At 41.2% G+C, this 57,671-nt stretch carries 49 protein-coding genes and 3 pseudogenes (1 of these 52 running past the window's edge); 33 read left to right on the top strand and 19 right to left on the bottom strand.

Annotated elements, in window-relative coordinates; translation table 11 throughout:
- The 3 genes in view from A4S05_RS44145 to A4S05_RS06090 are tightly spaced (each overlapping or abutting the next) and all read right to left on the bottom strand, a layout consistent with a single transcriptional unit that may run on beyond the window.
- Positions 1–708: the beginning of a tetratricopeptide repeat protein gene (locus A4S05_RS44145; RefSeq protein WP_370684404.1), read on the bottom strand. Its footprint begins 837 nt before the window's first position; the window shows 708 of its 1,545 coding nt (coding positions 1–708); its start codon is at positions 706–708; the stop codon falls past the left edge of the window.
- On the bottom strand, positions 705–2,540 hold the full coding sequence (locus A4S05_RS44140; protein WP_370684403.1) for a CHAT domain-containing protein: 1,836 nt from the start codon (positions 2,538–2,540) through the stop codon (positions 705–707). The genes A4S05_RS44145 and A4S05_RS44140 overlap by 4 nt, the downstream gene beginning before the upstream one ends.
- On the bottom strand, positions 2,541–2,867 hold the full coding sequence (locus tag A4S05_RS06090) for a hypothetical protein (RefSeq protein ID WP_069068937.1): 327 nt from the start codon (positions 2,865–2,867) through the stop codon (positions 2,541–2,543).
- A 199-nt stretch (positions 2,868–3,066) separates the two neighbouring features.
- On the opposite strand from A4S05_RS06090, the gene A4S05_RS06085 reads away from it, so the two are divergent.
- Positions 3,067–3,651, top strand: coding sequence for an Npun_F5749 family FMN-dependent PPOX-type flavoprotein (locus tag A4S05_RS06085; protein ID WP_069068936.1), 585 nt, complete (start codon positions 3,067–3,069; stop codon positions 3,649–3,651).
- Positions 3,652–3,724: 73 nt separating this feature from the next.
- Here A4S05_RS06085 and cysE read toward each other — a convergent pair whose 3' ends face one another.
- The 3 genes from cysE to A4S05_RS06070 form a co-directional block, all read right to left on the bottom strand.
- On the bottom strand, positions 3,725–4,489 hold the full coding sequence (gene cysE, locus A4S05_RS06080) for a serine O-acetyltransferase (RefSeq protein ID WP_069068935.1): 765 nt from the start codon (positions 4,487–4,489) through the stop codon (positions 3,725–3,727).
- 173 nt (positions 4,490–4,662) lie between these two features.
- On the bottom strand, positions 4,663–5,154 hold the full coding sequence (locus A4S05_RS06075) for a hypothetical protein (protein WP_069068934.1): 492 nt from the start codon (positions 5,152–5,154) through the stop codon (positions 4,663–4,665).
- 289 nt (positions 5,155–5,443) lie between these two features.
- Positions 5,444–6,364 carry an AraC family transcriptional regulator gene (locus A4S05_RS06070; RefSeq protein WP_069068933.1) on the bottom strand — a complete coding sequence of 307 codons (921 nt, stop codon included), beginning with the start codon at positions 6,362–6,364 and terminating at the stop codon, positions 5,444–5,446.
- Between the two features lie 175 nt (positions 6,365–6,539).
- On the opposite strand from A4S05_RS06070, the gene A4S05_RS06065 reads away from it, so the two are divergent.
- On the top strand, positions 6,540–7,307 hold the full coding sequence (locus A4S05_RS06065) for an SDR family NAD(P)-dependent oxidoreductase (protein ID WP_069068932.1): 768 nt from the start codon (positions 6,540–6,542) through the stop codon (positions 7,305–7,307).
- Between the two features lie 33 nt (positions 7,308–7,340).
- Positions 7,341–8,075 (top strand): SDR family oxidoreductase, encoded by a 735-nt coding sequence (locus tag A4S05_RS06060; RefSeq protein ID WP_069068931.1) that lies wholly within the window; start codon positions 7,341–7,343, stop codon positions 8,073–8,075.
- 450 nt (positions 8,076–8,525) lie between these two features.
- Here A4S05_RS06060 and A4S05_RS06055 read toward each other — a convergent pair whose 3' ends face one another.
- Positions 8,526–10,220, bottom strand: a complete 1,695-nt coding sequence (locus A4S05_RS06055; protein WP_176726927.1) for a DUF3352 domain-containing protein — start codon at positions 10,218–10,220, stop codon at positions 8,526–8,528.
- A gap of 158 nt (positions 10,221–10,378) precedes the next feature.
- On the opposite strand from A4S05_RS06055, the gene A4S05_RS06050 reads away from it, so the two are divergent.
- The 6 genes from A4S05_RS06050 to A4S05_RS06025 all read left to right on the top strand — a co-directional run bounded on the left by A4S05_RS06050 (position 10,379) and on the right by A4S05_RS06025 (position 16,610).
- Positions 10,379–10,711: a rhodanese-like domain-containing protein gene (locus tag A4S05_RS06050; protein ID WP_069068929.1), complete on the top strand. Its 333-nt coding sequence runs from the start codon at positions 10,379–10,381 to the stop codon at positions 10,709–10,711.
- A gap of 558 nt (positions 10,712–11,269) precedes the next feature.
- Positions 11,270–12,379 carry a heat-inducible transcriptional repressor HrcA gene (gene hrcA / locus A4S05_RS06045; RefSeq protein ID WP_069068928.1) on the top strand — a complete coding sequence of 370 codons (1,110 nt, stop codon included), beginning with the start codon at positions 11,270–11,272 and terminating at the stop codon, positions 12,377–12,379.
- 110 nt (positions 12,380–12,489) lie between these two features.
- Positions 12,490–13,164, top strand: a complete 675-nt coding sequence (locus A4S05_RS06040; RefSeq protein WP_069068927.1) for a DUF2834 domain-containing protein — start codon at positions 12,490–12,492, stop codon at positions 13,162–13,164.
- Positions 13,165–13,682: 518 nt separating this feature from the next.
- Positions 13,683–14,765, top strand: a complete 1,083-nt coding sequence (gene psbA / locus A4S05_RS06035; RefSeq protein WP_069068940.1) for a photosystem II q(b) protein — start codon at positions 13,683–13,685, stop codon at positions 14,763–14,765.
- 157 nt (positions 14,766–14,922) lie between these two features.
- Positions 14,923–16,011, top strand: coding sequence for a chorismate synthase (gene aroC / locus A4S05_RS06030; protein WP_069068926.1), 1,089 nt, complete (start codon positions 14,923–14,925; stop codon positions 16,009–16,011).
- A 158-nt stretch (positions 16,012–16,169) separates the two neighbouring features.
- Complete coding sequence (locus A4S05_RS06025; RefSeq protein WP_069068925.1) at positions 16,170–16,610, top strand: DUF29 domain-containing protein; 441 nt, start codon at positions 16,170–16,172, stop codon at positions 16,608–16,610.
- 35 nt (positions 16,611–16,645) lie between these two features.
- On the opposite strand, the gene A4S05_RS06020 is transcribed toward A4S05_RS06025, so the two are convergent.
- Both A4S05_RS06020 and A4S05_RS06015 read right to left on the bottom strand, forming a co-directional pair.
- Complete coding sequence (locus tag A4S05_RS06020; protein ID WP_069068924.1) at positions 16,646–17,071, bottom strand: Swt1 family HEPN domain-containing protein; 426 nt, start codon at positions 17,069–17,071, stop codon at positions 16,646–16,648.
- Positions 17,072–17,229: 158 nt separating this feature from the next.
- Positions 17,230–18,253: pseudogene (locus tag A4S05_RS06015) on the bottom strand (IS4 family transposase).
- Between the two features lie 342 nt (positions 18,254–18,595).
- Between A4S05_RS06015 and A4S05_RS06010 the strand changes: the two are divergent.
- The 7 genes from A4S05_RS06010 to A4S05_RS05975 all read left to right on the top strand — a co-directional run bounded on the left by A4S05_RS06010 (position 18,596) and on the right by A4S05_RS05975 (position 25,865).
- Positions 18,596–18,850 (top strand): SemiSWEET transporter, encoded by a 255-nt coding sequence (locus A4S05_RS06010; RefSeq protein ID WP_069068923.1) that lies wholly within the window; start codon positions 18,596–18,598, stop codon positions 18,848–18,850.
- 21 nt (positions 18,851–18,871) lie between these two features.
- Entirely contained in the window at positions 18,872–20,527 is a 1,656-nt protein-coding gene (locus A4S05_RS06005) for a B12-binding domain-containing radical SAM protein (protein ID WP_069068922.1), read from the top strand.
- A 98-nt stretch (positions 20,528–20,625) separates the two neighbouring features.
- Positions 20,626–20,814 (top strand): CPXCG motif-containing cysteine-rich protein, encoded by a 189-nt coding sequence (locus tag A4S05_RS06000; RefSeq protein WP_012411100.1) that lies wholly within the window; start codon positions 20,626–20,628, stop codon positions 20,812–20,814.
- A 19-nt stretch (positions 20,815–20,833) separates the two neighbouring features.
- The gene (locus tag A4S05_RS05995) at positions 20,834–21,280 is read left to right on the top strand and encodes an SRPBCC family protein (protein ID WP_069068921.1); all 447 of its coding nucleotides are present in this window, start codon (positions 20,834–20,836) and stop codon (positions 21,278–21,280) included.
- Between the two features lie 687 nt (positions 21,281–21,967).
- Positions 21,968–22,729 (top strand): beta-carotene ketolase CrtW, encoded by a 762-nt coding sequence (gene crtW / locus A4S05_RS05990; RefSeq protein ID WP_069068920.1) that lies wholly within the window; start codon positions 21,968–21,970, stop codon positions 22,727–22,729.
- A gap of 113 nt (positions 22,730–22,842) precedes the next feature.
- Positions 22,843–23,823 (top strand): 7,8-didemethyl-8-hydroxy-5-deazariboflavin synthase subunit CofG, encoded by a 981-nt coding sequence (cofG, locus tag A4S05_RS05985; protein ID WP_069068919.1) that lies wholly within the window; start codon positions 22,843–22,845, stop codon positions 23,821–23,823.
- 488 nt (positions 23,824–24,311) lie between these two features.
- Positions 24,312–25,865, top strand: coding sequence for a flavin-containing monooxygenase (locus A4S05_RS05975; RefSeq protein ID WP_069068918.1), 1,554 nt, complete (start codon positions 24,312–24,314; stop codon positions 25,863–25,865).
- Here A4S05_RS05975 and rppA read toward each other — a convergent pair.
- Positions 25,862–26,560 (bottom strand): two-component system response regulator RppA, encoded by a 699-nt coding sequence (rppA, locus tag A4S05_RS05970; protein WP_069068917.1) that lies wholly within the window; start codon positions 26,558–26,560, stop codon positions 25,862–25,864. The two genes, A4S05_RS05975 and rppA, sit on opposite strands and share 4 nt — an antisense overlap.
- A 76-nt stretch (positions 26,561–26,636) precedes the next feature.
- Here rppA and hisG point away from each other — a divergent pair, with 76 nt between their 5' ends.
- Positions 26,637–27,281: an ATP phosphoribosyltransferase gene (gene hisG, locus A4S05_RS05965; RefSeq protein WP_069068916.1), complete on the top strand. Its 645-nt coding sequence runs from the start codon at positions 26,637–26,639 to the stop codon at positions 27,279–27,281.
- 638 nt (positions 27,282–27,919) lie between these two features.
- Positions 27,920–28,339 (top strand): hypothetical protein, encoded by a 420-nt coding sequence (locus A4S05_RS05960; RefSeq protein ID WP_069068915.1) that lies wholly within the window; start codon positions 27,920–27,922, stop codon positions 28,337–28,339.
- A 100-nt stretch (positions 28,340–28,439) separates the two neighbouring features.
- Here the strand turns inward: A4S05_RS05960 and A4S05_RS05955 are convergent, their stop codons facing one another.
- Positions 28,440–31,349, bottom strand: coding sequence for a hypothetical protein (locus A4S05_RS05955; protein ID WP_069068914.1), 2,910 nt, complete (start codon positions 31,347–31,349; stop codon positions 28,440–28,442).
- 437 nt (positions 31,350–31,786) lie between these two features.
- On the opposite strand from A4S05_RS05955, the gene A4S05_RS05950 reads away from it, so the two are divergent.
- The 3 genes from A4S05_RS05950 to A4S05_RS05940 all read left to right on the top strand — a co-directional run bounded on the left by A4S05_RS05950 (position 31,787) and on the right by A4S05_RS05940 (position 35,194).
- Entirely contained in the window at positions 31,787–33,271 is a 1,485-nt protein-coding gene (locus A4S05_RS05950; RefSeq protein ID WP_069068939.1) for a sensor histidine kinase, read from the top strand.
- A gap of 210 nt (positions 33,272–33,481) precedes the next feature.
- On the top strand, positions 33,482–33,970 hold the full coding sequence (locus tag A4S05_RS05945; protein WP_069068913.1) for a DUF2267 domain-containing protein: 489 nt from the start codon (positions 33,482–33,484) through the stop codon (positions 33,968–33,970).
- A gap of 504 nt (positions 33,971–34,474) precedes the next feature.
- Positions 34,475–35,194, top strand: a complete 720-nt coding sequence (locus A4S05_RS05940) for a hypothetical protein (protein WP_069068912.1) — start codon at positions 34,475–34,477, stop codon at positions 35,192–35,194.
- 32 nt (positions 35,195–35,226) lie between these two features.
- On the opposite strand, the gene A4S05_RS05935 is transcribed toward A4S05_RS05940, so the two are convergent.
- Together A4S05_RS05935 and A4S05_RS05930 are read right to left on the bottom strand one after the other, a co-directional pair.
- Complete coding sequence (locus A4S05_RS05935) at positions 35,227–36,309, bottom strand: tetratricopeptide repeat protein (protein WP_069068911.1); 1,083 nt, start codon at positions 36,307–36,309, stop codon at positions 35,227–35,229.
- A gap of 97 nt (positions 36,310–36,406) precedes the next feature.
- Positions 36,407–37,036, bottom strand: a complete 630-nt coding sequence (locus tag A4S05_RS05930) for an RNA polymerase sigma factor sigma-70 region 4 domain-containing protein (RefSeq protein ID WP_176726926.1) — start codon at positions 37,034–37,036, stop codon at positions 36,407–36,409.
- Between the two features lie 196 nt (positions 37,037–37,232).
- Between A4S05_RS05930 and A4S05_RS05925 the strand changes: the two genes are divergently transcribed.
- Positions 37,233–37,829 (top strand): glyoxalase-like domain protein, encoded by a 597-nt coding sequence (locus A4S05_RS05925; RefSeq protein ID WP_069068909.1) that lies wholly within the window; start codon positions 37,233–37,235, stop codon positions 37,827–37,829.
- 10 nt (positions 37,830–37,839) lie between these two features.
- On the opposite strand, the gene A4S05_RS05920 is transcribed toward A4S05_RS05925, so the two are convergent.
- Positions 37,840–38,097, bottom strand: coding sequence for a hypothetical protein (locus tag A4S05_RS05920; RefSeq protein WP_069068908.1), 258 nt, complete (start codon positions 38,095–38,097; stop codon positions 37,840–37,842).
- The gene (locus tag A4S05_RS05915; protein ID WP_141699652.1) at positions 38,094–38,393 is read right to left on the bottom strand and encodes a hypothetical protein; all 300 of its coding nucleotides are present in this window, start codon (positions 38,391–38,393) and stop codon (positions 38,094–38,096) included. The genes A4S05_RS05920 and A4S05_RS05915 overlap by 4 nt, the downstream gene beginning before the upstream one ends.
- 111 nt (positions 38,394–38,504) lie before the next feature.
- Here A4S05_RS05915 and A4S05_RS40055 point away from each other — a divergent pair.
- Together A4S05_RS40055 and A4S05_RS05910 are read left to right on the top strand one after the other, a co-directional pair.
- Positions 38,505–38,612: pseudogene (locus tag A4S05_RS40055) on the top strand (IS4 family transposase); the annotation flags it as partial.
- Positions 38,613–38,714: 102 nt separating this feature from the next.
- Complete coding sequence (locus A4S05_RS05910) at positions 38,715–39,449, top strand: 2-phosphosulfolactate phosphatase (protein WP_069068906.1); 735 nt, start codon at positions 38,715–38,717, stop codon at positions 39,447–39,449.
- 31 nt (positions 39,450–39,480) lie between these two features.
- Here the strand turns inward: A4S05_RS05910 and A4S05_RS05905 are convergent, their stop codons facing one another.
- Positions 39,481–40,011, bottom strand: coding sequence for a hypothetical protein (locus A4S05_RS05905; RefSeq protein WP_069068905.1), 531 nt, complete (start codon positions 40,009–40,011; stop codon positions 39,481–39,483).
- 543 nt (positions 40,012–40,554) lie between these two features.
- Between A4S05_RS05905 and A4S05_RS05900 the strand changes: the two are divergent.
- From A4S05_RS05900 to A4S05_RS05885, 4 genes and pseudogenes are all read left to right on the top strand, one after another.
- Positions 40,555–43,815, top strand: a pseudogene (locus A4S05_RS05900) (phycobilisome rod-core linker polypeptide); the annotation flags it as partial.
- Between the two features lie 445 nt (positions 43,816–44,260).
- Positions 44,261–44,749, top strand: coding sequence for an allophycocyanin subunit alpha (gene apcA, locus A4S05_RS05895; protein ID WP_069068903.1), 489 nt, complete (start codon positions 44,261–44,263; stop codon positions 44,747–44,749).
- A gap of 65 nt (positions 44,750–44,814) precedes the next feature.
- On the top strand, positions 44,815–45,303 hold the full coding sequence (apcB, locus tag A4S05_RS05890; protein WP_069068902.1) for an allophycocyanin subunit beta: 489 nt from the start codon (positions 44,815–44,817) through the stop codon (positions 45,301–45,303).
- 222 nt (positions 45,304–45,525) lie between these two features.
- On the top strand, positions 45,526–45,732 hold the full coding sequence (locus A4S05_RS05885) for a phycobilisome linker polypeptide (RefSeq protein ID WP_012411143.1): 207 nt from the start codon (positions 45,526–45,528) through the stop codon (positions 45,730–45,732).
- Between the two features lie 81 nt (positions 45,733–45,813).
- Here A4S05_RS05885 and A4S05_RS05880 read toward each other — a convergent pair whose 3' ends face one another.
- Positions 45,814–46,818, bottom strand: a complete 1,005-nt coding sequence (locus A4S05_RS05880; RefSeq protein ID WP_084227001.1) for a hypothetical protein — start codon at positions 46,816–46,818, stop codon at positions 45,814–45,816.
- Between the two features lie 501 nt (positions 46,819–47,319).
- Between A4S05_RS05880 and A4S05_RS05875 the strand changes: the two genes are divergently transcribed.
- From A4S05_RS05875 to A4S05_RS05855, 5 genes are all read left to right on the top strand, one after another.
- Positions 47,320–48,090 carry a class I SAM-dependent methyltransferase gene (locus tag A4S05_RS05875; protein WP_069068900.1) on the top strand — a complete coding sequence of 257 codons (771 nt, stop codon included), beginning with the start codon at positions 47,320–47,322 and terminating at the stop codon, positions 48,088–48,090.
- A complete protein-coding gene (locus tag A4S05_RS05870; RefSeq protein ID WP_069068899.1) occupies positions 48,087–48,821 on the top strand; it encodes an iron-containing redox enzyme family protein in 735 nt (244 codons plus the stop codon). Before A4S05_RS05875 ends, A4S05_RS05870 begins: the two co-directional genes overlap by 4 nt.
- Before the next feature lie 325 nt (positions 48,822–49,146).
- Entirely contained in the window at positions 49,147–49,698 is a 552-nt protein-coding gene (locus A4S05_RS05865; protein ID WP_069068898.1) for a heme NO-binding domain-containing protein, read from the top strand.
- Between the two features lie 10 nt (positions 49,699–49,708).
- Positions 49,709–51,229 carry a sensor histidine kinase gene (locus A4S05_RS05860; protein ID WP_084227000.1) on the top strand — a complete coding sequence of 507 codons (1,521 nt, stop codon included), beginning with the start codon at positions 49,709–49,711 and terminating at the stop codon, positions 51,227–51,229.
- A gap of 256 nt (positions 51,230–51,485) precedes the next feature.
- On the top strand, positions 51,486–52,688 hold the full coding sequence (locus tag A4S05_RS05855) for an FtsW/RodA/SpoVE family cell cycle protein (protein WP_069068897.1): 1,203 nt from the start codon (positions 51,486–51,488) through the stop codon (positions 52,686–52,688).
- Between the two features lie 179 nt (positions 52,689–52,867).
- On the opposite strand, the gene A4S05_RS05850 is transcribed toward A4S05_RS05855, so the two are convergent.
- Together A4S05_RS05850 and A4S05_RS05845 are read right to left on the bottom strand one after the other, a co-directional pair.
- Positions 52,868–55,177 carry a COG1470 family protein gene (locus tag A4S05_RS05850; protein WP_069068896.1) on the bottom strand — a complete coding sequence of 770 codons (2,310 nt, stop codon included), beginning with the start codon at positions 55,175–55,177 and terminating at the stop codon, positions 52,868–52,870.
- A 13-nt stretch (positions 55,178–55,190) separates the two neighbouring features.
- Complete coding sequence (locus A4S05_RS05845; protein WP_069068895.1) at positions 55,191–57,425, bottom strand: hypothetical protein; 2,235 nt, start codon at positions 57,423–57,425, stop codon at positions 55,191–55,193.
- Between the last annotated feature and the right edge of the window lie 246 nt (positions 57,426–57,671).

Raw genomic sequence — 57,671 nt, 5'->3', positions numbered from 1 at the left:
TTCATCCACATCCCCTTTGTCGGCTTTCAGCATCCCTAAATAATGATAAATTGATGCTAATTCTCTTTTGTCTTCTGCGGGACAAAGATTTAAAGCTTGTTGGTAATAGTTTAATGCTCGATCAACCTCACCCATTTGGTGTTCACAATAAGCAATTTCTTTGAGAACACTATGGTTATCAATAATTTCTAAGGTTGATTTGCACAGATCTATTGCTTCCCGAAATCGACTTTGATTCCGCAAGTGTCCCGCCAATGAATTACCTATTTTCCCCGCAATATTTTCATCCTTCCCCAGCAACGCCAAGCGATGAATTTCTAACATTTTTGCTTCCGTAGAACTTTCCACCCCTTCGCACCACAGGCGATACAAAATTTGTGTAGCTTGTTTATACAACTCTTCACCCTTGGGGTTTTCTGGAAACTCTAGCAACGGTGACAAAATCCGGGGAACACGATACAACCTCTCTGTGTTGTTGGTGAGGGTAACTTCCAACAAACCCAAAATTTCAGCGCGTTGAATATGACTTTCCCAACTTGAGATATCTTCACAAATCGGGTCAATAGCAGCTAGAGGAACAGGTAACTCATACACCAACAACTTCCCCAGCATTTGACGCAAAGCTGGAGTTTGCTGCTTCAGCAATACCTGTGCCAAAATATCCTCACGAAATTCCTTTTCCTTATCTGCCATCTTTTGCAGAATCATCTCAACTCCCCTCTGTGCTTCCGGCGACTTCGGGAATTTTGCAAAATCTTATCTAACCATTCCAACAGCCGAGGATTTCCATCTGCTGCTTTTTTGGCACGTTCCGGCAAATCTGGCTGAAATTGCCAACTGCCATTAAACGAATCCAGACGATTATACTTTTTAATTAAATCTGCCCCAGCCAAAGCCCCCAGAGGTTCGCGGTACAGACGATGATTCAGTTCCGACAAAGTGAAATTGTAGCGACAGGTAATAATTACCTTGTGGAAAACCTTGTGGGGAGGAAGTTGGGAATTTTGCATCGCCTTCAGCAACGCCAGCAGTACATCCACAACTTGTGGTTGCAAGACATAAACCCCATTTCGTAATTCCAAATTAGCCTCAAAGTCATCCAGCACAAAGGCAAAGCGCTGTTCTTTGGTATTCAGTCCTTCAGTAAAAAACTTGGTGAGGCGCTGCATCAAGGGTAACTTGCCATTGAGAATTTCATGCCCCCGTTCCGAGGTACATTGTTCAGCAAGGGTTTTGAGCAGTTTGTCCTCATCCAGGTGCCGAAAGTTCACCAGCCTGTGATAGCCAACCATCCTTTCCAGAAGTCGCGCCGTCACAGTACTCTTACCCACACCCCCCAGTCCGTGAATTAGTACCCCTAATGAAGTGCGAATTTCTTTGAGACAACGTTGCAAATTCCGCCGTCTCCCCACAAACTCCGAGGGTTTCGCCACCCGCACCAGTTGGGTATCGGGATCTAAAAACTGTTGATAAGCAGGTTCCGGTGCTGAGGGTGGCAAATCTCCCCACACATCCACTAACGCACCGGGACATTCTCCCTGGACATATAACCGCAACAAATGCCAGTCACGCACATTCTGTTTAAACAACTGCTGGTAAGTGCTAGCGAGTGCTTCAGCTAATTGATATCCGGCTGCCAATTTCCCGTAGAGGTGCGCGGCGGCGGCTGTAGCTGTCCGATCTTCCACAGGCCGCCCCCAACTTAAAACCGCCTTAGCGCCTTGTTCAATAAGTGCCTCAGCCATTGAAGGGACAGCCCCTTTATCTGGTGCTTGTCCAGTCCGACACCCAGACAAAAACACCAACTTGGGAAAGCGAAACCGGAAGACTTCCGCCAGTTCTGCGGCTGTGGTTTCGTGGCGTTCTCCAATTTCCGTCTCAGTGATAAAGTAAGGCGTGTAAGGTGCTTCACTCGTAATTGAGGCGTGTCCTGTGAGGTGAAACACATCAAAATCATTAAAATAGCGACTCCACACCTTACCCAACTCGCTAACGCAACCGCTTTCTTCCACCCGCAAATCTACAGCAAAATCTCGCGTATCTGCCAGAATTCTCGCTTCTTCCTGTTCAAACTCTAACTTTGGTTGCACATCTTCCGGGTCGGTTGCCATAAACAATACTCGCAATTGTCGTGCTTCCACAGAAAACCCTTCCGTTTCTTTCTCAATCCAGCGCAGAGGTAACACCACTGGATTAACCCGCTTCACCAAAAAATCCTCACCATCATGCAGCACTTCCCAAGGTAGATGTGTCAGTTTTTTATCAGTATCAATAGCAATTACCAACCCTTCACCGCGACAGTTAGCAATTCCCCGACTCAACCACCGTCCATCCCCATCCAACCAAAAAAATAACTGCTTCCCGATTCCTGGTAAATTGGGCAGCAGTTTATAATAATCTCGTTCTCCTTGCTTGAGTAAATCAGCGATTTCTGCTAATTTCAGGCGACGTGATTCATAGTTATTTTTTTGAGGTAGCCAATACCTGAGTTCAACCGTTTCCTGCGTACTTTCCCGAAGTTGAATGCGGATAGTTTGCACTTATTTGCTGATAGATTTGAGGATTTCCGTGATTTCCTCTATGGTAGCTTCTTCGAGTAAAATCCTGTTTCCAGTATCAGGGTCAAGAATTACCACATCAAATTGCTTCCCTGGATGAGATTTGTGCCATTCTTGATACCATTTGCGAATTTGTTCAGCTAAAGCCGCAACACCACCCACAATGCCGACAATAGTAGCAACAGCCGCCAGAGTCCCCTCTCTTTGCGTCGGAACTTCATAGCTTCCCGATATTCCAGGAATTTCTAACAAAGCCTCGGCTGCTGCTGGTGCGCCTTCACCCTCAATACCGACTTGAATTTCTGCCATAGCTCATCTGCGAATTTATACAACATACTGTATATTCTGCGTTGAATTGAGGATAATATTCACGCAAAGACACAGAGACAATTGCAAAATTATTTACTTAGTGTTGTACCAATTGTCTAAAATAAGACAACAGACCCAAACCTGGAAACCCAGATTAAATCTGAATTTTTTAATTTTTAATTTTTAATTTTTAATTGATATGTCTCTTGCTCCTTGGCGAAGTGCGATCGCTCATGCACTCCATCGCAACCGTAGTCTTGTTTATGCCCGTTACCTGCAACTAGCAACGCTACAAGCGAATGGTCGCCCCGCCAATCGTACCCTAGTCTTTCGCGGCTTTTTAGAAGATACAAACCAGCTAAGATTTATCACCGATAACCGTAGTGCCAAAGCCGACCAAATACAGCAACAACCTTGGGCAGAAGTTTGCTGGTACTTCCCCAATACACGAGAACAATTTCGCATCACTGGTTGTTTGACTCTGGTAAGCGGTGATGATTCTGACCAGGTTTTACAGCCAGCGCGGATTGCAATGTGGCAAGAATTAAGTGATGCGGCGCGTTTACAGTTTGGTTGGCCACATCCTGGTAAACCCAGAATCCAAGAAGCAGGAGCCTTTGAGCCATCGCCGCCTGATTCTGTTGAGCCAGTCCCTAATTTTTGTCTCCTGCTACTCGATCCGGTGCAAGTAGACCATTTAGAATTACGCGGCGAACCACAAAATCGATGGCTTTACCACCGTAATGATCAGCAAGAGTGGTCTAGTGAAGCGATTAATCCGTGAAGTCATTACGAATTACGAATTACGAATTATTTGGTCAAGAGTCAAAAGATTGACCCTTAACTCTTGATTTTAACTAAATGCCAGCACCATCTAGAAATTGCTGGATGGTCTTATCTTTGAGGTTGCACCAGCGAGAATCGTGGGTTGGCTCATCCTCTTTGGTGGCTAAACAACCCACTAAAACAGGAGTTTTTTCTGAAGAATTAGTGCGCTGAAGAGTTTGTATTTGTTCTTCCAACGCCTCAATTCGGTCTACTAAAGCACGAATTACTTGAGCTTCTGAATCTGGTAAGTTATTGTGTTCAAGAGGTGAAACCCGAACTCCAGAACGGTACATAATACGCCCAGGCACCCCTACCACAGTACAGTCTGAAGGCACATCTCTGAGAACAACAGACCCAGCGCCAATACGGACATTATTGCCAATTTGAATATTGCCCAGTACCTTCGCTCCAGCCCCGACTACGACATTTTCACCCACAGTAGGATGGCGCTTGCCACATTCTTTACCAGTACCTCCAAGGGTGACACCTTGATAAATGAGAGCATAGTCTCCCACGATCGCAGTTTCACCAATTACTACACCCATACCGTGGTCAATAAACACACTTTGCCCAATTGCTGCACCAGGGTGGATTTCAATTCCAGTCAAAAACCGAGCTAAGTGAGAAATCAGGCGTGGAATCAAAGGAAGACCAAGAGTATACAACCAGTGAGCCAGCCGATGAAATAGCAAGGCTTGCAAACCTGGGTAACAAAATAAAACTTCCAACCAGTTACGGGCAGCTGGGTCACGTTCAAATATGATACGAAAGTCAGCACGCAGTATAGATAGCACGAGATAGCACCCTCGGAAAGCACGACAAGCTACTCTCCTATATTATCCTTTCAAGCGTTACACCTAAAAATTGGGAATTGGGAACTGGGAATTGGGAATTGGGTATTGGGAATTGGGTATTGGGAATTAGGTATTAATCACTTGACTCCTAACTCCTAACTTCCCGATTCCCATTACTGCTGCTCCACCGTCAGAGTATAATCCCGCTTGACCCCAGGATTAAATGTACCTACCCAAATCCGATACGTGCCATTTTTCCAGTTGCGATCGCTAACGCTAGCATCTTTACTTTTGCCAGTGTCATCACCACAACGAATTGTAGTGTTATCTGGGCCTTGGATCAGTAAAGTGGTGTCGGTGTTGTTGCTATCGACTTGGATTGTTAGCTGGGAAAAGTCATTTTCCAGAACCATAATATGATCTGGACTTGGATCGGCAAAACCAATACAGGCTTTTTGATCGCGATCGCGGTTACTTATGGCAGACAATGAGTAAGAACCACCTGTAAACCCCTGCACTGTTCCTTGTGCTGGATCAAAATTTGTTGATAAGTTTAAAGCGCCAAAATTTGCTGTCTCTGCTATTACAGGGGTAGCTGTGATGGCGGTAATTATAGCCAATAGCCAACCGCCGCAAAACTGAAGTCGGGGGCGACAGTATTTCATAGTAGCCCTCCAACAGGCTTTTAAATTAGTAGTGATATATACATATTCTAGTTAAAAAATTCCCGTGAAATTTCAGTCGGTTGTGCCACAATCAAATGTGCCACAAGTAATGACTTTGAGGGCAGCCAGGTAATTGCCAGGTTGTATCTTGATCTAGGCAGCAGCTACAATTTTGCAACAAATGATTTAGATGTAATTACCTCTTTTGGACTAGACAACTTCAGCCAGGTGTTTAGTTTATTACGCCAATATTGTGGTTGAACCTGAAAGATAACTGGGCAGTCTCCGATCAAGCTGTACGTAAACGTTCAATATCCTTAATTGGCGGCGCACCGAACATACGGGAATATTCACGGCTAAACTGTGAGGGGCTTTCATAACCCACCTGATAGGCAGCATTGACGGCATCGGAGTTTTCGGCAAGCATCAACCGACGCGCTTCTAGTAGTCTTAATTGCTTTTGATATTGAAGCGGACTCATTGATGTTACTTCCTTAAAATGGTGATGGAAAGATGAAGGAGACATACTAGCTTGCCCAGCTAGCTCCTCAATCCGCATCGGTTTTGTAAAATCAGCCTTGATAAGTTTTATCACCTCGGCAATGCGTTGCATGTTGCTGCCGGATGTAGCAATCTGGCGGACAGCTTCTCCCTGTTCACCCATTAAAAGGCGATAATACATTTCGCGGATAATCATCGGCGCCAGTATGGGGATATCCTGTGGCGTATCTAAAAGCCGTGTCAGTCTTAGGGCACAATCGATCAACGGTGCATCAACGTTACTTACAAACAAGCCTCTGACAGAGTTTTCTTTCTTAGGCGTACCTGGTCTAATTTGGGCAATAATGTCACAGAGTTGCCGTGGGTCTAAATTCAGCTTGAATCCTAAATAGGGCTTTTGTGGCGTGGCCTCTATAACAAATCCACTGAGCGGCAAATCAACCGAGACAACAAGATATTGAGCCGCGCCATAACGATAGGTTTCCTCACCCAATAAAGCTTCTTTTTTACCCTGAACGACGATGCCAAGAATAGGTTCATAAACACACTGTAATGCGGTGGAAGTAGAAGATTCCCGCATAAATTCCAGTTTATTTATATCTGTTTTGTGGACACCGTTCCCCTTGCCGTCGGTGTGCCTCTCTAATAATGCTGCCAGTTCTTTACACTCATTGACAGCCGCGCCATGCTTCAGTATTTCAATCGCCATGCTGGCTTCCTGAGTGATTTAATCATTTTTCTTTGATGATTGTAGAACATCTTTGCCTACTCATAAAATATTGTTTTGGAGAATTAGGCAATAAAACGCGAGGTTTGTGCATTTAAAACTCTGGATTATAGACATATTATGAACACATCGAATAAAACAGTCAAAGGATAAGGCAATGACAAAAGACAAGACAAAAATTGCATTAGTAACGGGATCGAGTAGAGGACTTGGCAAAAATACCGCTTTGACTCTTGCTAAAAAAGGGGTCAGTGTGATCGTGACATATCATAGCAACGATGAGGAAGCCAAAAACGTCGTATCTTCTATTGAAGAGATTGGTGGTAAAGCCGTTGCACTGCAACTAGATACTTCAAACACTAAAACCTTTGACGGTTTCGTGGGGCAAGTCAAGCAGTCACTCAAAGAAAAATGGCAGACAGAGCATTTTGATTTCCTTGTCAATAATGCTGGTGTTGGTGTTTATGCATCTTTTGCAAATACAACCGAGGAAGATTTCGATCACTTGATGAATATTCATGTCAAAGGGGTTTTCTTCCTCACACAGAAACTTCTTCCTTTGATCAATGATGGGGGACGTATCGTTAATATTTCGTCTGGACTTGCCCGTTTTGCCCTGCCAGGCTATGCAGCCTATGCAACCATGAAGGGGGCTATAGAGGTTTTAACCCGATACATGGCCAAGGAATTGGGACAAAGACATATAGGTGTGAATGTAGTAGCCCCCGGCGCAATTGAAACGGATTTTAGCGGCGGTGCGGTGCGTGACAATCCAGAGATTAACAACTTCATCGCCGAGCAAACTGCCCTGGGCCGCGTCGGTCTTCCTGATGATATCGGAGGTGCGATCGCCTCTTTGCTTTCTGAAGAAAACAGATGGGTGAATGCACAGAGAATTGAAGTCTCTGGCGGTATGTTTCTTTGATTCAAATTAACTTAAATAGAAAAGAAAATAATCATGTCAAACGTAGAAAACAAGGTTGTTATCATCACTGGAGCCAGTAGCGGAATTGGTGAAGCTACAGCCAAATTGCTAGCTAAAAATGGCGCAAAAGTTGTTTTAGGCGCACGACGCACGGAAAAACTGGAAAAAATTGTTGAGGATATCCACAAGGAAGGCGGCACAGCAGAATTCAAGGCGGTGGATGTCGCTAATCGTGAGGATATGAAAAAGTTCATTCACTTTGCTCTAGACAAGTTTGGCCACGTTGATGTCATCTATAACAACGCAGGTGTTATGCCCCTTTCCCCGATGAACGCTCTGAAAGTCGAGGAGTGGGACACCATGATTAATGTGAATATCCACGGCGTCTTGAATGGCATTGCTGCGGGTTTGCCCATCATGGAAGCGCAAGGCGGCGGCCAGTTTATCAATACTGCTTCCATCGGCGCGCATGTGGTGGTGCCTACTGGTGCAGTTTATTGTGCGACAAAATATGCTGTTTGGGCCATATCCGAAGGGCTGCGTCAGGAATCGAAAAATATCCGCGTGACAACAATATCCCCTGGTGTCGTTGAGACTGAACTCGGCTCTGATATCACGGATGATTCTGCAAAAGGCGCTTTGAAAGAATTTCGCAAAATCGCACTGACTCCAGATGCGATCGCAAGAGCCGTCTTGTACGCCGTATCCCAGCCAGATGATGTCGATATCAATGAAGTAATTGTCCGCCCCACAGCAAGTGCATTCTAATTTTGAGAAGATAGCGGCGCTAGGGAAACTACTAGGAAATAGAGTCAAAGTAGGTAGTAGCGCTTACCTTGACTCTATTTTTTGTCATTCTCCAAATATTATGTAGGCGATCGCCTCATCACAGACACCCTAGAAAAACGGGCGTTGCTGAATCAAGGGATGATTCTTGTAGGGTGGCACTGGTGTCTACTTTTGCCAAAAATAGCGTACTGATTGGGTGTTGTTCACCCGCCAGGGATTGTAAATCCCTGACTAATTGCTCAAGTCTACTGAAGTAGACTGAAAATTTTTGCGCTATGAAGTCCTCTTCAGAGGACTTTAGCTATGAGACAGGGATTTACAATCCCTGGCGGACGTGCGGTTTCGCGTTAAGTTGACACCAGTGGCTTTTCGGCCCATCCCACAAAACTAGCAAAATCATCCCGCAAATATGCAACGCCGAAAAACGAATTATTTATGGAGTTTGAAGAAAACACCACCTTTGAGCGATCGCGTGTCAGTTCCATAACTACTGACTGTGAGCGATCGCAAGTTATTAAAAAACGGTTTCCCTAAGACTTCCACTAGTTTGATAATCGGCACTTGACGCTCTAACAAATTCTGGCTCTTTATCCAGTCAAGATAAACATAACCTTGGTTTGGTAAGGGAATTGCCGCGATACTATCTTTGAAATTTGGATTGTCAATTATGGAATTATCCTTAGTTGTGAGAATTTCATCCATAGTTTCTAAGTCAGAGGTGAAAATTTCGTAATTTCCTAAAGTTGTATGCAATCCCAGCACTTTTGTTTCAATGCTAAAAGATGCTCCTTCTTTGGCATCAGTTTTTTTTGTCGCCGTGGTTAACTCTGTCCAAGCGGAGATTTTTTGCTTGTCTATAGTCAAGGGATTAATACTGAGTCCATTGGATGAGGCGATCGCATCTAAACGAGCAATGCCTTGTTCCACACCGTCGGATTTTTCCACCACAAAAATCCAATGGGGGGTTATTTGCTCTTTCTCAGGTAACAATGCGATCGCATATTCTCCTTGTACCCAGCTAAAAATATCCTCTAGTAAGTTTATCCCCCAGCGGTTTTGAACATCCACTAAAGGTTTTGCTAACCGAGAAACCACATCTTCCCCAGAACCATATAAAGTTGCTGTTGCTTGTTTCCAGAGTTTGGCTAAATCACTGTCCGCCAAATTACTCAAATTTGAGCCGGAAATTGCCAAACCTGTGGACTCTGGAATATATTGCAATGCTCCCACAGGTTTAGATAGCGGTGGAGATGGAGGAACAATTTCCGATGAAGTCAAAAAGGTGGTTTCCGCTAGTAATCCTTTGGGGTTTAACGCCAGGGAAATGATTTCGCTGTCATAAGTTTGTTCTGATAGCTCTAACCCTTGCCATTTTGCCACGATGGGAAGATTCAAGAAAGCTATAGCTAAACCCCCTTTGGGCAGTTCTTTTCTAGCTTTTTGGTATTCGGGGGAGCTAGTCAAATTCAGATCGGGCGCTTGGACGTTATTAATAGCATCTCGCAGCACTTTCGGATCGTTGGCAAATAATACAAAGCCTTCGCCGACAACAGCACCAGCTAGATAATTTTGGATTTTGGATTTTGGATTTTGGATTTTCTCTTCTGTGATGACTTCTTGATTGTCAGAAATCAGTTTTACGCCTTTATATTGTTCAACAGCTAAGTTTGCTCCGGCTAACGCCCGTTTAGAAAACAACAACTCGACAAACTCGCGGCTTTTCTCCGGTTGCTTGGTTGCTAATGCCAACAGATACCCTAGCTGCTGTCCGTTTTCTGGATCGCGATCAATATCTAAGGTGGTGATCGCTAATGTAATTTCGTTCCCTAACCAGGGTTGAATGTCTTGTTTGTAATCTATGCCACTCTTGGCGAATAAACTGGTTTTGAGTTTAGATAGTTCTTCTTCGCGCTCCAACACCTGCAAACGATCAGGATTCGTCAGCAATGAAACCATCGCAGGGGAAAGTTTCGACACGAATATGGCCGCACCAGGCCCAGAGTTAGAAGCAATGAGGTTAGCCGGACTTTTAGCGAAAAACCAGTAAAAGCCAGCGATCGCAATTACTAGCAGTGCGATCGCCCCAGCTACGATAAAACCAATAAATGAACGTTGTCTATTCACATTAAACATATTAAAAAAGACGGTTTACAGCCATTTAAGCAGAAACCTTAGCAGAATTTATCAACCCTCTTGAGAATGGATACTCATGCGAAGGCAGAGATTTTCTGTCACCATAAATAGGATTAGGACTGTTTATAGGGAATTTTTTTAGTCAACCCATGAACCAAATTAGTGTAGAAGAACTGGGGCAACGTCTTTCTTCTAGTGATGCCAGTATTCAGCTAGTAGATGTGCGTGAACCAGAAGAATTAGCGATCGCTAGCATTGAGGGCTTTGTCAACCTACCTTTAAGTCAATTTACCGAATGGGGAGATCAAATACCTACCCTCTTCAATCCCCAAGCTGAAACCCTTGTGCTATGTCACCACGGCATCCGCTCCGCCCAGATGTGCCAGTGGTTGATTGCTCAAGGTTTTACAAATGTGCAAAATATTTCGGGTGGTATTGATGCCTATTCCATATTAGTAGACCCTTCAATTCCCCAATATTAGCTTTTGCTCAGGTGGAACTGACTCTTCCATCTGGCTTTTGCTATGCTAAGAACAGTAATACATCACTTTAAACGCTTGCCAAAAAGCCTGGAATTTGGGCATCAAGTACATCTGCACAAAAACTTTTTGCTGGGGCAAATCACATTTCAGAATTAGTCCCTACCAAAAAATACGTATCTAATAATACTTTTGCAATTGCAAATTTGTGCAAAAATACGGTTATAAAGAAGCATTACAAAGGTAGATTATAACTAGTACGCCACTGCGGAAATAGAGCAACCATTTGAAATCCCTAAAAGGTCTATTCCATAATACTTTTGACTTTTGACTTCCGCTTTGCCGTACTAGCAGCTTTTGCCAAATAAAGTTGACCTACTATTTCAACCCTAGTCTGAAAAAAATGCTCTGTATCTATGTGTATTAATTTTAAAAATACTTATCATAATATAACTGTATAATTTGGTATTTTAATAAAATATTAATATTCTCTGTTTTCTATTAAATCTACAAGTTTTTTCAGAGTTTGATTAGAATTTGCGTTCAGCAAAACATACCACAATGGAAGTCCAGTTAACAAATCGACAACAGCATATACTTTGGGCAACGGTACGTCACTACATTGCTACGGCAGAGCCAGTTGGTTCAAAGGCTTTGGTCGAAGAGTACGACCTGGGTGTAAGCTCGGCTACAATTCGCAATGTGATGGGCGTTTTAGAAAAGTCTGGATTACTCTACCAACCACACGCTTCTGCTGGACGTGTACCTTCAGACTCAGGCTATCGCATTTATGTTGACCAGCTAATTACACCTTCTCTGCGAGACGCTACGCGAACAGAAACTTTAGGGCGAGAAGTAGAAGTGGCACTGCAAAAGCATCTCCAGTGGGAAGATCGGAGTTTAGAAGCTTTACTCCAAGGAGCCGCGCAAATTTTAGCAACCTTGAGTGGTTGTATTAGCTTGATCACTATGCCGCAAACCACTACAGCACTATTGCGACATCTGCAATTAGTGCAAATTGAAGCTGGGCGAATCATGCTGATTGTCGTAACTGATGGTTACGAGACACATTCAAAATTAATGGATTTGGCTTCAACACCGGAAGAAACGCAGCGCGATTCAGAGGTAATTGATCGTGAGTTGCAGATTGTTTCTAATTTTTTGAATAGCCACTTGCGGGGTCGAAGTCTGTTGGAATTAGCCTATCTTGACTGGAGCGAACTAGATCAAGAGTTCCAACGCTATGGAGAATTCTTGAAAAACTCAGTTGCCGAATTGAGTCGTCGCACTCATGCACCGACTGCAACCCAAATTATGGTTCGGGGTGTGTCAGAAGTTTTGCGCCAGCCAGAATTTTCCCAGTTACAGCAGGTACAAACGATTATCCACCTGTTGGAAGAAGAACAAGACCAACTGTGGCGATTAATATTTGAGGAACCAGAACCGGAAGATGGTGGTAAACCAAAGGTAACGGTTCGCATTGGCGCAGAAAATCCATTAGAACCGATACGCACCTGTACCTTGATTTCTTCCAACTATCGCCGAGGTTCAATACCAGTAGGAAGTGTGGGAGTTTTGGGGCCAACGCGCCTAGATTATGAAAGTGCGATCGCAGTAGTAGCATCTGCTGCTGATTATCTCTCTGAAGCTTTCAGTTATTTCAATCCTTAATACGTATCGTGTAATATTTTAGGACAAGCTGCTTGAGACAAATGAACGATACCATAGCAAGCAGATAACCCAAATTTATAGCGGCAAAATTAATAATACTTAAATATTTCATGGTTAGAAAAATTGCCTTTAGCTTACTGTGGCTGGGATTCACTATCTATGCATTTTTCCTCGCGCCTCCTGAGCAACCCGGTACATTCGAGTTAATTAAAAACCTTTCTACTATGCAGTGGGAAGGTGTTAACCCGTTAGTAATAGCATTATTCAACCTCATGGGTATTTGGCCTCTCATCTACAGTGCAGTAGTGTTGATTGATGGCAGAGGACAAAAAATACCTGCTTGGCTGTTTGCGATCGCTTCTTTCGGAGTTGGTGCTTTTGCTTTGTTGCCGTACTTAGCCATTAGGGAACCAAATAATCAGTTTGTTGGTAAAAAAAATGCCTTACTCAAACTACTAGATTTTCGTATGACTGGGGTTGTTTTGACGGTATCCACAGCTATTTTAGTTGCTTATGGTTTAAGAGACGGAGATTGGGGCAATTTTGTCCAACAGTGGCAAACTAACCGCTTCATAAATGTGATGAGTTTAGACTTCTGTCTACTTTGCCTATTATTTCCTACATTACTGGAGGATGATATGGCGCGTCGCGGTTGGAAAAATCCCCAGTTTTTCTGGTTAATAGCGTTGATACCGTTATTCGGCCCATTAATTTATTTATCTGTGCGTCCACCTTTACAAGAAGTGGGTATAGAGTCCATATCCCAGCAGCCAGCAGCGAATTGAAGATTGAATGAAGAAGTCAGAATAAAGACGTTCGAATACTTGCTCTAAGCGTACTCCTACGGAGAAGCAAGCTACGCGCTAGCGTCTCTAAGAGTTGCCATGCCGTTCGCGTTAGCGTCTCTGAAAGAGAAGGCTTTACGCTGCGCTATCCGCTTTTTAGGTCAAAATTCATTCTGAATTCTGAATTCTGAATCCTGACTCCTGAATTCTGTTCGATAAAGTGCGTTTCTCACAATCCAAAATCTAAAATCTAAAATGGTATAGCCGTAGCCACATAGGTTAGGACATTTTGAAAACCCCAAGGCTAGGAATAGTAATACTTTTACCTCCTGCCTCCTGCTATATCACCCAAAATCCCCTTTTTCAGTGAAAAAGGGGATTTTCTATTGTGGGTGCGTAAATCCCAAGAGAAAATTTTTTCTGAAAGTACTTTACAAAACGCAATAAATTATTTAAGATGTGTAACAGGTAGTCAAACCTACCTAAATTCATCTGCAAATAATCGCATTTATAAAACAATGACAACAACCTTACAACGTCGCGAAAGCGCCAACGTATGGGATCGATTCTGCGAATGGATCACCAGCACCAACAACCGGATCTACATCGGTTGGTTCGGCGTAGTAATGATTCCAACCTTGCTAGCCGCTACCGCTTGCTTCGTAATCGCCTTCATCGCCGCTCCTCCCGTAGACATCGATGGTATCCGTGAACCAGTAGCAGGTTCATTAATTTACGGAAACAACATCATCTCCGGTGCAGTAGTACCTTCCTCCAACGCTATCGGCTTGCACTTCTACCCAATCTGGGAAGCAGCTTCTCTTGATGAGTGGTTGTACAACGGCGGTCCTTACCAACTAGTAGTTTTCCACTTCCTGATTGGCGTATTCTGCTACATGGGTCGTGAATGGGAACTATCCTACCGCTTAGGAATGCGTCCTTGGATTGCGATCGCATATTCTGCACCAGTAGCAGCAGCAACAGCAGTCTTCTTGGTATACCCAATCGGACAAGGTTCATTCTCTGATGGTATGCCTTTAGGTATTTCTGGAACATTCAACTTCATGATCGTGTTCCAAGCAGAACACAATATCTTGATGCACCCCTTCCACCAATTAGGTGTAGCTGGTGTATTCGGCGGAAGTTTATTCTCTGCAATGCACGGTTCTTTGGTTACATCTTCCTTGGTTCGTGAAACGACCGAAACCGAATCACAAAACTACGGTTACAAATTCGGTCAAGAAGAAGAAACCTACAACATCGTTGCAGCCCACGGTTACTTCGGTCGTCTAATCTTCCAATACGCTTCCTTCAACAACAGCCGTTCACTGCACTTCTTCTTAGCAGCATGGCCTGTAATCGGCATCTGGTTCACCGCCTTGGGTGTAAGCACAATGGCGTTCAACTTGAACGGTTTCAACTTCAACCAATCAATCATTGACTCTGAAGGTCGTGTGATTGCAACTTGGGCAGATGTAATCAACCGCGCTAACCTGGGTATGGAAGTAATGCACGAGCGTAACGCTCACAACTTCCCTCTAGATTTGGCTGCTGGCGATTCTGCTCCTGTAGCTCTTACTGCTCCTGCTATCAACGGTTAATTCTGAAGTTTAGCTAAATTGAGAAAGCGCCCTCTCTAAACAGAGGGCGCTTTCTTATTTGTACTCATACAGTCCAAGTACCAAAACAAGTACAAGAATTAACTTTTGCGCGAACTCTAGGTAAAATACATAAGCCTCATCCTTTTTCTTTAAGATCATGGGCAACACTTTTGGTCATCTATTTCGCATCACTACTTTTGGTGAATCTCACGGCGGCGGTGTGGGGGTTGTGATTGATGGTTGTCCTCCACAACTAGAAATTTCGGCAGAAGAAATTCAAGTAGAATTAGATAGAAGGCGTCCGGGACAAAGTAAAATCACCACCCCTCGCAAAGAAGCCGATACCTGCGAGATTTTATCAGGTGTATTTGAAGGTAAAACTTTGGGAACGCCCATATCAATTTTGGTACGGAACAAAGATACTCGTCCCCAAGATTATGACGAGATGGCCGAGAAGTATCGCCCTTCTCATGCGGATGCAACTTATGATGCAAAATATGGCATTCGCAATTGGCAAGGTGGGGGTAGATCGTCAGCGCGTGAGACAATTGGCAGAGTAGCAGCAGGTGCGATCGCTAAAAAAATTCTCCGTCAAGTTGCCAATGTTGAAGTTATCGGTTATGTCAAGCGCATCAAGGATTTGGAAGGTGTAGTTGATCCAAATACTGTCACCTTAGAACAAGTGGAAAGCAACATCGTTCGCTGTCCTGATGCTGAATGTTGCGATCGCATGATTGAATTAATTGAGCAAGTTGGTAGACAAGGTGATTCTATCGGCGGTGTCGTAGAATGTGTGGCGCGTAATGTTCCGAAAGGTTTAGGCGAACCAGTCTTCGATAAATTGGAAGCTGATATTGCTAAGGGTGTGATGTCTCTTCCTGCTAGCAAAGGCTTTGAAATTGGTTCTGGTTTTGGCGGAACGCTGTTAACCGGAATTGAGCATAACGACGAATATTATATTGATGAAAATGGGGAAATTCGCACTGTAACTAACCGTTCTGGTGGTATTCAGGGGGGAATTTCTAACGGGGAAAATATCATTTTACGAGTTGCATTTAAGCCGACGGCGACAATTAGAAAAGAGCAAAAGACAGTGACTCGTGAAGGTGAAGAAACCCTATTAGCAGCAAAAGGAAGACACGACCCTTGTGTGTTACCGCGTGCAGTTCCAATGGTTGAGGCAATGGTAGCGCTGGTGTTGTGTGACCATTTGTTACGGCATCATGGACAGTGTAAGGTGTTGTAATTAATAGAGGGATCGCTTTTAAAAGATAGTCTCACATTCCTGACTTATTAAATAAGTCGGGAATATTATTGTTAGTAGCTGTAGCGATCGCACAAAAATCGCTGAAGGTGTAATATGTTTAGTACAGCGTTGCATTAAGCAGAGAAGGGCGATCGTTGATGAGTAAGGCAACGAGCTACGACAAAGACTTTCTGTTATGGACACAACAACAAGCCGAGTACTTGAAGAAAGGATATTGGGCTGAGTTGGACGTTGAACACTTGGTAGAGGAACTAGAGGCTTTGGGTCGTAGTGAACAGAAAGAACTCGGTAGCTATTTGCAAGTGCTGTTAATGCACTTACTCAAATGCCAGTATCAGCCTGAGCGAAGAACCAAAAGCTGGGATAATACACTGTCAAACTGCCGAGATCAAATTCAAGATTGTTTGGAAGATACTCCCAGTTTGCAGCGTTTTCTTCAAGACCCAGTATGGATACAAAAATATTATCGGCGCGCGTGTCGTGATGCAGCTAAAGAAACTCAAAAATCTGTGGAAAATTTTCCCGATGAATGTCCATTTATAATTGAGCAGATTCTTGATCCAAGCTTCTTAGCTTAAAATACATTTGAAAATTTGATTTTTCAGACATCCTATTACAAATTTTTATGCTGTCCTATTTGACGGCACCAATCTCTGAATGAAATAAACACTCTTTGGAAATCATCTTCAGATGGTAAAATCCCATGATGAGCAACAATATTTCGCAAATCTTCTAGTTGTGTAAATCTATTCTCAATAAAATTAATGTCTCCAATGTAAGGTAGGAAGAATTCTTTATTATTTTTAATTAATCTCGCCAAATCGCCCCAATCAATGCAATAAAGAGGTGAACTACCTCCTCTTGGGGAAACCCACTTGTTTTTTATTTCTTTATTTTTAACTCTTTCTACTTTCTCTAACATTTGTGAGTTTGCAACTTGTTCCCACCAATTATCTCCAAGTTCCTTTGAAAATATTTTTTCAATAAAGCAACGAACTGAATTTTCGTAACAGTGGAGAATTACATATAAACTAGACATTCTATCGGCACTTAATACATCCTGATGATTAAGATAGGGTGTATTAAAAATTTCAGTAGTTTCTAGTCTATTAAGAATTCCTATAAGCGCAGAAATGTTGAATGCTGATACAAAACTTTACATAGATAGTTACACTAACTCTAAAAAGCCTAAATTAGTCAACATAACATCATCTCCTCAAACCAATGAACATAGCTGATTTTCTGACACATACAAGATTGAAGATAGCGGAATTTATCTAATAGTGTATGTCCCCATTGTTCGGGAATAGATAAAAGCTGTAAAATCAGATAAGCTATCAGACTCACGTAAATTTGTATGGTAATACCATTGACGTTTTTGGTAATTAATTTGTCAAGTTTTAAGTGCATCTTTAAAAACTTCCACAAGAGTTCAACTCCCCAACGTAATCGATAAATATCCCTAATTTCATCATCATGAACAGCTGCATCTCCCGACTCTGGTAAATTAGTCACCTTAGCGTTATTCAGTTTTAGTTTCTAAATCACAAAAATTAATGACTCTATAGGCTTGAGCATCATCAGATGCACCTACTTTGACTAATCCACTTGCATCCTCAAATTCTAATTTCCAATTGTTTTTAATCCGCAAAACAAAGTATTTGTTTTCTTGCACTAATTCTTGGATAAATTTTAATCCCGCAAAGCCTCTATCCATTACCCCAACAGCATTATTTGGTAGACTAGACATCATCTTGGAACCAAAATTATAATCATGATCATGTCCAAAATTGATGAAGTTATCTTCTGGGCTGCCGGTAGCTAAATTCAAAGAACTAAAAAGTTTGACTTGATGATGACCCAAAACCCATAACAATTTACTTGTCAGGGTAATAATTGTTGAATCAATAGGACAAATAGCATATTTGTTGTGTAATTTTTTATGAATTTTCTTCTGTACTAACTCATTCAATTTTTGATAAATTTCTTGAAATGGTTTTTGTGCGCGATGAGAACTGGCTTTGGAAAAGGTCGAAATATCTACTTCAAATCCGGTGTTATTTAATCTTTGAAATAAATCTCGCATACTTGTTAAACTGTTATCCAGAGCATACGATAGCCAGCACTCAAAGAATAGACGACTATTTAATACTGGATAATCGTTTTTTGGCAGGCTTTTTAGGATATCTTTGACAATTTTGGGAAATGAATTTATAATCACGATCAAACTAAAATAGTTTAAGCCTTCGCCCAAAATTACCATATTTTGGGTTATTTTTATCGGATTTTTCTTAACATTCAACACTTTTGCGTATATTAGTAAGATGCGATTATTTTAACTACATTAAACAATGTCATGAAGCAAAAAGGAAATTAACATTTTTAATTACTAGAGAATTAAAGTTTCTACCAGCCACTATTCACCCAACTTAAATATTTGTTTATCTGTGAAATTTGATTATATTGACATTTTGGTGATTCGTTCATTTAAATAAGTAATTTTCAAAACTCAGGTATAATTGCTATATATTATGGTATTGGAACTTAATATAAATAATTAAACATGGATTTTATAACAATTTTAGGATTAGCTGCCGCCACAATAACCACAATATCTTTTTTGCCACAGATGTTTAAAACTTGGCAAACAAAATCAGCAAAAGATGTTTCTTTAGTTACGCTTATTACATTCATAAGTGGTATTTTTTTGTGGCTAATCTATGGAATTTATTTACAATCTTTGCCAATTATTCTTGCTAATAGCGTGACATTGGTTTTTAACTTAATTATTCTATGGCTTAAAATTAAATATAGATAAACTTGCCTCTAACAAACACCTGTGACATCATCTGTATTTGACTTTGAACGCCTTCTTTTTACACCCACCACCCCAGACACCAACGCTATCCCCATAATCTTCGCCTTTCCCAACGAGTACAGCGTAGGTATCACTAGCCTTGGTTATCAAGTAGTGTGGGCAACTTTTGCAATGCGTGATGATGTGCAGGTGAGTCGCCTGTTTACCGATATTCACGAACAGCTTCCCAGAACGCCGGAAATTGTGGGATTTTCTATTTCGTGGGAACTGGATTATGTGAATATTCTAAATTTGCTGGAATCTTTAGATATTCCAATTCGAGGAAATTCTCGTGATGATTCTCATCCGATAATTTTTGGTGGTGGCCCCGTTCTTACTGCTAACCCTGAACCTTTTGCAGATTTTTTTGATGTCGTTTTACTGGGGGATGGCGAAACCCTATTAGGGAATTTTATTGAGGCTTATAAAGAAGTCAGAAATGCCTCAAGACAAACTCAACTAAAAAGACTTGCACAAATACCAGGAATTTATGTACCCAGTTTGTATGAGGTGGAATATCACACAAAAGATGGTCAAGTAAAGTCTATTAAACCGATTTCTCCCGAAACTCCCGCAGTGGTGCAAAAGCAAACTTATCGGGGAAATACTCTATCGGCATCCACTGTAGTCACCGAAAAAGCCGCCTGGGAAAACATTTACATGGTGGAAGTGGTGAGAAGTTGTCCAGAAATGTGTCGCTTTTGTTTGGCGAGTTATCTCACACTACCTTTTAGAACAGCCAGTCTGGAAGATTCATTAATTCCAGCGATCGCAAAAGGTTTAGAAGTCACAAATCGGCTAGGATTATTAGGGGCTTCAGTTACTCAGCACCCAGAATTTGAGACTTTGCTAGATTATATTAGTCAGCCAAAGTATGATGATGTCCGCCTCAGTATTGCCTCAGTGCGAACCAATACTGTTACAGTCCAGTTAGCGGAAACTTTGACGAAACGAGACACGCGATCGCTTACCATTGCTGTAGAGAGTGGTTCCGAGAAAATCCGCCAAATCGTCAACAAAAAGCTGCATAACGACGAAATTATCCAAGCAGCCATAAATGCCAAAGCTGGCGGATTAAAAAGCTTGAAACTCTACGGAATGGCAGGAATTCCTGGTGAGGAAACAGAAGATTTAGAACAAACTGTGGCGATGATGCGTAATATCAAAAAAGCTGCGCCGGGATTGCGCTTAACATACGGTTGCAGCACCTTTGTACCCAAAGCACATACGCCTTTTCAATGGTTTGGGGTAAATCGCCAAGCCGAAAAGCGGTTGCAGTTTTTGCAAAAACAGCTAAAACCACAGGGAATAGAGTTTCGCCCAGAAAGCTATAATTGGTCGATTATACAGGCTTTATTGTCGAGAGGCGATCGCAGACTCTCCCAACTTCTGGAACTTACTCGTGACTTTGGCGATTCCTTGGGTAGCTACAAACGTGCTTTCAAGCAACTCAAAGGGCAAATCCCCGACTTAGATTTCTATGTCCACGCCGAATGGTCAACAGAACAAGTATTACCCTGGAGCCACTTGCAAGGGCCTCTGCCACAGTCTACACTACTAAAGCATTTGGCTGATGCTAAGAGTTATATCAATCCATGCCCAAAAGAATTACAGCCAGTTCTGGGGACTAGGAACTAGGGACTGGGGACTAGGAATTAAAAGTTAATACTCAACACCCAGTACCCAGTACCCAATACCCAGTCCCCAATACCATTGAATTCATAGCTGAAAACTTGATGCAAAACACAGCCGAGTATTACTGCGCCTATTGCGGCGAACCCAACTTAACTTTTATTGATTTGAGTGCTGGAGGACAGCAATCTTACGTTGAAGATTGTCAAGTTTGTTGTAACCCAAATATTTTGTATGTGCGGGTTGATGAAGATACCCTAGATATCGAAATTGATACTGAATCTGAAAGCTGAATTTTAGGTTTTTCTTTCCATGCTGCACTTTAAACATTCCTCAATCATTAATGCCTCACCAGAAGTAGTTTGGAAATTTCATGAAAGGCCAGATATTTTACAACTATTGAATCCACCTTGGCAGCCAGTCCAAGTGGTTCGTCGTGAGGGAGGGCTAAACGTGGGCGCTATCACCGAATTTCGCTTGTTTCTCGGCCCATTACCCTTAACTTGGTTAGCCCGTCATACTGAATGTGAAAAATATCGCCTGTTTACCGACGAACAAATATCTGGCCCCTTTGAATCGTGGGTACATCGACATGAATTTGAATCAGAAAATGGCAAAACCAGATTAACTGATGCTATTTCCTTCTCTATGCCTGGTGGAGGAGCAATTGAATTTGTCAGTGGTTGGCTAGTGCAAGCGCAATTAGAAGCAATGTTTCGCTACCGCCACTATGTGACTAAACGAGAATGCGAGTCATAAAACCTCTAACTTTGGTTAGATTTTTTGGCATCTGAAATACTATTGAGCTAATTTCAAAGTATTTTCTGAGAATTTTAAAAATCTCATCCTTACCAAAGATAGTAATGCTTTAGAGTTTAGATTTAATTCTTATAGGACTCATATTTGATTTTTGAAAATATCAGTCCTATAGTCTGAACTTTGGAGCGATCGCTTGGCAAAGATCGGTTTTTAGCCTACATTAGTTTGGGATCTCAAGTGCTACAGCATCATGCACCAATTACTCCACTTCATTCCCTACTCTTGCCGCTAATTATGTTACTGGCTTTTTCCCATACTTCGGCTGTTTAAACAGCCCTATATTAAAACCACTAGTTTTTATAATCACCAAAGCTATCAGTGCTATAACTTACATAATTCAACCGCCATAACAAAAACAGTTGTTGGTATGGGGATTATATGTGTAATAATAGTTCAAGTATCTTAATATTTCTAAATGTCTTATAGCGTTTACTAATAATAGTCCCTTCATCCCTTGTGGGGAGGGGGTGGGGTTCTTGTATCTCACTCAAGCTAAAACCGCTATAAGTGTTGGCACTATTTAATGCAAAACACTGACCACTAATAGAGTTTTCTGGCTGGTGGTTAGTGCTTTTTGTTGTGGCTTATTTTAGGAATTTTCACCTGAATACGAGGCGGAGTAAAAGCGTGATTCAATTAGAACAACCACCCAGTCATCAATCAAAAGTGACTCCAGTAGTGAAAAGCAAATCTCAGTTTAAAGGGCTTTTCATTGCTATTGTCATTGTTAGCGTATGGGTAATTAGTCTGAGTTTATTACTCTCCCTTGACATCTCAAAATTACAATTTTGGATGCTAATTCCCAGCATACTTTGGCAAATATTTTTATATACAGGATTATTTATTACATCTCATGATGCTATGCATGGGGTAGTGTTTCCCCAGAACAGCAAAATTAATCATCTTATTGGGACATTAACTTTATCTTTTTATGGACTTTTACCATATAAAAAATTATTGAAAAAGCATTGGTTACACCACCACAATCCAGCAACTCAAATAGACCCAGACTTTCATAATGGTAAACACAAAAACTTTTTTGCTTGGTATTTACATTTTATGAAAGGTTACTGGAGTTGGGGACAAATAATTGCTCTAACCACTATTTATAACTTTGCAAAATATGTACTCCATATACCCAGTGATAATTTAAATTACTTTTGGGTATTTCCTTCGCTTTTAAGTTCATTGCAATTATTTTATTTTGGTACTTTCCTCCCACATAGTGAACCAACCGAAGGCTATATTCAGCCTCATTGTGCCCAAACTATTAGCCGTCCAATTTGGTGGTCATTTATTACGTGCTATCATTTCGGCTACCACGAAGAACACCACGAGCATCCTCATATTCCTTGGTGGCAATTACCAGAAATTTACAAAGCAAAATAGTTTTTGTTTATCTAATAAGTAAGTGAGCGTGAATAATTAAAGGTTTGTAGTCAGTTTCTCCAGACCTTAAAATAAATCTGGGGCTGCTTACTAAGAGCCAATTTATTCTGTTTATGCCAATTAATAATTCTCGTCTTGTAACCTATAGCCCTGCTTATACAATCGTTCCCACTTACGAGTGCTTTAATCGGTGTAGTTACTGCAACTTTCGCAGCGAACCGGGTAAAAGTCCCTGGATGAGTCTTTCAGATGCAGACAGTATTTTAAAACCACTTCAAAACGAAAAAGTCTGTGAAATTCTCATACTTAGCGGTGAAGTGCATCCACATTCGCCAAAGCGTCAGGCGTGGTTTGGGCGGATTTATGATTTGTGTGAATTAGCGCTTTCAATGGGGTTTTTACCTCATACAAATGCGGGGCCACTGAGTTTTGAGGAGATAGAAAAGCTCAAGCGTGTGAATGTTTCGATGGGGCTGATGTTGGAACAGTTAACGCCAACATTGTTAAATACTGTACATCGGCACGCACCGAGTAAATTACCAGAAGTTCGTTTACAACAATTGCAATGGGCGGGAGAGTTACAGATTCCCTTTACAACGGGGTTGCTGTTGGGAATTGGAGAAACTGTAGATGATTGGTGGGAAACATTGACAGCTATATCTGAACTGCATCAACGTTATCACCACATTCAAGAAGTTATCTTGCAACCTCATAGTCCAGGACATCAGCAAACCTTTGATGCGTCACCTTTTAATCCTCATCAGTTACCAGAAGTTATTTTTAGGGCGCGTCAGATTTTACCGCCAGATATTACTATTCAAATTCCGCCGAATTTAGTTAAAGATGACCGATGGTTACTCGCTTGTATTGAAGCTGGTGCGAGAGACTTGGGTGGGATTGGCCCAAAAGATGAAGTGAATCCTGATTATCCCCATGTTCAGGAACAAGCATTAAAAGAAATTTTACAGCCTGCGGGGTGGGAATTGGTAGCGCGATCGCCAGTTTATCCGCAATTTGATAGCTGGTTGTCGGGAGAGTTACAAACAGCAGTGAAGCGCTGGCGCAAGACTCTAACCCCAGTTTCTCTTTTGTAATAAAAAAGTTCATTTTTCAGAGATTTTTTGAGAAACTGCCAAAGCCTTTCAATTGGATAAAGAAGTCGGGGATCTAATTTTTCATAAATGATTTAGGACTGCTATAGCAATATCTAAAATGGTTACTGAGCAGATGGTGAGCGGAGTCTAACCATGCCGAAGGGCTACGCCTACGAACAATTTGACTGCATACTGAAGCGTTTTTAGTGAGACAGGCAATATTTCACAGCCTTCTGCAAAATCTTCAATTAAGTTTTGAATCTGCGAGTTATCAAAACCTGCTTTGCAGATTAAACTTACACAAACCTCATTGATAATTTGCATCCTAAAAAGTAGGTTTTATTGACTTGTAACGTTTGTGCCTATTTAATCATTGATCAATAATGTCTGCTATTTCTTTAGGGCCCACGACAGATGTAGTTCAAATAAATAAAACCTACTGTAAATTCATCTTTGCAGAAACTATTTCATAATTTACATAAAAAAGAATGGAAATCAAACAGATTTGCGTTATCGGGGCTGGAATCAGCGGACTGGTGACAGCTAAAACTTTTATCGAAGAAGGCTATGACGTTACTGTATTCGAGAAACAAAAAGGACTTGGTGGTGTTTGGGAAAAGTCTCGAACTTACCCAGGATTAACAACCCAAAATACGGGTGACACCTATAGTTTTTCAGACTATCCTATGCCTGCATCCTACCCAGAGTGGCCCACAGCAGAACAGATGCGGAATTACTTAGATTCATACGCCCATAATTTTAGGGTTCTTGAGAGAATTCGCTTCCAAACGGAAGTTACCAATGTTTCCCGAAAAACTGGAGAACGACCAGGATGGGTAGTTACCATCAGAATGAAGGAAGGTAATGGGGGTGAGACAAAAGAGGAAAAACACGAATTTGACTTTGTCTTAGTGTGCAATGGCACATATAGTATCCCCAAGCTACCTTACTTACCAGGTGGGGAGGAGTTCGCCGCATCTGGAGGAAGAGTACTGCATTCTACCGAGTTTAACGATGCTTCAATCATTGAGGGTAAGCGGGTAGTAGTAGTGGGTTTTGGCAAATCTGCCTGCGACATTGCGACTTTGGCAGCAAACATAGCCAAAGAATCTACCCTCGTCTTCCGTCAGCCCTTGTGGAAAATTCCTAGATTTTTCTTGGGTTTAGTAAACCTGAAGTATGTTTTATTAACCCGCTTTTCAGAAGCTTGGTTCCCCTACCGTAAGATGGGACGGATTGAAAAAATGCTGCACACTCTGGGTAAGCCACTAGTGTGGACTTTCTGGCAGACTAACGAGATGGTGCTACGCCTGCAATTCGGTCTTGATAGCTGCGGTATGTTGCCCGAACAACCGATGAATCAGGCTAACTGTGGCATTAGCATAGCTCCTCCAGATTTTTTCAAGTACATACACTCTGGTAAAATTCAGGCAATAAAAACCAGCATCGCCAAGTTTATCCCTGGTGGTGTGGAATTAGCTAATGGTCAGCAGTTGCAGACAGACATAGTAATTTTTGGAACAGGATTTCGCCAAGAACTTCCATTTCTTGAGGAAGAATATCGGCGACAGGTAATTGATGAAGATGGTAATTTTAACCTTTACCGTTATCTGATTCATCCTAATATTCCACAGATGGGTTTTGTTGGCTATAACAGCAGTTTTTACAGTCAGTTGACATCAGAAGTTGGTGCTTGGTGGTTGCTAGAGTATGTCCAAGGCAACTTGTTATTGCCTTCGCCGCCAGCCATGTATCAAGAAATGGCAGCAGATATCGATTGGATGAAAACTCAATACAATAGCGTTGTATCGAAGGCAACATGCATAACCTCGTTTTCCTTACGTTATACTGAGCAACTCATGGAAGATATGGGTGCAAATAATCAGCTTGGTGTCTGGAAGGGAATTTCACAAATTATGATGCCTGTGGATTTATCCCTCTACAACAAACTTCGACAGGAATTAAAATCGCAAAGATTGAAAAATTTTCATGATTCTCCTACCAATGAGCCGAATCATTGTGAGTTGAAAGTAGACGCTTAAACTGACTCCACTGAGGAAGCACCGAAACGATAGCCTTTGCCGTAGACTGTGTGAATCAGCGTAGTTTCTCTACCTACCTCAATCTTGCGGCGCAACAGGCGAATTAATGCCGCTATCACATTACTACTAGGTTGTTCTTCCTCTTGCCACAAATTTTGCATAATCTGAGCATGAGTTAGTAGCTGTCCCGTGTGTTCCATAAAATATTGCAACAACTGACTTTCTTTTTGCGATAGCTCAATTATCCGTCCTTGACGATAGGCTACTTGATTTTCACAATCGAGTTCTAAATCAGCGACAATTAGACGTCCAGTGGTGGTTTCATAAGTTTGAGAACCAGAACGACGCAATAAAGCACGAACTCTCGCTAGTAACTCCCGCAGTTCAAAAGGTTTAACTAAATAGTCGTCAGCACCAGCATCTAAACCTTCTACGCGGTCATCCAAAGTATCCTTGGCTGTGAGAAACAGCACGGGGGTAGTTTTGCCTTGGCGTCGCAATTCCTGACAAATCTCTAACCCCGTTTTTCCTGGCAGCATCCAATCTAAAATCAGTAGGTCATAATTGCCTGCTTGTGCGTGTTTACTGCCACTTGTGCCATCGTAAGCGGCATCAACAGCGTAACCCTCACGAGTTAATAAGCGACTCAGGGGTTCAGTTAGTTCAATTTCATCATCAACTAATAAAATTCTCATGCTGCTTGTGGTAAGCATATAGAGATATTCTCAATATTATTCAACTGTCGAGACGCTAAGGATACCAATAAAAAGAATGCTGACTGTTGCATTGCCAAAAGGTGAACTACTTAAAAATAGCATCCGCCTGCTACAAGCTGTGGGATTAGATTTTAGTGCTTTTTTAGATTCAGGAACTCGCCAACTTCAAATTCCTGACACAAAGGGAGTTGCAAAAGCTTTGTTGGTGCGGGCGCAGGACGTGCCGGTGTATGTAGAATATGGTCAAGCACAACTGGGTGTTGTCGGTTACGATGTGTTGCGGGAGAAGCAGCCGCAAGTTGCCCACTTGGTAGATTTGCAGTTTGGGCATTGTCGGATGTCTGTGGCGGTAAAAGCATCGAGTTCTTACCGATCGCCTTTAGATTTACCACCGCATGGTAGAGTTGCTTCCAAGTATGTAAATTGCGCTCGTGAATATTTCCACAGTCTAGATTTACCTGTGGAAATAGTGCCGTTGTATGGTTCAGTGGAATTAGGCCCGATTACTGGAATGTCAGAAGCGATCGTGGATTTAGTTTCCACAGGGCGAACTTTGCGCGAAAATGGTCTGATTGAAGTTGCTACTTTGTATGAAAGCACGGCGCGGTTGATTGCCCATCCTCTGAGTTACCGCCTGAACACGGGTAATCTGAGTGACGTGATTGCCAAGCTGCGAGAGGCCGTTTTGGTAAGTGTTTAATACCAATCTGTAATTCGTAATATTCCTTAGAGAAATCGGGAATATTGTTGTACTGACTTGCATAGGGGTACAGCTATGTGCATTGGTGTCAACTTAAGCTAGAAATAGCTTCGCTGCGGGCTTCATAACCCGCCAGAGAATGAATTCTCTGGCTCATAGCTAAAGTCTACTGAAGTAGACTGAATATTTTTGGCGATATCTAGTCATCTTCAGATNNCGGACGTGCGGTTTTGCGTTAAGTTGACACCAATGAGCTATGTACCCCTAAATTGTCTTGCATACGATGCGTAGCAGCTTTCCGTATAAAAAGATTAAATTTTTTCTTTAATCCCTCAGCATAGAATCAAAGCGTCAGTGATTGCCGCAACTCCTCATCATCCCTTTACATAATTTTAGTCATATCAATATAAACCCTGAAACACTTACCAAAAAAAGGATAGAACACTTACGTAACAATACGAAGCCTAAAAATGTCCATTTTTAACAAAATGCTCACAGCAAGGGTTATATATTTTTATCTGCCAAAAGGAATTAAGAAAAGATTACGCCTTTACTTTTACTAGTTGAGGTTGAATCTGCATTCCCAAGCAAAATCTGGGAACGAGCTTAAGGCAAAAGCATGAGGAGTTAATAAAATCATGAACAAATTATCTATAATTCTTCAGGGAAGTATCTGTCTATTAGGTTTAGTGAGTGCAGGAAGCTTTTTAGCCGCGCCAGTAACAGCACAACAAGCTACTGCTCGTGGTGCTGTTAGTCTAATTAGACCTTCTGGTACTTTTCTTGGTGTCAGTGGCGAGTTAATTTTACCTTCCGGCTCATCCCTTGATAATGGTATAACAATTACACCTACCTATGGAGGGACAGCAGGTGGAAATAATGAAACTATCACTAGTCTGACAATAACCCCAGGATTAGTTCAAACTAATACACCCTCTAGCCCAAACTCATTGATTGATCCAATAACAAGTTCGCTAAATAATAGTGTTTCAATTGAAGATATAACAACTATAATCCGATCTGGAACTGGTGTTAATAGCTCAGGTGCTTTAGATTAGCCTGATTTGTATATTGAGCACTGCTTACTGATGCCGAAAAAATTCTATTTTAAAGCTTGTAGCAGTGCTTACTCTACAGTTATTACATATATTAATATTATCAAAATCGATAACCACCTTGAATTTGTAAATCAAATCCATTTTCACCCGTACCAATTTTAGATTCTAAAAAAACATTATTATCGGTAAAGTTATATCTAAAAATAGCTCCATAGTTTAAGCCAGATAATCGGCTATTTAAACCCAAATTCCTTGTAGTATAATTTTTAATATAAGCACCAACAGATAAATTGGTACTGACTTTTTGTAAACCCTGTAACTCATAGAAAAGACTTTTCCCTAACTCTAGACTTGTATTAATATTCAAACCAGTTCTAATACTAAGGTCACCACTAAACAGTCCTAGCAACTCACCATTACTATTTTCTTCAACAAAAGCTATAGCAGGTGCTAAAGAAAAGCTTAGATTTCTTTCTTGATGATTAAAGTAATAGCTGAGAACAGTAGAGAAAGGATTATTACTATTCGATGCACTATTCCAGTCAATTTTTAATGATGGTACATGAGTATTGATAGCTACAGGTTTTTTATCTGAGTTTAACTGGACATGAGTCTTAATATAGTTAACCAGAAGATTAGCATATATGCCCACAGATGGTTCTGCTAAACCTAAATTATTATTAGAAACTCCAGGCGCAGAGTTGGCATTGATATTAAACCAAGTTCCCAAGCTAGCACTATAATTTAAATTACCAGTAGAGCCTGCTGCTAATAATTCGACTGAAGGTAAAGATAGATAACCGTTAAAACTGTTAAAATTTACCCCTATAAGATCAACTCTGGTGAGTTCAAAATAATCGAATGCTAAATCAAATGTCCTGACTGGAATTGGTACTATAGTGTTATCTTCAGAACTAAACTTTTGTACAAATTGTCTCCCTTCGGAGTTAGTTAAAATAACTTCAGCAGCAGTAGATTCGTTAATAGGATTAATATCAGTATTAGTCAGAGGAATTTGATTTCCTATAAAAGTTAGAGGGCCAAATCTTTCATTAGAAAGTCTGAGGGTTGAAAAGAATGTATCACCGGGATCTAAAAGTTCAATATCTCTTTGTAAAAATTGGACTGCTCGCTTGTGATTTCCTGTTCTTATTTGCAAGATACTAGAGTCATTGGGAGTAATTTTACTCTGAAGTGTCAAATTTCCAGATACCTGTTCTAGACTAGTCGCTCCATTAGAATAGGCTAAAGTCCGATTAATTCTGTTGTTAATTTGTCTTCTTTGATCTGGTGTAGACTTTGTATTTAAGGGAACAAAACCTTCACCGTTTTTAAAGCTTTGTCGCGCTTCTGCTAAACTTTCGTTAATATTATCTATTTTAATGAATTCAAAGATTCCACCCAATGCCAATCCTAAAGTAGAATTAGCTGTTTGTATCCCATCAATACTGAATTCGCTGAAATTAGCTGTAATAGATATTCCTGGACTAGAAAAGATATTAGAATAAGTAGCACTAATTTTTTCTGGATCATATTGAATAATACTGCGGTTATGAGGGTAGCTAACATATAGTCTGTGCCAATTAGAAGTTTTTTGTGTCTCAGATAAAACTTCAAATATGGGATCTCTTTTGCCGAAAGATACCCAAGATAAAGAATTTAAATAAGACAAATCTCTCTCAAGTGGTGTCAAGAAAGGATTAACTGCTATATTCAATAAATCAAAATTATCAAATTTGTCTCTTTGGGTAATTTTAATACCTGGTAATGAAGAGACGGGAGCAGTAAAGCCAAAACCTGCGCCTGTCAAAATATTACCCCATAAAATACCAGTTGCTTCTAGAACAGAATCAGGAATAATTTCGCCTAGTTGCAGTCTAACATTCCCCCCATCTAGTAAAGGCTTTAAATTCGTAGTGGGAAAAGCTTGGATAATTCGAGGTGTATTACTAGCATCTAATAAGTCAAATAAAGCTCCGCCACCGTCATTACTCAAGGTGGAACCACTACCAATAATTGGTGTAATATTTTCTAGAACTGTGACATTAGGATCTTCAGGATTGATTCCACTATTAATGATCACTCTCCCAGCAGGTATTCCTTCAGGATTAACTAGTTCTCCTGCTATAGAAACTATAGAAAAATCATTAATTTCAGCTTCACCGATTAATTCATCAAAATTAACAGGTAGACTAGTAAGATATTGTAATCCCCAAAATCCTTGAGTTGACGTCATATTTTGGGTACTGTAAGTTTCAGTAGCTCTACCTTGTGCAAGAATACCTACTTGTGTACCTTTAGTCTCAATGACTAATCTATTGTTATCGAGAACCCAGTAAAACTGGTCTTCTTTGGGAAATTTAGCATAGGTAAATTTATCAATAAACTGATTGTCTCCAGAAAATCTAATATTTAAATCTGTATCTATATAATTTTCGTCTTCATTTGGTTTAAATAACTGAGGTTTAAAAGTAAGGTTATCTGTAGGGTTAATAATCCACGGATACCTATTAGCGCTAATTGTTAGAGCATCAATAATTATTTTTTTCTGATTTGCTTGTTGTTGCTTTTTAGCTTGACGTAGTTTTTCTATTAGTATTTGTTGTGTTGTTGTATAGGGTTTTTGTTCATTTGAAGTTGACGGTTTAATTGTATCCGGCTGAGTTTTTTCTTCTTGCTCAGGTGGCTTGGGAGGCTCTATTTTATATTCTTCAATTGGGATAACGTCAGCTATGGTAAAGCTGCGTAACTTTTTGGCTTTTTGTAATCGAGAGTTAGCATCTTTTAAAGTTTTTTTTAACAGCGTTTGGCTTAGTAAATTATCTGTTGTATTCGAGTTCGATAAACTTTTATCAATAACATTTGCATTATTTTCTACTTTCAAAGCAACACTATTCTGCTCGTTATATTCTAAGGCAAACGCAGAAAATTGAACCAGGATTACTTTGAACAAAATTGTTGAAGACAAAAAGCACGTTACAATTACTTTTAGATTTTTTTTAAATCTCATGAGTGAGATTATTAGAATTCTTCGAGTTGAAATTTTACAGGTTTCCACAATAGGATATGCTCTTTGGTAGATTCAAAAATCAAATTTAATTCAAATGATAAAAGTTGGCTAATAGTTATTTCAGTTATCAAAATAAATTACTCAAGATAAAAATTAAGTCATGACTTAATTTTCCAAGCTTGGATGTTTTTGTTGTTTTGGTGGAATGTATTCAACAATCGTTTCATTTACTTCGATATAGATAACCAAAGAAGAACGATTTTTTATCCTGGATGTAAAGAATAAAATAGGATTAAGCAGATTTACTGCAACAAGAGTGTAATTCTTGAGCAAAAATTAAACCTCAGCAAAATCACCACAGCTAAAAAAGTGAGCTAATTTTTAACCGTATAAACACGTAATGTGAAGATATTCAGTCAAAAAAGTGGATGAAAAATATGTTTCAGGCTACTCGCCGCCGTCTTGCAATTTGGTACACTGCTGTTACTGCTGTATTACTATTACTGTTTGCCAGTGGCGTTTATTTATACGTCCGCAGTACGCTGATTGAGCGGATTGATGACACCCTTAACCATGTAGTGGAAATAGTGGAGCGTTGTATCACAACTAGCCGTTGTGCTTCTACGCTCATATTTGAGCCAATTAATACTGATGCAGAGAAAGTTCGCATTAATGTAGAAGCTAGTTTTCGTGACAATACCGACGCTGTAGAAGATGACCACATCGACCTAGAATGGTTTAGTCCGACTGGTGAATTACTTTGGTCAACGCTATCCGAACCCCTAGATATTCCCATTCATGCCAACCGGACTGGTGAAACTGTGCGCGTAGTCAAGGGAGAGAAAGAAAAAGGTGAAGATAATAAACTCCCTACTCTTAACTCCCTACTCTCCACTCCCAACTCCCCATTGTTATTGCGGCAAATCACCCAACGGGTAGAAGTGGGACGGCAAGTATTAGGATATCTGCGTGTTAGTCATCCCTGGTTTGAAGTCACTAAACCCAGTCGCCAGTTAATTTTTGATTTGGCGCTAGGTATTGGGTTAATGGTGGTTTCCGTAGGTGCAAGTGGCTGGTTTCTTTCGGGTAAAGCGATGGAACCTGTAGGTGAATCTTACCAACGCCTCAAACAATTTACTGCTGATGCTTCACATGAACTTAGAAGTCCCATTACTTTGATTCAAACTAATGTGCAAGTTGCCCTTGCTGACTTAGATTTAGCAGAGGTAGAAGGGACAACTTCTTTGCAGTATCGGCAACAGTTAAAGGTTGTGGAACGGTTAACGCAGCGTTTGGGTAAGTTAGTCAATGACTTACTCTTCTTAGCACGTCAAGATAGTGGTATTAGCAAAGATACTTTTTCACCTTGTCCGCTGGACGCTTTGCTGATGGAGGTTGTTGAAGAACAACAATTGTTAGTCCCTGAAAAAGAAATTGACCTTTCTCTAGAATTAGTTGATCCTCCCGCCTCGGAAATTAGCCCGGAATTACTGGAAAATTGGTTTACCCTTGTGGGCAATTGGGATCAACTGGTGCGGCTGTTCACAAATTTAATTGCTAATGCCTTGCATTACACTCCAGCCGGTGGACGGGTAAAAGTGGAATTGGCGCGGATGGAGGGAATAAATCGCGTTTCTGGATTACGTTATACTACTGCTCAGTTGCAAGTTAAAGTCAAGGATACCGGAGTTGGAATTCCAGCAGAAGCACTACCACGTTTGTTTGACCGCTTTTATCGGGTAGATCCGGCACGGACTCATAGGACTGGGAATACAGCTACAGCCAGCGCTACTGGTTCAGGATTGGGATTAGCGATCGCTCAAGCTATTGTCGAACATCATCAGGGTCATATTCAAGTTGAAAGTACCCAAGGCATTGGCACTACGTTTACTATCACTTTACCAATAACTCTTGAGTCTTAATTTGATCAGAAATTTCTGTTTCCTGTGATAGATGTAGAAAAGTAAAGAAATTTACTACTGTACATAACAACAGTTGCAATATTTAGCCATTTATTTAATTGCTACAGTTTGATATTTCTACTCCTCGTTCTTTATTGGGGTAGTTATACATACTGCTATTTTATTTTGGCAAATATGCATCTATAAATAATACTTTGGGGGTTTATTTAAATGGCAACTTCTTCCAGCGATATAAAAGAAAAAGATATACCATTTTTGGAAAAAGTCAAGGCTCAAAGTGGTTTGCCAGACATTTACGATGCTAGAGACATCACCGAAGTAGTATTTCGGGTGATGCGCGATCTGATGACTACAGAAGCAGCTGATCGAGTTGAAGATGAACTACAAAAACCGGCCGAAATAACCGATGACAAATCGCTGCAAATGGATATTGCAGACCTGTGGCACGATACAAATCCCATTGTCGGATTTTTAAGTCGGGTGCGTCCACCTTGGCAAGGCCCCGGCATCTTTAAAATTAATAGCGATCGCTTCTTATTCCGGGTAGCAAATGAAGGTGGAATGCCACCAAATGTAGAACGCGAACAGGTAGTTAAAGCTGTGTTTTCTGCTACTAAAGACGAATTATCACCAGAACGAATTCAGGAAATCGCTAGCTGGCTACCTGATAAAGTCCGTCAGCTTTGGGAAGAAGCTTAAATAATTCGTAATTCGTAATGACGCTCCTGCGTCGCTAACGCTACGCTAACGTAATTCGTAATTAAGTTTTGTGGCGGGGATTTAGACCCACGGTAGTCGGTTAAATCTCTTAAACTATTCTACCCAATATTCTTGGGTAATGAGTTATGAATTATTTTAAATTTATAACTCATTAATTTTTTGGTTATAGCGGTTCTCGTTTGTATGCAATACATTTTGACCTTCTCTCCAACGCTATAAGGAAAGGATCTGGGGGGTAGGTCTGTATTCTATGCAATTGAGAACCGCTATATTTTTGAGATTTATCACTAATGATTTAGCTTTTCAATACTTGGGAATGAAATAATTATGTCTAATTTTAGATTATTTTCTAATCTCTGGTTAGATACAAAAAATAAAGTTAGTTGGTAGTATTATATGTGTGCATCGAAAGTTTAAACCATATTGAATGTAATGTATTAAATTTTTAAATAAAGAAAATTTAACTTTTTCTAGGAGTCAATAATGAATATGCAATTTCAAAAGTTTCGCAAGTCGGCTGAGTTATTTGGCGCTATTTGTGGAGGATTACTGATTAGTCTGCCAGCAATTCCTCAAGCAATAGCACAAGAATCTACTCCCAAAGTTAACCCTTGTCCTAGAATTTTCTACGAAGAACCACACAACACTCGCGTTGTCGTGCCACAAGGTTGTCCTCCCAACGCTCTAACACAAAGACTTGCTGCTCAAGGGCTTCTTCCCGTCCCTGCTACCCCATCACAAGATCAAACAAGATTGGGTGTCGGTGGTGAAACTCCAGAATCAGGTGTTATGTTACCAGGTCAAGCCCCCGGAGTTCAAACTCAACAACCCTCAACAGGCGCGGTTCCCAATGATCAACCAGCAGCACAACAACCACGGCAAGCCCCTAGCGCGACGATCGCACTAGCAAATGGTACAGTTAATATCAGGTTGGTAAATGATACTGCTGCTAATGTAACTTTCCAAGTGATTGGCGATACAGCACCGCGATCGCTACAAGGTAAGTCAGATGTAATATTGCAAGGTCTAAGCGCACCAGTTACAGTGACATTTGAACGGGAAGATGGGGGACAGTTGATAGTTACTCCCCAAGCTTCCTCAGAGCCAGGAAGCCTAGAAGTGACATTTAACGAAGCGACAAATGCAGCACAGGGAAGAAGTGCTATGAGAATTGAAGCCAACGGTTCAGTGTACTTGAATTAATCAAGGAGTGAGGAGTTAGAAGTTACTAACTCCTACTTGCGTTGAAGCATTTTAGTTAGCTGATCTAGCAATTGCACTTCTTGTTTGCTATCTTCCAATGTCCGCGCCAGTATAATCGCCCTTTCGTAAAAATTGCGGGCAGTTACGAAATTACCTTGTTGCTTGTATAACTGAGCGTAAGATTCAAAAGATTTTAATTCTTCTCGCAAATTTCGCAATTCTTTAGCAAGTGCTAAACGTTGCTCTAGTAAGTCAAAGGCGCGTTCATAGCGTCCGACAGCAGTGTGAGCCGTAACTAAACCATCAATTGCTCGTAATTCATTGGTGCGATCGCGGTTAGTTTTAGCTATCCGCATTGCTGCCCCATAAGTGGCAATGGTATCCTGATAATTTCCAGATGCTAGGTAAGCATCTCCTAAATTATTCAAGGTATTTGCTTCACCGATCGCATCGCCAGTCTGACGGCGGAAAATTAAAGCATTTTCGTACAGTTTAATCGCTTTGTTGTAATCTCCCAACCTAGCAGTTACCAAACCCAAATTGCTCAAAGATAGTCCTTCACCTTCAATATTTTTGACATTGTGAGCAATTGCGAGTGCGTCTTCCACAGTTTTACCAGCAGCAGCAAATTCTCCTTGTTGCAGCAGAAATGTGCTGATATTATTTAGCACAAAAATTTGACTTTGAAAGTCTTTAGTATCACGAGCGATCGCTAATCCTCGTCTTAAAGCATCTTCTGCTTCTTTTAAACTACCTAGCTGGACATAAGCCTTAGCAAGCAAATTGTAAGTCAGACCTTGTGCTTTCAGGTCGCCAATTGAATGATATAGTTCTAGTGCCCGCAAGGAAGACGCAATTGTTTTATCCGCATATCCCGAAGCATATTGTTGCTCACCGATACGCAGCAAACTATCTGCTTCATCTCTTGATTGTCGTCCAACGGAACTATTTAAAGGGCGGTGGAGTTGTTGCGTAATATCAACCGCACCCGCCGCCATCGGACTCAATAAAAAAGTAAACAGTAAAAAGCTGTGTAAAAGTACCTGGGGACGAGAAATCGCACCTACACAAATTAAGCCTACCTTTTGCCTCGGAAATACAAGCCGTTGTTTCATAAAAATTACCCGTAAAGTTGCGGGTTTAAGTAGAAGGTCTAAGAAGAAGTTTTAAGTTTTAAATTGAAGACAAACAATATACGTATTTACACTTGAGTTATGATTCGTCTAAATCTTCCCCAAAGTATATGGCGCGGATATCTGCGGGTAATTTGTCCTCTAGCATACGATAGCCTTCCTGGAGAAAATTGGCTACTTCATTAGGAGCGATCGCTTCTCCTTCTGCTTGTAAATAAGCAGCAATTCTAGTTTCGCTCCAGTGGAAAGTTTGAGACATTAACACAATTAATCGCAAAACTGGTGGTAGTTGGTCTAACGCCTGTTGTACATAGCACCATAGTGGTGGCGAAGTCGCTTGGAGAGAATAATGAATTGCTTCTGTAGGTGGGAGTTTAATCTCGTTAATACAGAAAGCTGTCATATTAATTAACCAATTTTGCATAGTTAAAGCTTCCCCGCCCGATTCAGAGTCGCTTAAATTTAGTCCACCGAGTTCATAGTAGATATGCCGCCAGGTGAGGGCAAACAAATAATCTGCCTGCACAGGCGATCGCGCCGAATGCCGAATTAAGGTATAAACTATAGGGCTATAGCGGCAAAAAATCACCGTAAAATACTTTCCGGCATCTGGATAGCGCTGAAACAGAGTCAGTAATTCATGGTCACTGTGATGGAACAGCGATTTCACCAGTGGGTGATTAGCTTCCGTAAAATGAGGAATTTGCATAAGCCTTGCGATTGATAGTTGTTAAAATAGTTTTGGGAATTGCACTCCCCTGGTTAATCGCATAATATCTTGGTGTTGCTCAGTTTGTAGATGAGACTCAGACTACTTGAGTATTGATAAACTAGAAACAAGGACTTAATTTTAGTCTTAATCGATAATCATAAAATCAACTCCCTTATAGAATCCTTATTTGTTCATGGTTATAGCAGTTAGTGTGGTATCGTTCCTAGTCAGTCCCCTTACATTAGGCTCCTTTCTGCCTTCCCTGCCTTTAGATAGCCTATTCTCCACCCAAGGCATTATGGTGATGCTGCTAGCAGCTTACGCTGGTGCCATGTGGATGTTTCTCACCAGTGCCCCAAAAGTACACACTGTAATGGTGTCAGATTTGGAGATTGCTCGACAATTGTATGAAGGGCTGCTAGATTTGCCAGCAGCAGAAGTGCCATTGCACTACTACTACAACTACGAACAAACTATCGGTGCAACTGGCATTGATCCACTATATATGTCTACTGGACCGAGCTTGTCTAGCAAAATGATGAATAACGCCAATGATGGGCTGTGGTATCAATTGAAGAAAAACACCCAGTTACACGTCATTACTGGCGCAAGTTTAGGTAGCAAAAATCAGCAACGCCACGTTTGTTTTGACCATGACTGCCTAGAAATGATTTTAATGCGAGTTGAAATGCGCGGTTTGAAATTGAAGATTCGCAACCATAAGCCCCTGAATTTTTTGGTCAAAGACTATGAAGGGCGAGTGATTGAGGTGGCTGAAGTAGCAAATTAGTTCTGAGGTTTTAGATTATTTGAAGTTGGGTTTGGCGTAGCTTACCGCCGTAGGTATCGCTAAACCCAATATTTATTTTTAGATTTAGGATTTCAGATTTATGGCTTTGGCGTTCTTGGTCAATTTGCGGTTGCAGTTCTTCATACTGCTGCAATAATTCTTGGACTTTTGGGGGGATTTCTTCGCCTTGAGAGAGGTTGTAGCTTGCCATTAAGTCTACAAGAAGTTTAGAACGCGATTCGGAGTATTCAAAGGCTTTTTCTGTCAAAGTTTTTGATAGCCAAGACCGAGATTATATTTAGTACTTGCCCAATCTAGGGGAAAGGCTTTGCGGGTAAATACTTCCAAAGAAGCTTTCAAGGATTGAATCTGTTTGTCATGAAGCCCTAATTTGCCGTAAAGAAGTCCAAGGTTATTTTGCAGAGTAGCCCAGTTTTGAGGAAAATCTCTTTTCGTGTAGATTTTGGAAGCGGCTGTGAAATGATGAAGTGCTGCTTCTAAATTATTTTGGCGATTTCCTTTGATGCGATCGCTGTAAATGGCAGCCAAGTTTATTTGAACCATAGTCCACTCTTGAGACATAGTAAGACGTGTAGCAATTTGCAGCGCTTTTTGCAATCAATTGCTAACTCCAAATTTTGTGCTTTGTCACCTTTTTGGCGTTGCCAATATACTCCCACACAATGGGGACATACACTATTAGATAAATTCCGCTATCTTCAATCTTTTATGTGTCAGAAAATCAGTTATGTTCATTGGTTTGAGGAGATGATGTTATGTTGACTAATTTAGGCTTTTTAGAGTTAGTGTAACTATCTATGTAAAGTTTTGTATTAGCATTCAACATTTCTGATTTTTATCATATTGTCTTTTGCGATCGCTCCAATGATTTACAACCAATCAGAGTTTAATTTACGCTGTGAATGGGGCGCACAAGGAGTTGCTCAACTTGCTCCCATAAGTGATGTAGTTTTGATAGTTGACGTTCTTTCTTTTTCCACCTGCGTGGAAATTGCCACCAACAACGGCGCAATCATTTTTCCCTATGCATATAAAGATGAATCAGCCATAGATTATGCCAAGTCAGTGCAAGCAGAGTTGGCAAGTCAGAGACAACGTTGGACTACAACTGGATATTCTCTGTCGCCAAAATCGGTAACTGAAATTCCTGCTGGAACTAGACTAGTTTTACCCTCACCTAATGGTTCTTTTCTGACTTTACATACTGGGAATACACCAACTTTGGCTGGTTGCTTGCGAAATTGCCAAGCTGTAGCGGAGTTTGCTCAAAAGTATGGTGATAAAATCGCTGTGATTCCTGCCGGTGAGAGGTGGAAAGAAGATGGTAGTCTACGTCCTGCATTTGAAGATTTAATTGGTGCTGGAGCAATTCTCAGTTATTTAGATGGCAGTCTATCACCTGAAGCTGAAGTTGCTGTGACAACATTTCAGACTTTCCAGCACGATTTAATAGGGTACTTGAAAAAATGCAGTTCGGGTAAAGAGTTGATTGAAAAAGGTTTTGAGTCCGATGTTGAACTGTCCGCAGCTTACAACGTGAGTAATTGCGTGCCTTTCTTTACTGATAATGCTTATGTAAATTACACTCCACAGGCTTAATCAAACTCAAAAATCACGAATGACGAATTAGTTAAATGTCGCACTGATTTGTTTGGCAATACTTGGCATTATCTATAAACTCTTGCAACTTATTCAAGGAAATTATCTGCAATGCAGACCCACCTTGTACCTCAGCAGCAATGTAAGCAAATTTTTGTCCGCGATAATACTGGTCACGCCCAACTTTGCTGACATACCGAGACTTCTGGAAGTCATTGGCAATATTAGAATTATAAATATTCTGTAACAGTTTCACCGCATTAGCATTTTTTGTGGTGAATTTGAGGCGTTTATCACCACTAACAGTTATGCCTTCTTTAGTTACTGTTCCATTTTGAGAAGTTACATCAGCATAAAAATATAAATTTCCCTTTGTACCATCGTAGCCGTGGGCTTCGCTGTTATATCTCAAAGTTGGTAGTTGAGGTCTGGTTTTTGCCCACTTAACAACGGTGCTGATATTTTGCCCTGGAAGCGCATTTGCCGGAGTGACAGCTAAAATAATTGCGATCGCAGTTAAGGTAACATGGAATAAATAGTTAAATTTAGAACTTTTATACATAGTATTATCCCTGTAGTTCAAGACTGAGTATTTGCAGATGTAACCGCCATAAATTAAGAATTACTTCCAGTGTGGTGTCAGTTGTGAATATGAGTTTCCCAGTAGCAAAAACAACCTAACATCGAATAATAACTACTGTCCAGTAACTAAGTACAATATTTCATTAATTCGTAGCGTTCCTACCCTGCCGGAACGCGTTCGCGTAGCGTCTCGTAGAGAAGCGCATCTGCGTTTAAATAAAAAAGAAATCGGTCAACAGTTCCCAACCTACTACTTAGTTACAAAACTTAGACTTGATCTCAGGCAAATTGGGGTATGCACTTTTAAGACTAGAGGCATTTAAGATACAGGTTCTACACACTTCTTAATAAACCCGCCTTGAGAACGCAAAACGTTCTAATCTAAAAGCTAATTGGGTTAATTTACTGGCAGTTTTGTAGGCAACACTCTCAGCTCATAAAGCATAGACACACCGATGTGTCAAGCCTCAAAACAATCCAGACGTAACACATAAACGCTTATGATGGGAGTTTTACAAATCCGATGAGTGTTAAGGCGAGTGGTGGAAGCTCAGTTGCGCGTCCGCAACTATATCAAACCCTAGCAGTAGCTACAATTACCCAAGCGGAGCAGCAAGACCGTTTCTTGGGAAATGGTGAATTGAATGAACTAGCAAGCTATTTTGCATCTGGTGCAAAGCGTCTAGAAATTTCCCAGACGTTGACGGAAAATGCTGAGATTATCGTATCTCGCGCTGCCAACCGAATTTTTGTCGGTGGTTCGCCAATGGCTTTTTTAGAAAAGCCCAGAGAAGCAGAATTAGTAACTGCTGGTGGTGGTGCTAATGTTCAACAAGGGATGCAACTGGGAACTGTAACCTACGTTGAAAGTCGTGGTGGGTTCCTAGAAAATTTACGCTCAATTTTTAACTCATCCCCTAGCGGCCCAACACCCGCAGGTTTCAGACCAATTAATATTGCTCGTTATGGGCCAAGCAACATGGCCAAGAGCTTGCGGGATTTATCCTGGTTCTTGCGCTACGCTACTTATGCGATCGTTGCTGGCGACCCCAACATCATAGCGGTGAATACACGGGGTTTACGGGAAATAATTGAAAATGCCTGCTCTGGTGAAGCAACGCTAGTAGCTTTGCAGGAAATCAAAGCCGGATCACTTTCGTTTTTCCGCAACGATGCTGAGGCTACAGCAATTGTGTCTCAGTACATGGATGTTTTGTTAACAGAATTCAAAGCAGCCACACCTTCAAATAAAGTCCGTCAACGCCCCTCTAGCGACCAGCAAGGGTTGCAACTGCCGCAAATTTACTTTAATGCAGCAGAACGGCGTCCCAAGTTTGTGATGAAAACTGGGTTATCAAGTAGCGAAAAAAATGAGGTAATCAAGGCCGCATATCGGCAAATCTTTGAGCGCGACATTACCCGTGCTTATAGCTTGTCCATATCTGACCTAGAATCCAAGGTGAAGAATGGCGACATCTCCGTGAAAGAGTTTGTCCGTCGTTTAGCTAAATCTCCCCTTTACCAAAAACAGTTTTACCAGCCTTTTATTAACAGCCGAGTCATCGAACTAGCTTTCCGTCACATTCTAGGACGGGGGCCAAGTAGCCGTGAAGAAGTACAAAAATACTTCTCGATTATTTCTAACGGTGGTCTACCAGCCATAGTAGATGCCTTAGTAGATTCTGCTGAATACAGCGACTATTTTGGTGAAGAAACAGTACCCTACCTCCGGGGTCTGGGTCAAGAAGCACAAGAATGTCGCAACTGGGGGCCGCAGCAAGACCTGTTTAACTACAGTGCGCCTTTCCGCAAGATACCTCAGTTCATCACTACATTTGCAGCTTACGAGCAACCGCTACCAGATCAACATCCCTACGGTTCTGGTAACGACCCCTTGGAAATTCAGTTTGGGGCGATTTTCCCGAAAGAAACTCGTAACCCCAGTACCAGTCCGGCTCCTTTTAGCAAGGATACCAAACGCATCCTGATTCACCAAGGGGCAGGGATTAATAACCAAAATAGTAATCCCAGAGCGCGGGGTGAAGCTCCTGGTACTCTTGGGCCTAAGGTGTTCAAGTTAGATCAACTACCTGGTACTAGAGGTAAAAAGGCTGCCAAAAATTCTAGCGTCAGATTCTCCGAAAGCTCCACGCAAGCAGTGATTAAAGCTGCTTACCTGCAAGTTTTCGGTCGTGACCTCTACGAAGGTCAGCGCCCGAAGGTATTGGAAATCAAGCTGGAAAACGGCGACATCTCTGTGCGGGAGTTTATCCGTGGTTTGGCTAAGTCGGATGTATTCCGCAATCTGTACTGGTCATCGCTCTATGTTTGTAAAGCGATCGAGTATATTCACCGCCGCTTGTTGGGTCGTCCGACCTACGGTCGTCAAGAAATCAACAAGTACTTTGACATCGCTGCTAAACAGGGCTTTTACGCGGTGGTTGACGCCATCATTAACAGCGTAGAATACAGCGAAGCATTTGGTGAAGATACAATTCCTTACGAACGGTATCTGACTCCTGGTGGTGTATCAGGGCGACAATTACGCGTTGGTAGCATTCGTGAGGATATTGCCGCCAAAGTCCAGAAAGAAGTAACACCAAGCTTTGTGACATTAGGTACAGTCACAGAACAACGGTCAGAACCAGATATTCAGTTCCGCATTAACCAAGGTGTCAGCAAGCAACGGGAACAGACCAAAATCTTCAAGCTGGTGGCCAATACCAGTGACAAAGTTGCAGTCAAAACTTTGATTAGTGCTGCCTATCGTCAGATTTTTGAGCGGGATATTGCACCCTACATCGCCAAAAACGAATTTACCAAATGGGAAAGCAAGCTGGGGAATGGCGAAATTAGTGTGAAGGAATTTATTGAAGGTTTGGGTTACTCTAACCTCTACCTGAAAGAGTTCTACACACCCTACCCCAACACCAAAGTGATTGAGTTAGGAACCAAACACTTCTTGGGACGTGCGCCACTAGACCAAGCAGAAATCCGCAAGTATAACCAGATTTTGGCTACTCAAGGTATTCGTGCCTTTATTGGTGCTTTGGTAGATAGTGTGGAATATAACCAGGTATTTGGTGAAGATACGGTGCCTTACCGTCGCTTCCCGACCCTCCCGGCGGCAAACTTCCCGAATACGGAGAAGCTTTACAACCAACTTACCAAGCAAAACGATGACGTGGTTGTACCTAGCTTTAAGCCAGTGCAAGCCCGCGTCGGAGTTAGTAACGATACACCGCTATTGACACAGGCGATCGCAGAGATAGCAGCCAAAACAAATGGTAAGCCATCGTTTGCTGAATTAGGTCGTTCTTACAATGATGGTAGTGGGCAATCCGTGGAACAGGGAGTGCGTAAACATGCACGCATTTACCGTCTAACGGAAAGCACTAACCAAGTTGAAAAACAACAGGCAATCAACGCCATTTACTGTCAGGTGTTGGATGTATTTAGCGGTGAAGTGCCTGATAATTTCCGCCGTACTGACCTAGATAGCAAACTCCAGAATGGGGAAATTTCCGTCCGCGAGTTTGTACGTGAACTAGCCAGTTCCCAAATCTATCGCCAGCGCTTCTTATCGCCTTACCCTAATGCCAAGGTGATTGAGTTCCTCTTCCGTCATCTGTTGGGGCGTACACCCGCAACTCAGGAAGAAATTAGCCAGTACAACAACCTGCTAGCCGATAGCGGTTTGTCATCTGTTGTAGAAGCAATAGTCGAAAGTCCAGAATATAGCCGCTACTTCGGTGAAGATGTTGTGCCTTACAACCGCTTCCCAATAGGGAATAGGGAATAGGGAATAGGGAATAGGGAATAGGGAATAGGGAATAGGGAATAGGGAATGGGGAATGGGGTACAGATTATTTCCTGTCCCCTGTAACCTGTCCCCTGTAACCTTCGTAACCTGTCCCCTGTAACCTTCGTAACCTTCCGTAATAATGCTCTCAGATTGCGCCTAAAACAGTAAATTCTGAAAAGCAATATTACAAAGTATTAAGAGCAGTCATAAATGCTCAACAGAATGCCGGAAAATGTTTTGCGGAAGGTAACTGAGTTTAAAAGCTTGTGTACTTATGTTGACCCAAGCAAACTCGTGATTTATTAGCCGTAGCAGTTGTAAAACTATTGTGTCTAAAAGAACGAGAAATAAACTCAGTAAACCAACTCAAAGTCGCACCAGTTTAATCAAATCCTGGTTTCATTCGTATTGGAGGAATCCATTAATGAGTATCGTCACGAAAGCTATCGTGAATGCTGATGCAGAAGCCCGCTACCTCAGCCCTGGTGAGTTAGATCGGATCAAGTCATTTGTTGCAAGTGGTGAGCGCCGCGTGCGGATTGCTCAAGTTTTGACAGAAAATCGCGAACGTCTTGTTAAGCAAGCTGGCGATCAACTGTTCCAAAAGCGTCCTGATGTTGTGTCTCCTGGTGGTAACGCTTACGGTCAAGAATTGACTGCGACTTGTCTGCGTGACCTAGATTATTACCTCCGCCTCATTACCTACGGTATTGTTGCTGGTGATGTCACCCCCATCGAAGAAATTGGTGTTATCGGTGCTCGTGAACTATACAAGTCCTTGGGAACTCCTATCGATGGTGTTGCTGAAGGTATCCGTGGGCTGAAGAATGGAGCTTCGACATTGCTCTCTGGTGATGACGCTAGTGAAGCTAGTGGCTACTTCGACTACCTAGTTGGCGCCCTTCTAGGATAGGGTAAAGCTGTTTACCTACTTAAACAGAAGTATTGCAATACGGTTGGAAATAAGGAATTAACAACATGGCTCAAGACGCAATTACCGCTGTCATTAACTCCGCAGACGTTCAAGGTAAATATCTAGACTCTTCTGCTTTAGAGAAGCTAAAAGGCTACTTCGCCACTGGCGAACTGCGGGTACGTGCTGCTAGCACCATCAGCGCTAACGCTGCTGCGATCGTCAAAGAAGCTGTAGCAAAATCTTTGCTATACTCTGACATCACCCGTCCCGGCGGCAATATGTACACCACCCGCCGCTATGCTGCTTGCATCCGTGATTTGGACTATTACCTCCGCTATGCTACCTACGCTATGTTGGCTGGAGATCCTTCCATCCTAGATGAGCGTGTGCTCAATGGCTTGAAGGAAACCTACAACTCTTTAGGAGTTCCCGTAGGTGCTACCGTACAAGCTATCCAAGCAATCAAGGAAGTAACCGCTAGCTTGGTTGGTTCTGATGCTGGTAAGGAAATGGGCGTTTACTTAGACTATATCTCCTCTGGCTTAAGCTAAGAACTAGTTTGCGCTTAAGAATTTAGGTGCGGCTTTATTAAGGTCTGGAAATCAAGCGTGAGTGCTAGAACGTTATATTGCTTATCTTGGTAAATTATCATTGATGAGTGTTGGTGGTCTAGTATTGATGTTTGATTTCCAGCCTTTGAATGATTAAAAGATTTGCACTCAAGATTTTGAGATAAAAAAGTTTTCACAAGGTATACAGGAGATTTTCAAAATATGTCCCGTTTGTTTAAAATTACTGCTCTAGTTCCCAGCCAAACCCGAATTCGTACCCAACGCGAACTGCAAAATACATACTTCACTAAACTAGTTCCTTATGAGAACTGGTTCCGTGAACAACAACGTATTCAAAAAGCAGGTGGCAAAATCATCAAGGTGGAATTGGCAACTGGTAAGCAAGGTGCTAATACTGGCTTGTCATAATTACTGTAGATAAAAAATTATTTTAGGGAATTGGTAAGAGGTCGATAAAGACCTCTTTTTCATGGCTCGGATTTTTGTAAATCAAAAGTCAAACATATTTAAAAGGCGATAACCTCGAGTATAAAGTGGAACTGGAGCGTTAGCATTCTGTTTATTCTTAGCCTCTTCAACAGTTTCATCAAACACAATTAGCGTTTCCTTACCAACCTTCAACCAGTCTTCATAAGGTACACTCATATCTTCTTCAATCCCACCAATACTAGGTGTTACCATTACCCGGTAAGCTTCATTGAATTTCCTGCGGAATCGGAAATCTACTGAAATTCTCAGACCTTCAGTTTTCCTTCTTACTGTTTGGTGCAATCCACGGGCATCATTAAAGTACATTGTGCCGTGTTTTAGTTGTGCTTCTGTGTAGGAGACAACCATCGGAATATCCCGACCTTCATCGAAGTCTGACATAACCTGCATAGACGGTAGTTCCATTTCGCGGGGCATTTCACCTGCTTCGATGGTGATATTATCGATGTCGCCAAATAGTGGGAGAACCACTACAGTTGCATCAGCTGCAACACCTGCCCAGACATCGCTATGGCACTTCGAGCTAGCGAAGGGCAAACCCAACTTCTTGGCCTCAGTCTTGCCGTAGACCATGCGGAGATTGACTGGTAAATCTACTGCATCAATCAGGTCATTCGCTCCTAGTTGGTAGAAAGCGTCTGCGACGCTTTTTTGAAAGAGGTTAAATGCCAGAGTATGTTCTCGCTTGGGCATCAAAAGACCAGTGCCGGTGTAGTTCGGCAAAGTACTTCTTGCTTCTAATAGTCGTTCAAGCATTTCAGCTTCCGAAAGAATGATGGGACTATTCAGACACGCTGAAATATAACCAGCAGCAGCAATTCGGATTTGTTGGAATAACTCAGGCTTTAATGTGTGTTCAAACAGTAGTCGGTACTGTCGTCTTGTAGCAATTTTATCAGCAAGCTCATCAAAGAGGCGATCGCCAAGCTCAGAAAATGCGATCGCACGCTCATATTGTAAGCGATCGCGCACTGGTAATTCTGCTAACAGTTCTTCTAACATCATTTTTTCCAAGGTTATTCTAAATTGATTAAATAACTCATGTATCCAAAGGCATTTCGTTTTGAAAACGAATCTGACTATTACAAATTAACAATCTTCTTCTCTTTATACTTCGTAAAATATACTGTTTTATTTTTATTAATTATCTAAATTAAAATCATTAATTTTAAATTTATTAGTAAAGCCAAGATGAAGTTAGAGCTTCAAAAAACAAGTTTTTATATATGAAGCTGCTATTAGCTAAGTAATAATTCAAGTTCATGAAGTTAAATCTAAGTTAACTGCTTATATTTAAAGAAAATAATAAGTTAATAATCTTCAGGATGATTTTTCCTTGAAAAATAATAGGTTTTAAACAAAAAGATCATAAAAAACTAAAAGCAGTAAAATCAACATTCTCAGAAAAACATATTATTTGTTAAAACATATACATCAATTATTTCAGTTGTGCCAAACTAAATTGAACAAGACAAGTCTAACTTGAGTATAAATAAATAATTAAAAATGTCAAATCTGAATCACAAAAGCTCAACTAAAAACTTATATAATCGCACAGCATCAGAGTGGATTAGAGGAGAACCTACTTCTTTATCAGACTTTACAGCCCGCCCTTTTGTACTAGAGCTTTGTGACCCTGTTGTTGGGTTACGAGTACTTGATATAGGTTGTGGAGAAGGTTATTGCAGTCGAGAACTACGCCGACGCAATGCTGCACAGGTGCATGGAATAGACCTTTCCCAAGGCATGATTGCAGCAGCAAACTTGCAAGAAGTAGAAGATACATTGGGTATTAGCTATGAAGTAGGATGTGCTACTAATCTCAAGCAGTTTGATGATGGCGAAATTGACTTAGTTGTTGCAGTCTTTCTATTTAACTATTTGACAATTGCTCAGACCCAAGAATGCATGACAGAAGTTGCACGCGTTCTTCGTCCGGGTGGTCGATTTGTATTCAGCGTGCCTCATCCATCTTTTCCATATATGCGGGAGGCAGCATATCCATTTTATTTTCAAGTTGAGGGTGCAGGCTACTTTAGCAAGCGAGATCAGCAGTTTCCTGGTCGTATTTGGAAACGAGATGGTTCTTGGCTAAATGTGCAATTGATTCACAAAACTCTTGAGGATTACTTTAATGCTCTTAAAATTGCTGGCTTCAAGACGATGCCAATTTTACAAGAATTGCGTGTGACTCCAGAACATATCGCAATAGATGAATCATTTTTTAGCCCCTTACTTGATCAACCCCTTCATCTAGCCTTACAAATATCACGATGACACAGACATCTTCTTTAGTGAGAAATTCCTTCCGTGAAATAGCGGCTAATCATCCTCTATGGAATCATGAGTTCTTAACTCGCTGTCGGACTGGAAATTTATTTTTACCAGACATACAGGTACTAGCGGTTCAGATGTACAAATTTTCCAAAGAATTTAATCGTATCTTGGCTAGCATTTTGTCTTGCTGCGAAGATGAAAGTAGTCAGTTAGTCATTTTGGAAAACCTATTTGACGAAATGGGACAGGGAGATATAACTCAGTCCCACCCAGAATTATTTCGTCAATTTACCCGCGCCCTTGGTATCCACGATGAAAGTCTGACAGCACTACCCACTGCACCTGAAACCCGCGCCCTTATTGAAACCTACTTGCAGATGCCACATAAGTACGGCTATTTAGCTGCATTGGGTGCTGTCTGTTATGCTTCCGAAGGAATTGTTAGCTCACTGTACACGCAACTATACAAAGGAATAGTTGGCGCTGCTCCTTTACCCAAAGAATCCTTGATCTTTTTTGAAGTCCATATTGATGTAGATGATAGTCATGCAGCAAAGCTAGCAGCAGTGATTGAACCTCGAATCACCATGAATGAAGAGGATATCAAGGTAAAGCTGGCTATTGCCGAAGCGATGGATGCCCGTGTCCAATTTTTTAACGGAATTCAGCGTCAAATCTCTAAATATAGCTTGTATCCTGATTCATGGTTGCCTTTGGACGAATCGCTGTAATTAGTCTGTCAACCTTAAATTGATGGATGACCAAGTTTGTAGTGAGGACTTTAGTTATTATTTTTTAAGCACTAAAGTGCTTACTACAAATCCTCAAAACTCACTGGAAAAGGGAATAAGTGAAAATACGGTTGTAATCATGAGTATTTGTAGTATTAAAATGCAAACAGTTTTCCCTATTTTTTCGGTTTTAAAGCTCTCATAAAAATATTTCAAGTTTTGACTACAGAAAGTTTTGTCATTTAAATAACCCTTTTAAGAAATTAGTTGTCAAGTCTTGGGCAAATTCACAAAACAAAATTAGGTGCAGCAAGAGGAGGCTTCCATGTACGGATTAGTGAACAAGGCGATTCAAGACATGGTGTGCAGTCGCTTTGGCGAAGAGACTTGGAAAGAAATTAAGCACAAAGCAGAAGTGGATGTAGATGTTTTCCTCAGTATGGAAGGCTATCCCGATGACATGACCCACAAACTGGTAAAAGCTGCTAGTGTCGTTCTGAGTTTATCTCCCAAACAAATTATGCAAGCTTTTGGAGAGTTCTGGGTTCAGTACACAGCCCAAGAAGGCTATGGCGAAATGATGGATATGAGTGGAGATACACTACCTGAGTTTTTAGAAAACCTTGACAATCTTCATGCTCGTGTAGGAGTTAGTTTTCCCCAACTCCAGCCCCCATCATTTGAATGTACTGATATGGAAGAAAATTCTCTAAGCTTACATTATCGCTCTGATAGAGAAGGGCTAACGCCAATGATTATTGGACTAGTCAAGGGATTAGGAAGTAGGTTTGATACAGAAGTTCATATTACCCAAACCCAGAGTCGGGATGAAGGTGCTGAACATGATGAATTTTTAGTGATTTATAAACCAAATTGAGTGCAGTAGCATGGCTCCTCCTCACCTTACGCTTTCACCAGAGTTACTGGCGAAAGCTTTTCCTTTCCATTTTGCCTTTAGCCGCAATCGGGAAATTGTACAGGCTGGTGATGTCTTCGGGCGCATTTGTCCGGAACCATTGGTTGGTAAATTGATTGAGCAGCATTTCCAGATTAATCGTCCAAAAATTTTGGTTGATTTTGATGCTATTAGTAAGCAGTCTCGTGCCCTGTTCATATTAGAGTTTCTCCATAATGGAATGCAGCTCAAGGGTCAGATGATGTATCAACCAGAGGAGGAGGTGATATTTTTTTTAGGTTCTCCTTGGATTACAGATACAACTAGCCTGGCCCCTCTGGGTATCAAACTCAAAGACTTTGCGATTCACGACCCAATAGTTGATTTCCTGTTTCTACTGCAAGCTCAGAATACTGCTTTGGTTGATGCCAAAAAGTTAACGGTTGAACTGAAACAGCAAAGAGCACAACTACGAAGTGCGCTACAAATCAAGGAGAATTTAGCAGAAATTGCTGAGGCTCAGTCTAAAAAATTGGAAAAATCTCTTCGGGAGCTACAGCAAACTCAAGCCCAATTAGTCCAAGCTGAGAAAATGTCCAGTCTGGGACAGTTAGTTGCAGGAGTCGCTCACGAAATTAACAACCCCGTTAACTTTATTTACGGAAATTTAAAGTATGCAAAAGATTATACACAGTGCTTGCTGAAGCTTGTGAATCTTTACCAGCAATTTTGTGCTAATCCTGCTTCAGAAATTCAAGAATACATTAAGGAAATTGAGTTAGATTTTTTACTAGATGATTTGCCCAAAATCCTAAATTCTATGGAAGTAGGAGCCGAACGGATCTCTGAAATTGTTTTGTCCCTGCGGAATTTCTCTCGCCTTGATGAAGCAGAGAAGAAAAGAGTTGATATTCACCAAGGACTGGATAGTACCTTGCTGATTTTACAGAGTCGCTTCAAGAATAGTGTTGATCATCCTGGGATTAAAGTAGTTAAAAATTATGGAAATTTGCCTTTAGTAGATTGTTACGCTGGGCAACTCAATCAAGTATTCATGAATATTATCAGTAACGCAATCGATGCGCTCGATAGCTATAACAGTAAACGTGCGATCGCAGAGATTCATGCTAATCCCAATACAATTACAATCACTACAGAAGTCATCGAAACGAACTGTGTGATCCGAATTGCTGATAATGGTTCAGGAATGACAGAAGCAGTCAAAGAACAACTGTTTAATCCCTTTTTCACAACTAAGCCTGTAGGTAAGGGTACAGGATTAGGTTTATCAATTAGCTATCAGATTGTAGTTGAAAAACATGGGGGAACATTAAGATGTTTATCAGAACCTGGACAAGGAACTGAGTTCTGGATTGAAATTCCCTTGTCTGTGGATAAACATGCAATTAATTGCATTAAATCGTTGAGCTTTATGAATTGTCAGAATTCAGAAATGCTTGCAGTGGGGGATTGGGACTCAACACTTTCTTATTCTGACTCTCCTAATTTCTGATTTCAGTAGGACTTAGATCAGATTCCTCTCTGAATTATTCTTTAATCCACTAATTTGCTGTATAAAAAGCTACTAAAATATGTATTGATGCTAACCGTGGGCATAGCCAAGCCAGTTGTCAGAAAAATTAACTAGCGGTGTATTGAAGTTGACATCTGTAAGATTTATGGTTGTAAGGTCTACTTATGAGTTATAAGTTATGATTTATGAGTTTTATTTCTAACTCCTAATTTCTAACTTTTTACCTGTACTGATCGTGAATCTACGCCGCCTGATTCCAATTTTTGATAGTTCAGTCTCCAACTGGGGATTAGAAGCGCGGTTGTTGCGCTGGTTAACGTTGGTTTGGCTGTTTGTTGGTTTGGTCATGCTATTTTCAGCATCCTATCCTGTTGCTGACGGTCGTCATGATGATGGGTTGTACTACTTTAAGCGTCAAGTGCTTTGGGTATTTGTTTCCTTAATTGGATTCAATATTATTGTAAATTTACCATTGCAGAAAATTTTGGGGCTAGCCCATTGGTTTTTGTTGCTGTTTTTAGCGTTAATTTTCGTCACACTGATCCCAGGATTGGGAAAAAAGGCTTTTGATGCAGCGCGTTGGATTGCGATCGGGCCAATTCCGATTCAACCTTCAGAATTAATTAAACCCTTTTTGGTGCTGCAAAGTGCGCGGCTTTTTGGTCAGTGGGAACGAATCAGTTGGCGGGTTCGCTTGGCTTGGTTGGGTATTTTTGGTCTGGTACTTTTAGGAATTCTTGCCCAGCCTAACTTGAGTACAACAGCACTTTGCGGTATGACTATCTGGCTAATTGCTTTAGCAGCTGGCTTACCTTACAAGTATCTGGGAGGAACGGCTGTTGGTGGAGTGATGTTGGCCCTACTCAGTATTAGTATTAAAGAGTATCAGCGTAAACGGGTAATGTCATTCCTCAATCCTTGGGCGGACGCTACAGGAGATGGCTACCAGTTGGTGCAAAGTTTACTAGCCGTGGGTTCTGGTAGAACTTGGGGTTCTGGATTTGGGCTTTCTCAACAAAAGCTGTTTTATTTACCAATTCAGGATACCGATTTTATTTTTGCGGTGTTCGCCGAAGAGTTTGGCTTTGTTGGCAGTATGGTGTTGTTGGCACTTTTAGCTACATTTGCCACTCTCGGATTAATTGTGGCACTGAAGGCTAAAAATACAGTACATCGATTGGTAGCGATCGGTGTGACGGTTTTGATGGTGGGACAATCTTTGCTCCACATTGGTGTTGCGACAGGTTCTCTACCAACTACTGGCTTACCCTTACCCATGTTTAGTTATGGTGGAAATTCCATGATTGCTAGCTTAATAGCTGCTGGGTTGCTGATTCGGGTAGCACGTGAGAGTAGTGAAGCTGAGGTAGTACCGTTGCGAAAACCCCTGTTTGAAAATGGACGCAGACGCAGAGCTTTTCATAAAAATAGAAATTGAGCATCAAGAGGCAGAACCGCAACATTTTACCTAAATCGGAGAGAAGGCTCCCACCATAATCTGTGACAACAAGTTTTTGAGACGCGATAAATCGCCGTCTCTACAAGTCTTTTGGTCTTATCTGAACTGTATTGGAGTGCCGCACCTCTCTGTATTTTCAAAATAGCTTTCGATAAGCCTTACCTCAGAGGTAAGGGAGTCTTAAATGGACTACTGTTGGATGGAAGACCAGGCGCAAGTGGGTTAATGCTAGGTATAGGAGTAGGCTCTACTTTTTTGAGAACTGTAATTGCAAATCCTCTTTGCTGGGGTTGCTGCTTACCGGATATATCATTCACTAGCAGTCCGATTTGAGGCGGGAAGGCTTGATTGACTGGAAGCTTTATTGAGTCAAGTGGTTTCACGTCATTGCCGTATGGCAGAAGCTTAACCTGAATATTTTCTCCCTCTACTCTCCAACTCAGAGTAGCAGATTCGCCTTCGTTGAGAACAACATTTGGTTGCTCACTACCGTTGATTCTGAAAGAGACAATCTTAAATGGTTTAGGTAATATTCCAATTTTTGATTCAGTCTTTTTAGAACTAATTTTATCACTCCCATTGTTGGGAAAAGCTTTAATTTCAAAGGCAAAGTTTCCGGCTTTATTTGCTGATAGAGGAATATTTGTACATCGCAGTTGTTGATTTTGTTGTGTACAGAGCTTTTGAAGTTTAGGGTCTGCAAGATTACCTTGATTAAATTTATAGGTAATTGGTTCACTATATGATGTGCCATCATCTGCACTGCCAGCAATTTGAACTTGTGCCAACAATAATGGCCGGGCAATTGTCCAGCTTAAAAGAATATTTTGACCTTTTGTATACTGTGGCTTATCTGCTTGGAAACTAATTACTTCAGCAATTTGTTTTTCAGCTATTTCTACTTGGGTTGTTTGACTGACTACTTGGTTATTGGGAGAAAATAATTGTATACCACTACGATAAAAGGCTTGTAACTCAAAAGTGTAGTTTCCTTTTGTTTTCACTCCAGTTTTAACATTGCTACAAATTAGCTCTTGTTTCTCTTGCACCTGACAAGGAGGTATTTGATTAGCGCTTCCCTTGCCCAGTGTTTCAGGGATGCCATTGCTAAAGTCATAGGTAATAGGCTGAATAGGTTGCGAACCTTTGGCCGTCAGAACCAACTTTTGCAACTGTTGATAATTGTGAATGTCCCACTTTAAAGCCACTTCATCCTCTTCCTCAGTAATTCGAGGATTATTAGCACTAAAGTTTTCTAATCTTAAAGGATCGGGATTTAAAATTCGCCAAATGATAAATCCTATTCCTCCTAATAACCCCAAGACTGCTAAAATTAACAGAACAAATTGCCACCAAGGACGGGGTTTCCATACCAAAGTTCCTTGAGGCAATGTGTTAGGTAAGGGTAAATTTTGTGGGTCTTTAATGTCGAGTTGAAAGTTGACCACTAGCCCTGCACCAAACCACGGTCGTCGCCACCAAGATTTGGGTTTAACCGTCAAATTGGCCACTGCGCTTCTATTGGGTAATAATCTTACTTCAGTAGGGTCAAATTTATAAGTATATAGTTCTTCTTCATCCCGACTTTTTAAGCTTAATATCAGTTCGCGGACAATATTACCCCGGTTAGCTAGTGATAATTCGTATTTGCCAAGACTACGGCTAACTTGTCCTAAGATGGTATGAAGTTCAATATCTAGGCGATAATTTGTCGGAATTTGGATGTATACCAAATCCAACAGCACTAAGTCTGGAGAGTTTTCTGAATACAAGCGGATTGTTGGAGAATAGCTTCCTGCAAGGGTATCCCCTGGTGGGTGAAATTTCAACAATATTTGACCTTGAGTAGCAGGGTTGAGTTCTAGTGCAGTGACATCAGATATTAATCCGGGGCCTTCAAATCCAGTTGTTGGATAATTGATTGTGAACCAGTCCTCGTCTAAATCTGGGCAACTCAAGCGGAACCTATCTACAAGATGAGAGCGATTGTCTACTATTACCTCCACTTGCAGAGGCTCACCAGGATTGAAAATTAGCGGCTTGTTGGGGTTGGTGTTCGGTCTAATGGAAAATGTCGGGTCATTCACCCGAATTGCAGTCTGTTCTGCTAGCAGAACTTTAATTTGATTTGGGAAGGTTATGGGAGTATCTTGGGGATAATGTAGAGGAGAATCTACGACTAATGTATAGTCATAGGTTCCGGGGAAAGCATTTGCGGTAATTTGAAACTCAAATTTTACTTCGTCGCTATTCTGTTGGGGAGCTAATGCTAAACTTTCTCTAGGAGAACTAGACCAACCGGTTAAATTTTGAAATACTTCGTCAAAAACAAAATATAAGTCAATAACTGCACTTTGATCTCCCTGATTGATCACAACAACATAGAGTTCAATTGTATCTCCTGGCATCCCAAATTGAATTCCAGGTGGGTTGATAATAACTTGCAGTGGATTGAATTTAGCTTGCATCTTATCGACTCCCTTATTTGATGCGATGTAGTTTGACTTGAAAATCTTCACTACCACTCACAATCATGGTTCCTTGATTAGTTTTCAAGTCGATACTATTGATTTTTTTAGAGCTTTCGTAGATTTTTGTACCTTCTGCGGCCTTTGTTTTGTCGAGTTTATGTTCGGGGGTTAAGTACCAAACCATGACTCGTCCATCATCGCCACCACTTACTAAGAGACTACCATCATCACTAAATGCCAGACTACGCACAGATGTTTTTGATGCTGGCCAACGGTCTAGTGGTGAGCAATTGAGTTCTTTTATTTGTTCGAGTTGATTTGGATTTTTGACAGTTTGGCACTGATTTAAATTCCAAATCGTAATAAATCCCGCAGAATCGGAGGTTGCGAGGATTTTTTCTGCCGAGTTAGGAACAAAAGCCAATGCCCAAATATAGTCTTCACGTCCAACTAATGGGTCTAGTTTTTCTAGATTTTGCACTGATAAACCTGGGAATTGTTTATCAGACTGAGTTGGATTCCATTGCCATAAAATGAAACGCTTGAAGTTTCCGGCAATTACTAGAGTTTTTGCATCTGGACTGAGATTTAATGCCCGGACTTGGAAACCTGATAGTTTCAAGGTACTTTGGACATCGATAACTTGCGGTTCTGGCAGAAAATCGCTGTTAGGCGCTGGTCTTGACCACAATCTAACTTTACCACTGCCATAACCGCTGAATAAGTTAAGTGAGTTTGAGGTGAAAGCTAGGTCAAAAACGCGATCGCCTTTTGCTTTAGAATCTTTAAGGTCTTGAAGTTGGCTAATCTTTGCACCTGATGGGATATCTCTGAGTTCAATTACACCATTATCTAAACCAACAGCAGCACGATCGTTTTGTAACGGCATGAAGCGTAAGACTTGTACTGCATCATCGGTAATCGCCATCAAACCCTTTGGCTGTTGCGGTTTATCACAGGCAACAGGCTGCCCAGGATATCTTACTGTATCGTCAGGATCTAAGCTATCAGTGCCAATTCTCCAAAGTCTTAAGGTGCAATCATCTGAGCCACTGACCACAGATAAACCAATGCCACTAAAACGGACTGAGTTTACAGAACGTGTATGCATTACATTTCTTGGTTGCAGTATTAATGCTAGGAGTGCGGCTAAAAGTGCGATCGCAGCCAGTTGTAGCCATAAAGGTATAATTGGCAGAGTCTCTACTTCTAATGTCTGCGTGGCGGGGTCTGTACTCCCTAAGCGTTGGTCGGATAATTCCGATTTAGCCTCCAGCAACAAAGTTTTACCGATTCCGACCCAAGGACGTTTTGTTTTAACATCAAGGATGATCTTACTTGTCTCTCCTAAATGAAGATTGGCAATTTCGGGAAGCTTTTTGAAACTACATTTTCGCCAGTCTCTACCTTGAACCTGGATATTAATTTGCTGATTTAGATTGCTAGCATTTTTAAATAGTAATTCAAAGGAAGCTGTATCAGATTTCCAGTCAGGCAACCATGCCGATTTACTAGGAATTTTGAGGTGTTTTTGTGTGGTAGTAAAGTCTATAAAACCCACAGGTAAAACTTCAATCTTACCTTCAGCATTAGTTGGATAACCATTATTGCTAACAGCTTCAATAGTAAAAGGGTAATTTTGACTAGGTGCTTGGACTACAGAAGGAGGTTGGCATTGAAATGTCGCTTCTGCTAAACCACCTGGATCTAAGGATAATCGGCGTTCTGCACTGCCAGCTAGCCACGATGGTTCAACGCCTGTAAAACGTAGGACTACATCAGTCGGTTGTTGCCCCAAATTCCGCACTCGTACTGGTATATCTACAGAGTTGCGGGGATAAACTTGGAACTCTCGCACAGGTAATTCTACACTTAAATGCGTTGGTCTGTTGTCTCGCTCAATTTTCAGACGTAGCACCAGTCTGGATTGTTGTGCTAATTGTGGTGAGAAAATATTCACCATCAGGTTGACAGTACCGACAAATCCCGGAATGGGTGTATTGAATACAAATACTTGGAAAATAGTACTACTGCCCGGTGGCTTGGCTGCTGCTACCTCTGGTTCGAGTCGATACCAGCGATATCCTGTGTTCCGGGTTTCTCCGGCGGCGGTAATTTCTATCTGAAAATTGACAAAGCGATCGCTATCATTATTGACAGTTACCTCAAAGGAGACTGGAGTATCACCTGGACGAAAGGTTAGATTCTGAGTAGAAAGGCTGGCATTAATAACACTTTTTTCCATACTAGTATTTATAATATTTTTTTATATTTTGGATGATTATCACTCAATAAGGTTCAGTTAATACCAATTCTTTATGAAGCTGCATAGAATTCGATCCCCCCTAGCCCCCCTTATAAACGGGGGGAATTTAAAGTCTCCCTTTTTAAGGGGTATTTAGGGGGATCAAGATATGAGCAACTTCACATTAAATTGGTATTAAAACCGTTACAAATGACTAAGGACTAATGATTAATGACAGATTATTAG

The sequence above is a fragment of the Nostoc sp. KVJ20 genome, assembly GCF_001712795.1.
Classification (GTDB): Bacteria; Cyanobacteriota; Cyanobacteriia; order Cyanobacteriales; family Nostocaceae; genus Nostoc.
The sequence above is the reverse complement of the archived record's forward strand: the minus strand, read 5'-3'. Positions and strand labels throughout refer to the sequence as shown.

Excerpts from the sequence above, each read along its gene's own strand:
- A4S05_RS05865 (WP_069068898.1), top strand. The coding sequence starts at position 49,147 with ATGTACGGATTAGTGAACAAGGCGATTCAAGACATGGTGTGCAGTCGC.
- A4S05_RS06060 (WP_069068931.1), top strand. The coding sequence starts at position 7,341 with ATGTCAAACGTAGAAAACAAGGTTGTTATCATCACTGGAGCCAGTAGC.
- A4S05_RS05975 (WP_069068918.1), top strand. The coding sequence starts at position 24,312 with ATGGAAATCAAACAGATTTGCGTTATCGGGGCTGGAATCAGCGGACTG.
- A4S05_RS06040 (WP_069068927.1), top strand. The coding sequence starts at position 12,490 with ATGGTTAGAAAAATTGCCTTTAGCTTACTGTGGCTGGGATTCACTATC.
- A4S05_RS06070 (WP_069068933.1), bottom strand. The coding sequence starts at position 6,364 with ATGGCGATTGAAATACTGAAGCATGGCGCGGCTGTCAATGAGTGTAAA.
- aroC (WP_069068926.1), top strand. The coding sequence starts at position 14,923 with ATGGGCAACACTTTTGGTCATCTATTTCGCATCACTACTTTTGGTGAA.
- A4S05_RS06000 (WP_012411100.1), top strand. The coding sequence starts at position 20,626 with ATGCAAAACACAGCCGAGTATTACTGCGCCTATTGCGGCGAACCCAAC.
- A4S05_RS05870 (WP_069068899.1), top strand. The coding sequence starts at position 48,087 with ATGACACAGACATCTTCTTTAGTGAGAAATTCCTTCCGTGAAATAGCG.
- A4S05_RS06010 (WP_069068923.1), top strand. The coding sequence starts at position 18,596 with ATGGATTTTATAACAATTTTAGGATTAGCTGCCGCCACAATAACCACA.
- A4S05_RS06075 (WP_069068934.1), bottom strand. The coding sequence starts at position 5,154 with ATGAAATACTGTCGCCCCCGACTTCAGTTTTGCGGCGGTTGGCTATTG.
- hisG (WP_069068916.1), top strand. The coding sequence starts at position 26,637 with ATGCTGACTGTTGCATTGCCAAAAGGTGAACTACTTAAAAATAGCATC.
- A4S05_RS05955 (WP_069068914.1), bottom strand. The coding sequence starts at position 31,349 with ATGAGATTTAAAAAAAATCTAAAAGTAATTGTAACGTGCTTTTTGTCT.
- apcB (WP_069068902.1), top strand. The coding sequence starts at position 44,815 with ATGGCTCAAGACGCAATTACCGCTGTCATTAACTCCGCAGACGTTCAA.
- A4S05_RS05905 (WP_069068905.1), bottom strand. The coding sequence starts at position 40,011 with ATGTATAAAAGTTCTAAATTTAACTATTTATTCCATGTTACCTTAACT.
- A4S05_RS05885 (WP_012411143.1), top strand. The coding sequence starts at position 45,526 with ATGTCCCGTTTGTTTAAAATTACTGCTCTAGTTCCCAGCCAAACCCGA.
- rppA (WP_069068917.1), bottom strand. The coding sequence starts at position 26,560 with ATGAGAATTTTATTAGTTGATGATGAAATTGAACTAACTGAACCCCTG.
- apcA (WP_069068903.1), top strand. The coding sequence starts at position 44,261 with ATGAGTATCGTCACGAAAGCTATCGTGAATGCTGATGCAGAAGCCCGC.
- A4S05_RS05935 (WP_069068911.1), bottom strand. The coding sequence starts at position 36,309 with ATGAAACAACGGCTTGTATTTCCGAGGCAAAAGGTAGGCTTAATTTGT.
- A4S05_RS05915 (WP_141699652.1), bottom strand. The coding sequence starts at position 38,393 with ATGGTTCAAATAAACTTGGCTGCCATTTACAGCGATCGCATCAAAGGA.
- A4S05_RS06020 (WP_069068924.1), bottom strand. The coding sequence starts at position 17,071 with ATGTCTAGTTTATATGTAATTCTCCACTGTTACGAAAATTCAGTTCGT.
- A4S05_RS06085 (WP_069068936.1), top strand. The coding sequence starts at position 3,067 with ATGTCTCTTGCTCCTTGGCGAAGTGCGATCGCTCATGCACTCCATCGC.
- A4S05_RS05930 (WP_176726926.1), bottom strand. The coding sequence starts at position 37,036 with ATGCAAATTCCTCATTTTACGGAAGCTAATCACCCACTGGTGAAATCG.
- cofG (WP_069068919.1), top strand. The coding sequence starts at position 22,843 with ATGCCAATTAATAATTCTCGTCTTGTAACCTATAGCCCTGCTTATACA.
- A4S05_RS05940 (WP_069068912.1), top strand. The coding sequence starts at position 34,475 with ATGAATATGCAATTTCAAAAGTTTCGCAAGTCGGCTGAGTTATTTGGC.
- A4S05_RS05875 (WP_069068900.1), top strand. The coding sequence starts at position 47,320 with ATGTCAAATCTGAATCACAAAAGCTCAACTAAAAACTTATATAATCGC.
- A4S05_RS06090 (WP_069068937.1), bottom strand. The coding sequence starts at position 2,867 with ATGGCAGAAATTCAAGTCGGTATTGAGGGTGAAGGCGCACCAGCAGCA.
- A4S05_RS05950 (WP_069068939.1), top strand. The coding sequence starts at position 31,787 with ATGTTTCAGGCTACTCGCCGCCGTCTTGCAATTTGGTACACTGCTGTT.
- hrcA (WP_069068928.1), top strand. The coding sequence starts at position 11,270 with ATGGAAGTCCAGTTAACAAATCGACAACAGCATATACTTTGGGCAACG.
- A4S05_RS05995 (WP_069068921.1), top strand. The coding sequence starts at position 20,834 with ATGCTGCACTTTAAACATTCCTCAATCATTAATGCCTCACCAGAAGTA.
- A4S05_RS05910 (WP_069068906.1), top strand. The coding sequence starts at position 38,715 with ATGATTTACAACCAATCAGAGTTTAATTTACGCTGTGAATGGGGCGCA.
- A4S05_RS05860 (WP_084227000.1), top strand. The coding sequence starts at position 49,709 with ATGGCTCCTCCTCACCTTACGCTTTCACCAGAGTTACTGGCGAAAGCT.
- A4S05_RS05850 (WP_069068896.1), bottom strand. The coding sequence starts at position 55,177 with ATGCAAGCTAAATTCAATCCACTGCAAGTTATTATCAACCCACCTGGA.
- psbA (WP_069068940.1), top strand. The coding sequence starts at position 13,683 with ATGACAACAACCTTACAACGTCGCGAAAGCGCCAACGTATGGGATCGA.
- A4S05_RS05925 (WP_069068909.1), top strand. The coding sequence starts at position 37,233 with ATGGTTATAGCAGTTAGTGTGGTATCGTTCCTAGTCAGTCCCCTTACA.
- A4S05_RS05945 (WP_069068913.1), top strand. The coding sequence starts at position 33,482 with ATGGCAACTTCTTCCAGCGATATAAAAGAAAAAGATATACCATTTTTG.
- A4S05_RS05880 (WP_084227001.1), bottom strand. The coding sequence starts at position 46,818 with ATGATGTTAGAAGAACTGTTAGCAGAATTACCAGTGCGCGATCGCTTA.
- A4S05_RS06025 (WP_069068925.1), top strand. The coding sequence starts at position 16,170 with ATGAGTAAGGCAACGAGCTACGACAAAGACTTTCTGTTATGGACACAA.
- A4S05_RS05960 (WP_069068915.1), top strand. The coding sequence starts at position 27,920 with ATGAACAAATTATCTATAATTCTTCAGGGAAGTATCTGTCTATTAGGT.
- A4S05_RS06065 (WP_069068932.1), top strand. The coding sequence starts at position 6,540 with ATGACAAAAGACAAGACAAAAATTGCATTAGTAACGGGATCGAGTAGA.
- A4S05_RS05845 (WP_069068895.1), bottom strand. The coding sequence starts at position 57,425 with ATGGAAAAAAGTGTTATTAATGCCAGCCTTTCTACTCAGAATCTAACC.
- A4S05_RS06050 (WP_069068929.1), top strand. The coding sequence starts at position 10,379 with ATGAACCAAATTAGTGTAGAAGAACTGGGGCAACGTCTTTCTTCTAGT.